Origin of the sequence: Sphingobacterium sp. CZ-UAM (assembly GCF_002000245.1) — a bacterium.
Lineage (GTDB): Bacteria > Bacteroidota > Bacteroidia > Sphingobacteriales > Sphingobacteriaceae > Sphingobacterium.
The window spans coordinates 230685-272520 of the sequence record NZ_MTCM01000007.1; the positions used below are offsets into that span (position 1 = coordinate 230685).

A 41836-nucleotide genomic window follows, 5' to 3' on the forward strand; every position below is an offset into this window, starting at 1 on the left:
ATCTGTGTTTTGGTTGACCCTAACTAACCAATACTCAATTAACAGTTATAGATTATTTATTGTAAAAATTATGAGAAAACAAACAAAAAAATGGATGCAGATCATTCAGGGAATTGCATTGTCTGCCACTGTACTGTCACTTTTTTTCGCCTGTTCAAAACCATTGCCTGAGCAGAATCCTACAGAAATCCGACGGTCAAAGGCCTCCTCCAACGGCAGCATAGACACATCGCTAAGCAACCTTAAATTTGTCAGCAATCCGGTCAATCTCAATATCATTATGTTTGTGCCCACAGACAATCCAGCCTTACCGGGCTACCGTCCGAGGCTATCGCAGCTGTTTGTCCATTTCCAGGACTGGCTACATAATGAAATGGGACGCTATGGCTACAGCAACTACCTGGGTCTGGCAAAAGATTCCTCGGGCCTGGTGAATATTATTGAAATTCCGGCCGCGGGAGCCCAGGCAGACTACCCCTACAGTTCAGCCATATCAGCCGGTAAAATTATAAATGAAATTAATACATACAGAGCTGCCCATCCAGGGGAGTTTTCATCCAACAATCATTACTTAGTACTGTTACCTGCAAGGACAGACGGCGATAACAGCCAGCCCTTCTATGGCTATGGCAAATACTGCTTTGCCGTGGATAATTCGTCCATGTCTGTCAACGGAATTCCAAATCCAAGCTCCAACTACCTTGGCGGCATGTTGCATGAGTTGGGCCATGGGTTAAACCTGCCCCATAACCGGGCGAAATATGTCAGCGAAGAACCTACATTGGGTACATCTTTGATGGGAAGTGGCAATGTGAGCTTTAGCAAGGGACAGCCTACTTTCCTTACGGGCTCCGATGCGGCAATCCTCAGCAGAAATGAAGTTTTTCAATCGGCCGTGGCTACAGCCAGTCCTTACCAGGCACCGAGTTATTCTATCCAACCTCAATTTACCATTGACAACAGCCAGCAAAAAATCTTTATCAGCGGAAATTATACATCCAATTTACCGGTGAGCGAGATATTGGTCTATATGGATCCGAACGTGAACAACGAAGGTACCGGAGCCAACAAAGATTACAACGCAGTCACCTGGAAATTTGCGCCAGTTTCCTCCGGTAGCATCCAAGGAACCATCGATCTCAATGAACTCTATTACAAGGGCAATACACCTTACGAGCTCAAGGTCAAATTATTATTGCAAAATGGATACACGACCTCCAATGTATACGACTTCAAATATGTCAACGATCTTATGACGACCAATCAAGATTCGGTATATACCTATTCCAATGCCTCCTATGCCGGTGTCAAAGGCAGCTTTGGTAAAGGGCAGTATACCACATCGGACTTATTGGCAAAAGGTGTGACCGACAATAGCATCTCTTCCATTAAAGTGGGCGCAAATGTTAAAGTCACCTTATACAATGGAAATAATTTTACCGGCGACAGCCTCGTCGTGACCTCTTCGTCTTCCTATCTCTCGACGTTCAACGATAAAGTATCCTCCATGAAAATACAAAACCGTTAGCGAGGGCCAAAAGCTACGATGAATACATTCATTTTTAAATACATAAGAACAATCCTGCTGCTGCTATTTGCTGCGGCGGGATTGAACCTTTCCGGCCAGCCAGCCCCCTGGTTTACCGAGGGCAAATTTGGGCTCTTTCTGCATTGGGGGCTCTATTCGCAGACTGCAGGCGACTGGAACGGACATCCCACCAAGGGCGGCGAACATTTTATGCTCTATGAGCGGATCCCGGTCCGGACCTATGCGAAGATCGCCGACCAGTTTAACCCAACCGCCTTTGACGCCGACCGCTGGGTGCAGATGGCCCATGATGCCGGCATGAAATATATTGTGATCACCGCCAAGCATCACGATGGCTTTTCGATGTACAATTCGGCCGTCAGTGATTATAATATCGTTAGGAGAACCCCCTGGGCTCAAGATCCGATGCTTGCCCTCGCGGCAGCCTGCAAGAAATACGGGTTAAAGCTCTGCTTCTATTATTCCCTGGGCCGCGATTGGGCAGACCCTGATGTACCGACCAATTGGCCCACAAAAGCCGGGCGCAGCAATACCTGGGACTATCCCGACGAAGATGCCAAAGACCTGAACAAATATGTCGAAAACAAGGTCAAACCGCAGCTTCGTGAACTACTGACACAGTATGGTCCCATCGGTATTATCTGGTTTGATACACCCGAGCTGATTACCAAAAAACAGAGCCAGGAGATCCGTGATCTGATCCACGCCATCCAACCCGACTGCATTATCAACAGCCGTATCGGCAATGGTCTCGGCGATTATGCCGTCGTCGAGCAAACGCTGGTCTCCGCAGCACGCAAAAACTGGGAAGCCTGTATTACCATGAGTGAAAACTGGGGCTACAATAGGCATGATACAAAATGGAAAAGCCCCGAACTGCTGGTGCGCAACCTGATCGAAGTGGTCAGCAAGGGCGGTAATCTGCTGCTCAATGTCGGCCCCAAGGGCGACGGCAGCTGGCCAGTAGAGAGTCAGGAAAACCTACGCGCCATAGGCGCCTGGATGAAGGTCAACGGCGAGGCACTATATGGCAGCAGCGTCTGGAGCGGGAATAAAGAAATTGTTACTGCGCAAACGGCAAACAAAGAATCCGACAAGGAAAAAGCCGGCATGAAGGACGCCGTCAATGATGCAACCCCGAAAGAAATTGTAGCAGACTATCGTTTCACCCAGAAAGGGAACGTTGTCTACCTCTTTGTACGGAGCCCGTCCACAGCGAGGATCGACATTCCCGAGCTTGCCAAAAACAAACTTGCAATCAGTTCGATCAGCTTACTCGGTAGCACATCGAAGGTCAAATGGACACAGGGCAAAGATGCCTTAGCACTGACCTTACCGACAGCCAAAGATTCGGGAATACCGATTTATGTATTTAAAATCCAGTCAAAGCATAACTAATAAAAATCCCCGACAATTGAACTTGTCGGGGATTTCTCCTTAAATGATATGTTGCAGCAAATTTATTACGTCAATCACAATTGAGTATCACAGATTTTAATTGATTAAAGCTACTGCCGACAAACCTGCATTCAAATAAAAAATAGAGCAGGCCAAAAAGTTAGACGACCAGACGGTCATTGAGCTATTGAAAGAATTTGAGCAATAGTATGCAATAGGAACTTTTTCATCAGGAATTCATTTCTAATGGTTGAACAGAAGCTACAACAAATTTGCTTTTCGATAATTAAAATGAATATCATTTTACCTGATGTCCTTGTATAATATAAAAAGGATTACAGCATTTTATGACGAAAGCGCCAAATGAGGTATATCACAGCCAAACCCGTACTAACTACAATTAGTAAAGTGTCAAACGAAAAAGCCTTCCTATCCTGCGTTACCGCCGAGTCCAAGGAATCTTTTTCCATGGCTTTCTTTTGACGGGTCTCTAATTTCTCCTCCGCAAGTGTATTGCGGAACTGTTGTACGTACAGTTGTCCTCCATCTGCCCTTAGCCCGCTATCCGGACGAAATGACAACAGGCTATCTGTCCAAAAATACCAGTAAGTGGATAGGCTGTCCATCTGCTTTTGATGGAAAAGCAGACGCTGTCCTTCATACTGCCTATATGAATTTTGTGATCTTTGTTCACGCTGATATTTTTTGCTGTAGATACCGCATTCCCACAGTAGCCAAACAGCGATTAAACAGGCAGTCTGATATAATTTTATCATTTTCATGCGCATATAATTTGATAGTATAATTTCAGGCACAAACCATACGTTGTGCCTGAAATATTAGTTTTAAAAATCAATCCACCCAGTTAGCCATGGCGTAGACCGTCGACAGGGCTCGCCGGCGCGACTCCACCCGATCGTTACTATTTCCTTCTACCGTAATCAGCATCCCGGGAGCAAATGATTTTATCAGCCCCACATGATGGATCCGTCCTAGCTTCGCGCTATAGATCGCAAACAGATCAGCTGTTTTGACTGCTCCCAGCGCTATTTCACGCGACTTGTATAACCGCCGCTTTGGAAAAAGTGCCGGCGACCAGGCCGTTCTGGGCGATGGTAGTCCCGCTTGTCCATAACACCAGCTGACAAATGCCGCGCACCAGGGATAGCCCTTCCCCAGTCCGACATAGGCAAGATATTCCTTCACCCGTGGCCCACTGTTTTCTCTCCCTTCCTCCCTCACCCCTAGTTCGGCTGTAGCTAGCTGGATAATGCTATTGCGCACTTCCTTTTTTGATGGCAGATCTATGCCGTCGACTTGTCGGTCTGACCTACGGAATTCGCCGACTCTCGGTTCCATGAACTTACTGCTTAAAACAGCATCTTTAACAGCTGTAGAAAAGCAAAGAGAAAAAGAAAGAAGACCGAGAAGTATAGAATAGATTGTTGCCATGAGTTCAATTGATTAAAATGATAATAAATGTCCTGTCTATAATATTTGAAGGGTCTCCAGAGATATTCCTGTAACCAGGCGCAGCTGAAGATAAATACCACACCCGCCATCAGACCAAAATACAATAGCGATAAAGTGCCCAAGTCCAATATTCCGGCAGTGGGATCCAAAAATTGCAAGGTGCTACCCACAAATAAGAATATGACCAGTAATAGTATACTTATTAGACCAAGTATATATTTGCGATCTATTTCGATTTTTTGATTCGGACCAAACCAGCCCGCTTCGATTGCTAAAGTTTTCATGAGAATAAAATTTAAAGTTTGTACCGATATTAAACTACTCCTACGTATTGGCTCCGTGAATAACAGATGCCATCCCTGTCACATACGAGAATATACAAATGCAGCTGCTGTACTTGCATCAGGTAATCAGGCAGGGACAAAGAGATGAGTTTTTTGGAGCGATTCACAGTCCGATGGCTACGGACCGCTACCCTACCCTCCACGTGATAGGCGACCAGCTGGATCTCATCATCGTGATTCATCTTGGTCAATGTGCCACCGTCAAAACTGACGGATACATTGCTGCCCATCCTTTGCGTTTTGCGAATGTTTATTTCTTTTACGTGCCCATCTGATAGCAAGATTAAGGCGGGATCAATAAACAAATTGGGAAAGTCCCCCTTTACCGCATACCTGATTGTATGGGCTAGTGCCAGATTGCGCGGGATCAGGCGTTTTCCTTTCCCCTGTTTGGCGCGGTGTGCAAAGCCCTCCTGTATAATTTTTCCCAGCGGCGATAGGAACTCATTTGCCAGGCAAAACTTGCGCTGCATAATGAGACGTCCGACCGAAGTTTTTTGTGTTATATGTTTCATCTAATTTTTGATTTTGATGATGAAAGAGAGCCAGACTCATCGCCCCGCAGAATTCCTAAGAGCACCGGAGCCGGTTCCTTCATCTTTAAATTACCATGGATTAAAGGATAGGAATGGGCACAAATGAATGCGCCCATTACCAATCCGCCTACGCTAGCATGATTTCTCCCAGATAACTGCTCCGGCTCACCTTGGTTTTCGTCCGGTCAGACATAAAATACCAGATATGCACCGATTCGCCCAGGAGGTGCTCGGGCACTCCAAAGGTGACCGTTCCCATTTGACGGGTCGGAACGGTCGCCGAGGTCAGAAACTCATCCAACACCGGATGATAACAGATAATGTAGACCAGATCATCATCCTTGGTATCGTAAACCTCATTATTCTCCGGGGACCAGGTGACAGTAATCTCGTCTCCAGCAAAGTTGAAGCCCACTGTTCCACCGCCATAGTATAAGCCATCCGCTATTCGGATTTTGCTATAATCCAAAGAGAAGTTGGGATAGGTTCCCTGAATAGCCAGCTCCTGGTTAAACTGCAATGCGTAATTGATAGGTGTCAAACGATTTGTTTTTTTCTGACCGAATCCGATCTTTAAGAAATTGTTGATCGGCAGCAAGAATCGCATCATGACTTTAAATCGTTCCTGCACGATCAGTTGAGCTTCAGTATAAGGTTTATTACTCTTTTTGTAGAGCCCTTTGATGTAGTTGATACTTTTCCAACTGGAGCCTATCACCGCGCCGGTTTTACCTCGAAAACCGCCGTTTATTCCATTAATTATTGTTCCCATTTTTAAAAAATTTAAATGTTTAAAAAATAAATCGTCAAGATTTTATACCGGTATTTTCGACTTGACAACACAAACATAAAACACTTAAATTCAATAATATACACCCACAACACGATTGTCCGACACCTGTCCGGTGCTTACCTACAGATTGTCCGACAGCAGACTAAGAAGCCCGGTCGATTCAACAAAAATTTGAGCGGGCCAGCCAGTAAAAATCGAGTTATCCGGAGTGGAACTAACAAGCGTAGTGCGACGCGCCCGTCTGATGGAAAGTGGTCAGAGGGCGATAAATATAGCTGCAAAAAAAGCGATGACTAAACTGCTTATGTGGTATAAAACAGTGGATCTTCTCCGCTCAAACACCCAGCTGAAATGCAGCTTTAGACTACATTTTTCCTACTACTAGCCTACATTTGATCTATTGCAGTAGGTGAAATGTAGGCCAACAGTAGGTTGATTGTAAAACAGAGGCCGTAGAATACCAATCGCTTTGGCGAACATCATAGGGAGTTGCTGCGAAGCGCAGCCATACAGCTATGCCGCTGATGCAGCAACTCCCTAGCTTCAAGGACTCAGATAGCGTTTGAGCCGCTGGATGTCATCGAGCCTAAAATATTTCCTGCCACTTTTGTCTCTGCGGTACACTTCGATCAGACCCAGATTTTGGTAACGTAAGAGTGTGCGGTCCGATACCCCCACCGTATCTTTCACAAATTCCGTATCCCTTATTTCTACTTCAGCATTCTCCTTGGGAATTGCATCCTGCAATGTCTTTTTGAGCTGCTGCACTTCCATAAACAACAGGTGCAGTGCCTGGAGCAGGTTACTGTCTGTTGTGCGGTTTTTATTGGTTATTTGGTACTTTCTCATTTCATATATTGGTTTATAATCATTACATGGTTTTAATCGCCTAACACATTGGAGTTAATGAATGTAAAGAAATCGCTGTAGATTTTTTTATCGCCGGTGGGCAGCTTTTTATTATCCACCGTCATGCGCACCGCTCCTTTTTCATAGCTATAGAAAAAATTGATATTGATCACAAAACTCTGATGGATCTGCTTAAACCATTTGATCGGCAGCACCTCCATCACCTGCCGCATGCTATTGTTGCATTTCAGGGGTTCGCGATCCACCATATGGATTGTAATAGTACCATTTGCACTCTCCACATAGATGATATTTTTAATCCAGACCAAATTCCGCACATAACGATAGCCCATCCGGACCGTAAAATACTGAAAATAGTATTCGAGTGAATCGCTTGTCGATACCGGCAAGAGCCGGGCCAACTCCGTATCCAGCCGGCGCAGCGCAGCACAGAGGCGACTCATGGATACCTCCTTGAGCAGCACGTCCACTACACCGATATCATAACCGGGATCCTCGTATTGCTCGTGGGCGGTGTACAGGATGGTCTTCAGGTTTGTATTGGGCAATGTCTTCAAAAAATCAAATCCGTTGGTATAGCCCAACTCCACATCCAGGATCATAAAATCCACCTGGTTGACCCGCAAGAAAAGTTTCGCTTCCTTTGGATCATTAAACGTTTTGATGATTTTCACATAGGCGATTTCGTCCATTAATTGCATCAAGTAGTCTATGCTACCCTGCTGATCGTCAATGATCACTCCGGTCCATATTCTTTTCATAGTTGTTTAGTTTATCTGGTTTTTAATCGTTTATAAATTGCACGTTTATGTGTAGCTGATAATAGTCCCCACCATTATCTTCAAGCATTGAAAAATTATCTCCATAGACATACTGCATCCTCCTACGCAAATTGCGCATCCCGATCCCATGGCTCACACCTGCCGCATTGCCTTCCCGTTTTCTATTGCTCACCACTATGGTATATCCCTTATTCATCACCTCGATTATGATACGCGCTGGCTCAGCAGGATCCGCTATCTCCGCATGTTTAAATACGTTTCCGACAAGGGTCTGCAAGGTAGTGGGCGGAATGGTAAACCGCATCAGATTACCAGTCAGCTCGACGTCAATGTAAAAAAGGAATTTTCTCGACAGCGCGCTGAATGGCCAGATACCGTTGCAATGCATTCACCTCGTCCAGGAGTAGGATGCTTTTTACCCCTTCCACCTGATGCGCATCCATATAAAACTTCATCAGCTTGTACGTTTCATTGACCTGCTGTGCCAGTTCACTGTCCACATATTGCAATTTGTCCCGCCAATTGATAAAGATATTGCCCATCATATGCGGGGTCACCTGTGCCGAGAGGGTTGCATATTCATAAGATTCCATTTTGACCTCAGCTTCCAGCTGTTTATGGACAGCCTCCAGCTTCGCGTCCAGTTCAGCGAGTTTGCCCTTATAATGATAATAAAGTAAAGCCAGGATGGTAAAATTGCCATGGATCACCAATAGCGACTGGATATACTGCCCCCAATGAAACTTATAGTTTTGAACCACATAAGCTCCATTGATGATTTTGATAGCAAACTGGCCGTATAGCACATAGTAGATCAGCATTCCCGACAGGATATAAAATCCCATGAGCAATATTACCGTTAATGCGATACGTCTTTTTTTATAAAAACAATGGAGAATTCCATAAACGCAGTAGAAGACAATAGCAAAATACGGAACAGTGAGCATAGATGCCTTTACAGACATTTTGTCATTTCCCAAATAATTGACACAGTAGAAATAAAACGCATAAAATAGCCAAAAGAAAATGTGGCTACGCCATTTAGAATATATAGATTTAAGCATAAAATTAATTAATTTAACAATTGGTATCCTAAAGATAATTAGACACGTATTTATACGCAAATAAGCTGGTTTAATCTATCGAAAACTTTACACGAAACTGAATAGCTCAAATAGGCATATTTATCCAGCAGAAGATGACGTCCATTATGCTTAAATGGGATTAGACGAGATTTGCCAGTCCACTTATCCTTTTCGGAGTCTGGTTTCATGGTCCGATGCAGGTATAGCCAGGGTTCCCAGGCCTGCGGATCCTGTAATACGACATCCTCAAAGTCCAGATAAATCTGTCTGAGGTAGTACCCGGCAAAGTCCCGGCTGTACATATACCAGTTCGTATCACAAAAATCCAGGCAGCGGATCGCCACCGCTCCATTGTCAACACTAGGATCGGCGATCAGCACGCTTATTTTTGCGTTGAGCAGTGAAGCCATCTTGATAATCCCCTGCTGTACCGAGATGGTTCCATTCAGAAAAGGGATCTTAAGCAATTTACGCTGTTCGTCTACTACGGCAGATACACCACCATCCAGATAGCAGAGCACATGAAATCCCAGCCCCATCTGACGACGGATCTTGAAAAACAAATGTGGATCCTCGGCTTCCAGAAATAGGAGCTTACTACCCCAATCCTCGCCCACGATCTCCAAATAATATTGCTCTTGCTGGGCAATCACTTCTCTAGAGACCGGAATACAAAGCTTATAACCTCGCTCGATCAGAAAAGCAGGTATGGCCCGATACTGTCCGAAGTGAAAGGTCAGGATAAAACCGGGTTCAGCGATGGGCAAGAGTCCCATCCTATTACCTTGAAATCGAAAGTTATCCCCGATAGCATTCGCCTGCTTAACAGCATAATTGCAGACTTGTAGGTAAAGCTGCTCCTGAGTATTGAAGCTCTTGATCCCCAAGAGGTGCTGCACAGTGGCAGCAAAAAATACAAATTCCATCCAATCCTTTTCAGCATAGGTCTGCATGGCATCTTTGTAAGTCAATTCCATAAAAAATATATTAGGGTTAATCTATGGAAAGTATTGCACCATATGGCTATGGCACAATACTTTCGTTGTTAATGGGTTATAGTGGAACTGCGATGTTGCATTTCCGTCCTTCCTCCACATCATCGCTGCCCAGCATGAGCTCATTGTAGCTCAGTGGTAGTAGATTGTAGAGACCATACTGTGCTAATATTACTGTTATTTCCACGGTACTCTCGTTCTAAAAAAATAAACCTTAGGCTGTTCTCGCAACAGCATTACGGCTTCAGGCACTGAAGACTGCGGATCGATCGAGAGTAAAAATTCAATTAATATCTGAAGGGCCAAAGGACAGTACCTTCATCTAAGGGTTGCTTTCCATAGGTTGGTTTTTGCTTTGGATTTAGATACGAAAATTGGGTTTTGCAGGAAGCAAAGCACATTTTAGGGGTAGTTTCGTTATTGGTTTTTAAAGATTGTAACTTCGTCAACAAACCTATTTCATTGATAAAAAACAAGATAAACCTCACAAAGCATTATTATGTCAAATAAGCATAGCCCCAAGGCAGGACTAAAACTGTTATTTGATTTCTGGGGAAAATACCATACACTGGATCAGTTCCATTTTCAATGGGCGACGGATAATCTCAAGGCAATGACTGTCAAACGGGGCGACATCCTCAATAGCTCCGCACGCACTGGCGAGATGAGCTATTTTGTGGCTACGGGCTTATTGGCACGCATCGAAGAAGATCCAGATACGGGCAAACGGAAAATCCTGAGCCTTGCCATTCCCACGATGGCACTCATGACCACCCATCATCTCTATAGCCATAGCCTACATCCGGGCCAGATCGTCGCGCTACGCTCAGGGGTTGTTATTGCTATTCCCCATGCCGTACTACGTCAATTTCAACAGCATGAAAAATCCATCGATACATTGATTGATGTATTGAGCAATAAAAAGAAGAGACAGCTTGCGCTCCTGCGACAGGCAACACTAGGTTACTCCCCTATTGAGCGTTATATCAACTTTTCAAAACTGCTTCCTGAGATCAAAGCGGTCACGACCCAGATCGAACAGGCTAATCTGCTCGGCATCTCACGCCATGCGGTCCAAGAAGCGCAATATTTTCTTATAACAGGGAAATTTCACTCAAAATAGCACCCATCGTGCAGGCAAAAAGCGGCCTTAGTCTATAACCAACTTTGTACTAGCGCCAGCGAAGAGTGCTGGTGTTGATAAACATTTTATAAACTAAATTTTAAAGCCTATGGCAACAAAAAGAAACAGCTGGCTACGCGCCGGCACATTAGCAGTATTAGGATTGGGACTCGCTTATGGTGCCCAAAGTTTCACCGAAAAGGAACAGGCTACATCCGTAAAGAAAGCGATTGATTTAGAATGGAAATTTGAAGGTTCTTCCAACCACCCTTCGCAAAGTTTGGATGCCGACAACTATTCTCCAGCTGGCTCAGCCACTTGTGGAGGCACACCGCAGACGATCTGTAAGATCTCTGCACCCGAAGATGCTTCCAATCCTGGTCATCCGGACATGAATGCCACAGTATCACCCGGCGTAACTGTTGCCGATCAGATTTCAAGCGCGTTGTCCTCTCCGACACCTACTACAAATCAGACTGTCACAGATCTTCGTTCATTTTAGGTTTATTGCTGTCGAAAGCTAGAAAAGAGGGGCACTTCAACTAGAGTGCCCCCAAAAGTTTAGACAAATTTAGTTATTAGATTTGTTATTATAATGAGCTCGATATTCCATCGGGCTCATTCCGTTTAAATTGAGTTTTATCCTTTTGTTGTTATAATAATCGATATAGTCTCTGATATCTTTTTTAAGTTGATCACTTGATTCATATTTTTTTTGGTAATAGAGCTCTGATTTTAGAATCCCGAAAAAGTTCTCGATTATAGCATTGTCCAGGCAATTTCCTTTTCGGGACATGCTCTGTATAATCCCTTTTTGTTTTAGTTTTTTTTGGTATTGTACCATTTGGTACTGCCATCCCTGGTCGGAATGTAGAATGAGTCCACAGGAGTCCGTATCAAGTTTTCCTATGGCCTTATCAAGCATGTCCATTATCCCTGGAAAGTTTGGTCGATCACTTAAGTTATAACTAATGATCTCCTGATTGAACAGATCGATGATCGGTGAAAGATATAATTTTTTATCCTTTACCCTGAATTCGGTAACATCGGTAGACCATTTTTGAAAGGGTTTGGCAGCTTTGAAATTTCTCTCAAGGACGTTTTGTGCTATCTTTCCGGGCTCACCTCTATAGGAACGGTATTTTTTCACCCTGACCGAACTTTTCAGACCGAGATCCCCCATCAGTCTATAGACAGTCTTGTGGTTTATTTTATACCCATCCTTACGAATACTCAGTGTGATCCGACGATACCCATATCTGCCCTTATGAACACTATAGGTACTCTTGATCGCCTCTTTGAGCTGGGTATATTTGTCCTGTCGGCCACCATCCCTGAGATAATAATAAAAGGTACTCCTTGCCATTTTCATGCAGCTCAGAAGAATCTCTAAGCTAAACCTTGGCCTTAGTTCCATCATGGCTTGTGCTTGCTGTCTTTTTGAACTAAGGCATGTAACTTTTTTAGCAGAGCATTTTCCGCTCGTAAGTACTCCAGCTCCTGCTCAAGTTGTTCTTCCTTAGTCAGGGGAACTTTAGAAGCGGGCTTCTTTCTTTTGTTGGGTGATTTGTCGTTCTTTTCCATCGGTGACCGGCCTTTAACCTGGGGCTTTAACCCCTCAAAACCATGTGCTTCAACCTGCTTCCGCCAATTAACGATAATAGAAGGACTCGGAAGATTGAAGCGCAGCATGGCCTCCATCAAAGATAGAGATTCTTCTTGGATTGTTTGGAGAACCGAGATTTTAAAGGACTGCGGATAGACTGCATTACCTCCGCGGGGCTTGAGGCCTTCAATGCCAAACGACTCGAATTGCTTGTACCAACGCCGGACCATATCATAGGATAGAGAATGTTCTTTAGCGATGCTTCTTGCTGAACAATAACCATCAGCGATCCGATCGACAAGACTAAGTTTGAATTCCAAACTATGTTTTTTGTTTTTTCTCATAAAAATGCCCCCAGAAAGTGTCTAACTTTTTGGGGGCATTGCATCTCATCAGACCCTTTCTCTAAGCGTTTATTTGTACAGTAATTTTTTATGTTTCCTATCGTTTCCTCTTTTTTGTTTCCTCATCCAATGTTTTTAAAGACAATTGGATTTTCACTGTACGACGCCAATTTTTATGTCGGCCCTTTCTTTCGAAAGGAAGCTAGTAGCCGTTTTGTATAGTAAGAACAATAGTCGATTTGAAATAGTTTTATCATTTCTGTTTTTTTTTATAAATTGAATTGACTTATTAAAATGGACAAAAACTTATATCATCCCAAGCTTTTAGCACACTACATCCCCAAATGGGGTCAAGAATATAAAGCGCTGACTTGAAGAGAAAGTCTATATCCGGAGCTAGCTGATCACTTTTGGAGCTTGGTTCCGGGTGACCAAACGAATATATGTGCTGATGCCTCTATGGGTATTTCCTGTTTTGAAGCTGAATTTGCCCTCGAATAGCGTATGTTTTCCAGCGAGCAAGATGAGATGCCGGTTGAATCGTTAATAGTCATCGTGCAAAATCATTATAACAGGGGTAATTAAGTAAATTACTAGAAATTTATGGTAAATAGAAACGTGATTAATAAGCTTTCAGACAACGAGCTCGAAAAGTATATAAAACCATACAGTAGATCAGTAGCGGATGCTGTTCAATATGCTTACGAGATTCTTAAAGATAGGGGGCGAGATTTTACCCCTGCTGAATCAGAGCAGATCGAAGCGTTAATCAATAAGAAACGAGAAGCAGAGTTTGCAGAGGAGAATTCTTGGGATGAGGGAGCTACAACTGATGAAAACGCAATCGAACTCTATAAAAATAGCGCGATATTATTTTTTTGCCTGTTTTTTGGCGTTATTTTCGGCGCTGTGCTCCAAGCTTTAAATTTTGTAAAAATAAAAGATCTCAAAGGGGCGGTATTCTCTTTGTTATTTGCTGTAGGCTTCGCGCTGTTACAGATTTTTATTATTGATTATACAAGTGGAAATTATATGGATATCACGGATGGTAGTTTTTATATTAGGATATTTCTTTCAGGTATAGGAGCAGTTGGCTTGTCTCTTATTCGCGCGCTTATGTTTCCGAAGGATCTTAAATATAGAAGCAGGTCAACTGTGGTGCCGGTCGTGATATCATTTTTAATATTGGCTGCTATTTTTATAATATACATCAAAGGCTGATCCTGTTAAAAGCAATCATGTAAATGAAACCAATAGCTATACTTCTTATACCCATAGAAAGACGGAATTCGTAGATCTACTCATTCCTAGGTTTTTTCAGCTACAGCAATTATGTCTTGCGTATAGAAGGCAATAATATTACGATAGCAGACTACATCGACAATAAAACTAGAATGCATAAAAATTAACCTAGATTGATTTCGTTAAACTTATTTATCAACTGACATTAATGGCTCAGGGCTAGGTAGGACAAAATTGTCAATTAAGATGGAAATAAAACATATTTATTTAGCAAGCGAAATCACGGTCAAACAATTTGGTACGGATTTCCAGTTAAAATTTAGTGTCGACTTAAACACTTGTACAGCTCTTTGTATGGGATTTTTTCTTTTAAAAGAGGGCTTATCAAACAGCTTAAGTGTTCAATTTGGTAACTATTTGCTAATCTTAAAACTAGCACAAGGTAAATATTCCTCATTTGACAGCTTAAACTCTATCCAAAAGGTGTTTAAAGGTAAAATTGCTATAAATGAATTGGAGTATCTGCTATATTATCTTTTAAAGATATATCGTGATGGCTTTGCAGAAATAGAGCACATAGACATAAGTTTTGCCTCAGATAATGCGGAAGTGGTGTTGACCGTTAGTTGTGAAGATTATTCCGCAGTTTTGTAAGTTATATTATCAACTTTAATTGGACTTTCATACTATTGGCTGAAAACAAATTTTCCGACCTCTTGATTTTGTTTAACTGTATGTTATATGTTTTGGAGGATGGGTTAGGAGAAGAATATTTGATAGAATCAACAAAAGCAAACGATAACCTTTCTACAGCAGACTTTGTTTTAGCGCACAATATTGCCGTAACGGTTGAGGGCGAGTCAGCAGGCTTTGTGGTTGCGGTCTTGAAAATATTATAATACAAAATTAATTAGATGGTTTACCTATAGCTTTTTAGTAAATTAAAATTAATTCGTTATATTGTTGGGTAATTATAGACACTGACGGATTGGGCATCCGTTGGATTTGAAAAGTTTTGATGTAAACATAAACCAAATTTAAATTATGGAAAGAAAAAAACTGTTAAAAATGCTGATGATACTTGTTGTTGTGATATGCGTTATCTGTATATTATCAAATAGCGCCGATTTTGTTCAAGGAATTGAAGATGGTTTTAGTGACGCAGCAAAATAAGACTTTTTAACAATATTTTATATATTCTATAATAAATGAAAAAGCAGCTGATCCTACAATTGTTATTTTTTTTCGTTGTTTCCAGTGGACTTGCCCAGGAAAAGTCCATGTTGTGGAAAATTAGCGGAAATGGTTTCAAGCAAGACTCTTACTTGTTTGGTACCGTGCATATGCTGTGCCCAGATGATTTTGAAATCAAACAGAAATGCCTTGATGCCCTGGACAAAAGCCAAAAAGTAGTTTTTGAGGTAGATCTTTCCAATCCGGACAATGCCCAAAAACTACAAGCCTTCAGTGCACCAGATACTGCATTTATAAAGACATTCTCTGACAGTGAAGTCCAAAAAATGGATAGCGTATTGGCCGCGGAAGATCTTTCCATTAAGCTTTTGGATTATGTGTCACCTGTTGCGGTTATCTCTTTATTTACGATGAAAGGGTTCAACTGTGCTGATCCAACAAAGATGAAGTCCTATGAAATGGAATTGTCTGCCCTCGCAACTTCCAAGGGGAAGGTCATCGGGGAGCTTGAAACGATTGATCAGCAGTTTGCGTTGCTAAAAGACATCATTACCCCCCAGCTGTTCATGGAATCGGTCTATCAGCTGAACAAATATCCAGCGTTGACCGCAAAAATGGTCGCAGCCTATAAAGCTGAAAATCTGGGAGAGTTGAACGCCCTGCTTCAGGACCCTACCTGGATGACTGAAGAACAAAAAGACAAACTGCTGAATATAAGGAACGAGAACTGGATGACCATCATACCCAAGATGATCAAAGATCAATCTTGTTTTATCGCTGTTGGCGCGGGACATCTCGCTGGGGATAAAGGGCTGATTAACCTGCTTCGTAAAAATGGCTATACTGTTACTGCCGTTGAATGATCAGTAAATCACAAGATATACTGGGGAGCCACGTCGTAAGAGGTGGCTATTTTATTTGAAGAGAAACCAGTACTGATCAAGCTTGCGCGGGGATGTTTGGCCGGAAATAAAATTTGTATTATTTTTAGGAAGCATTATTTTATATTATAAACCATTTATTATAAGTGTCATATGGATATAGCGTCAATTCCAGGTTACCGCAAAGAAGAGCGGTTTATTGATCTGTATAAAGCCAATGTCTTTGCACTGTTTCTATTTATTCCGGTTATTCTACTATATACTTTACCGTTTTACCTGATTTGGGGCCAGCAGGATGGGCCATTTGTTTTTGTGATCGATATGCTAGAAATTACCTCCATCACTTCGGTCCTGATAGGTATAATGGTGGTGATCCTTGGTATCATTGCGCATGAACTGATCCATGGGATCACCTGGGGCTGTTACACCAAAAAGGGGTTTAAATCGATCAAGTTTGGTATCTTGATGAAAATGCTGACACCCTATTGCCACTGTAAGGAGCCACTTCTTGTCCGTCAATATATTGTCGGCGCATTGATGCCCTCCATTATATTAGGGCTTATCCCTGCCATTTATGCCTGGTACAGCGGAAATGTGAATATCCTGCTGTTTGCCATTTTTTTTACCGTTTCCGCAGCCGGAGATTTTATGATTGTTCAACTCATATGGCGTGAAGACATGCGGAATTTGGTTCTCGACCACCCCTCTGAAGCAGGATGTTTTATCTATAAAAAAGATGAATAAGCCTGGTTTTCTGCTGTGTTGGTTCAAAATCCATGACCTGATGGCTTTTGGCCCTTCACTATAGAAACCGCATCTATAAACTAAAAAAAGAATTATGCCGTATATATGAAGCATTTTATTTAATTTTATCTATTATATTATAACTTATTTATAATCTATTTAAATTAAATGGTGGTTCAGCTCTTTTTAAAGTCGGCGGTATTAGTTTTCTTATGTTGGATTTTAACTCATCCTGTTACAGCACAGGGCAGGTTTCTAGAACACAGTAATTACACGGACCTGTTAGAACGGGCAAAGCAGGAAAATAAATCGTTATTTCTGATCATTCATCAGCAAGATGAACATCAGTTTATACCTTTTAAAGGAAGCGTTTCCAAAAAGGCAAAAGAGATGCTGGATACACAATTTATTGCAGGTATCGTGCAGCTGAACCGTGACGATTTTAACCATCCGCTCCATCAAACATTTTACCTGAATAAACCTATTTATCTCTTTACAGACAAAGACGGAATCCCTTTATTGCGCCACAATAAAGCGGTAGATGGGGCAGCCGAGCTGGAAGCACTCATAGATTCGGCAAGCACCCTGGCAAAGGGTGAAACACTGGGCAAACTCAGCGCACAGTATCACAAGGGGATGCGTCAACAATCGCTACTTAAAAAGATGCTCGATCACTATCAAGCATTCGATCAATATACTGACCAGCAGGTACTGAGTGATTACATGGCACAATTGACCGTACAGGAACTGAATAATTTTGAGACGGTTATATTTCTGCTGAGCTGTGGTCCGGTATATAATAGCAAGACCTATCTTTTGGCTCGCACGAATGGTAAAATGGTGGATAGTTTGTATTCCACCTTACCGTTGCCGCGGCGTAAGAAAATAAACAATAGAATTATCCAGCAGACATTCCGGGAAGCGCTCAACAAGAAGGATTTATCCTTAGCCCACAACGCTGGCTATTTTGCGTATCAGACCTGGACGCCAAATTATTTGCGGGGTGCAATTTCGCAAGATTTTTATCCTCTGGAGTACAAGCGGCTCACGCGAGATACGGTAGCTTATGTTGAAATGGCAAGATCTTTTTACAACGATCGTTTTTATCGTATTTCTCCAGACTCCATGTCACGGATAGATTTCGCACAGGATCGCCAAGCCAAATTCTCGCGGCGCGGCCCAGTATTGGACAGTGCCCAACATGCGGCGTTTAAGCAATCCGTTGAAAAGGGACGCCCATACTATCTGGAGGATCAATCCCGTAACCTGAGCTATGGCGCCCAGCAATTGCTGGTCTTCGCGAAAAATAATAATGAAGCTTTATTTGATGCGATCCGCTGGCAGAAGAAAGCGATCGACCAACGACCAGGAGTCGCACAATATCATGCTACGCTGGCACAGCTGCTTTACCAGGTAGGTTTTTATGCCCAAGCCGAAGCAGAACAGCAACAAGCGGTCACGCTTGCCAGATCTAACAAACGGCGTCATCAAGAAATGCAGACTGTATTGAAACAGATTCGTGCCCGGCTATTGTGATTTTGAACTTGTCGGAGCAGGTAATAGATTTAAGCGGATCGGAAGGGAATACTTGACACGTACCGGCAAACCATATTGATAACCTGGGGTCCATTTCTGTGCTTTTTTGATCACTTCTATACCATTGGCGGCGGTACCGTAGCCGAGGTCGTTTATCACTTCAAAATCATTGGGTATTCCAGTTTTTTCAATCACAAAGCTGATCAGTAGCTGCCCCGATACCCTGGCTTTTATTGCTTCTTTTGGAAAGTTATAGTTCTGGGCCACAAACATCATCAGCTTTTTTATTCCACCGGGGTATTTCGGCTGAACTTCCCGTTGTGTATAGGGGAATTTATTACCCTCACTATCAGTGGTAATGCCTTTACTTATCAGCCCTTTTTCATACCATTCCTCAAATTGGTTTTCCCCCTTATTGAATGTCCCTTCCCAATGGCCCTCACGAAGTCCATTGGCGTATTGGCCCTGCTCACGGTCTTTCTTATTGCTGACTTCAAATTTGCCGTTCCCATCCTTTATTTGCACTCTGCCCGTAGAATCGGCATAATACAATAACCGGCTATCGCGTTCTGGAAACAGGAACTCGTTGGGACTGCGCTCCGACTTGAAGAAAAAGCGAATTTCTTTTAAGAGGCCATTGTTATGGTATCTTTTGACCGTGTCACTCAATTTATTGTCCTTATATCCGGCAGAGCTTGCCAGGTTGCCATTTTCATAATATGTCTCTACCGTTCCCTCCAGGTGTAATGTGCGCGAATCGGCTACCTTGGTCCAGCCATGGCGTTTCAAACTGCCGTTGGGATAATAATCGTTTAATTCATAAAGCCCCGCTGTATTGGGGTTTGAACGGATGATACTCGTATAAGCGGCGGAATCTTTGAAGGAGGTATGCCCCCCATTTTTTTTTATATAAGTGACAATGGTCTCCTGGGCTTGTAAAGGAAGCACAAAGTAGGTGAATAGGAGTGAAAGCAAGCTTATGGACGGATTGGACAAAAGGTATTTCATATGCTTAAATAATATGGTTTTTTCTCAAATATACATAAGTTTTTATTAAACTTAATATGTTTTCATTTGTCTCCCTTGTCTCATACACTGAAATGATCAAATTGGATCAATGCGCTTTGGGCCATCATTGGGAGTCCCCTAATATAACGCAGTATCCAAGCATACAGATCAATCAATTTGGTATGACCCGGATTTGAAGGGATTCAAAAAAATAGTCTTTGGATAGGGCGTTTGAGATTATCTTGATTAATATCGGGCTATGAGCAGTGCCTTTTACGTCAAAGAGACTGCATTTTGAGACAGCCTCTTTTTTTGGTTTAATGTTCATTACCTTTATAGATCCACATAGGTTCAGTTTTTCCAGCCCGCTCAAAGCCATTCTTTTTATAAAAATCCACAGCTTTACCGTCTGCTGTCAGCATCTGCATGTGGAAGTGACCATAGATCTGCTGCATTTTTTCCAGAAGGAGCTGACCGATCCCTTGGCCCTGGAAATCGCTCCATTTGTTTGCCTTGTACAGCTTTAAAATATCATCTCTATTGATATTTCGGGTCTCTGAAATTGTAATGTTCATTATGTAGGATTAGGTTTGTATCATATATTATTGGCCCATGTCACTTTTACCGCTGATAGATTAGGAAGTTCGAGACGTTGGTTGGGCTCCAAAACAAAACCGTTCTTGGTGTAAAAACCAAGTGGTGAACGGTAAGGATCGTTATTGATTTTGATTCCCAAATCATGATCGATTACCCAGCCATTGAGCTCCTGTTCATTTTTTTTCAATCTGTTAATTAGGTTTGATCCCAAGCCTCTTCCTTGTATAATACTGGAAAGTATAATTGCAAACCAGCGTTGATCCCCACGATCAAATTTTGCTGCCCAACCGACAAGGTGATGATCATTTCTAACCAAGATATGTATTGGAGCTAATAGACCTTTTATATAACTCTCAAAATCTGTTAAACTAGCATAAGATAAACTGGCAGGATACTCTTGGTTCCATAAGTCCATAATTGCTATGTTCTCTTCTTCGGTGAGATTCGTTACAAGTTGAAATTTTAATGTATTACCTTCCATTATCGATCAATATATCAACAATATTTCAACTTGTAAAATTAATTGAAGCATATGTTTGCTAACAAATCCTGATTACTCGCCTTCCCATTCCCGCCATTCACCGAGTTTTCCCGATCGTTAGTCTAAAGCCAGTAGGCTAGAGGCCTATTGTGTTGTAGTTTTGAATCAACAAATAAGAACAAAAACCATCATGAGCATAGATGGAAAATGCTCATGATAGCTTCATCACAAAAGAAGAACAAATTATTTAGATGAAAAAACTAACACAATAAAATAAAGACATTATGAGAACGCTAGTAAAAACATTCGCAGCAGCAGCCTTAATCGCAGTATCCACATTCGCTATGGCAGCTGAAGGACCTGGTTCCAAATCCGCAAAAGCAAACTTTAACCTTTCTACAGCAGACTTTGCCCTTGAGCATTATGTTGCAGTGACGACCGAAGGCGAGTCAGCAGGTGTGGAGCAGTTGTTCGCTGCTGATTTCAGCCAAAAAATTCAATCTTCCAATGCGCAAAATCTTAGCCGTGAAGCGGTGGTTAAATCCTTAAAAAGGCAAAAAGGAGAGAAATTGAACTGTGAGGTCAAAACACAGGTCCTCGAAGAGTCAGCTGACTATAGGATTGCCAAGGTAACTCTAAAATTTGAAGGCTTCACCAAGACTGATCTGGTTACCTTGGAGCGTGAGGGAAGCTGCTGGAAAGTATCCAAATCGATCAATTCGTATAAATAAGAGCCATCTCAAATAAATATAAATGTTATAGAGCCATATCGGACGATGTGGCTTTTTTACGTCGAAAGGGCCTGATTCTCATCAGACCCTTTCTCTTAGCGTTTTTTGTACAGTAATTTTTATGTTTCCTATCGTTTCCTCTTTTGTGTTTCGTCATCCAATGTTTTTGAAGACTATTGGATTTTCACTGTACGACGCCAATTTTTATATTGAACCTTTCTTTTGAAAGGAAGCTAGTAGCCGTTTTGTATAGTAAGAACAATAGCAGATCTAAAATAGTTTTAAAAAATAAATATTTAGATGCTTTAAAATTGAGATGGTTAAAATAAGCTTATACTTGTTAGGGATTACTGTCGAATTCCTAATCCGGATATCTTCTCGCTATTTTTTCTATCAGCAATTTGATATCATCATAGCGGGCGAGGTTCAGGAGCCAATCTTCGGGTATACTTTCCAACCCATAGTACAAACCAGCTAATCCCCCTACAATCGCAGCTCCAGTGTCTGTATCTTCGCCAAGGTTAACAATAGATAATACAGTATCCTTGTAGTTTTCTTTTTCCATAAAAAACCATAAGCTCGATTCTAAACTATCGATCACATAACCACTTGATCTTAATTCATTAGGTGATTTAGACCGAATGTCATGCAAAATCGTGCTGTTAAAATGGATTATTTCTGACTCAGGGAAATTGCTGTCTGCCCAGAATTTTGAAACCTGATTCCGCATTTCAGCGTAAGCCTGCTCTTTGGCCAAACCTAGCAAAATGAGTTCCGCTAATTTAAGGTAGATAAAACATGCCATTGCAGCGCGCACATGTTTATGCGTTAGCGCTGAAATCTCCCAAATTTTCTCAAATTGTTCCGACGGACTAAGTCCTTTGATTTCAAATAAAAGGGGCAATATTCTCATTAATGAACCATTGCCGTTGTCTTGTTCCCTTGCCCGATATTTTAGCGATTTTAGCTCGCCGATTTGCCCGGATTCGATAATATTTTTAAGCTCACTGATCGATTTACCCGTGGTGATACCAATATCAAAGACTTCTCCTCTTGCTGTCCACAATTTACCTTCCTTCCAAGCTATAAATTTTTTGGAGACATCCTCCAAATCATATCCACCCAACAGCGAGTCCGCAAGACACAAGGTTAACGATGTATCATCCGACCAAGTACCTATAGGTTGATTATGGCTGCCAAATCCGATCATTTCAGTAGCTGGATTTTTTAGCATATCTCCTTTCGACCTGAATTCAAATGGTACGCCAAGAGCATCACCAACCGCAATGCCAAACAATGCACCATACATTTTATTTTTCGCTTGACTAGCGGATGAATTAGACTGTATATTCATAAATAATTTGACCGTTGATTAAATAACAATATAATAAAAAATATTCACCTCCCCATTTCCATTATTCACCTAGTTTTCATGTCCATTAGTCTAAAGCCCATAGGCCAGGGGACGATTGTGCCGTAGTTTTGAGTCAACAAATAAGAACAATACAACTAACACAATACAATAAAGACATTATGAAAGCATTAGCAAAAACATTCGCAGCAGTAGCCCTAATCGCGGTATCCGCTTTCACTATGGCAGCTGAGGGACCAGGTTCAAAACCAGCAAAAGCAAACGTTAACCTTTCGACAGCAGATTTCGCTTTACAGCACTATGTTGCCGTCACGACTGAGGGTGAATCAGCAGGTGTGGAGGAGCTGTTTGCCGGAGATTTTAGTCAAAAGATTCAAGCGCCCAATGTAATGACCTACGGACGTAATGCAGTGATAACCTCTTTGAAAAAACAAAAGGGAGAAATTCTGAACTGTAAGACGAACATCAAGATCGTCGAAAAATCAGCAGACTATATGATTGCAAAAATTGTACTGAAATTTGACCACTTCAGCCTAACTGACCTGGTGACATTGGGGTACGAGAATGGCTGCTGGAAGGTGTTCAGGTCGGTTCATTCCTATCAATAGGCATCCATCTTAATTAAATATATAAGTTGCAGAGCCACATCGGGAGATGTGGCTTTTTCTGTTTTAGCTCCTTTCCACTTTTATTTTTTTTTGAAATGCATGAAATGCAAATATCTCATAATTCTTATGAGACCTCCTGCTTTTAAACCATATGATTTAATATTGATTAAACCAGATTTCGATTCAAGAAATTCATCCCCAAGCTTTTTTCAGCTAAAGCATTTATTTCATAGTATTTTAGGTAATAAAGTAGAAAACTTCTCTGCAAAAGTGGAGATTGAAATAGTTTAGAAAAATTACGTATTATTGCTATAGTGCATAGTATACAAAGTAATTTTACGATGAGACTAAAATTTCTCCTTACCATTTTAGGCCTGAGCTTTTTCCTTTTTTCTTGCAAAAACAAGAGTTTAATAAATTCCGTTTGGAAAAATTGTGGAGATAATATTGGTCTACCGGATATCCTTGTGTTTAACGATACACACAATTTCGTCCGGAATGATACCATCTATAGTAGGCCGGTTATTGACTCCGCGATCGCGGTAATTAATCGGATTGAGACCTATTATGGTGAAAGAAGATTATATGTAAAAAGGCTTTCTGATCAAAAAATCTATAGATTCTGTGAGCAATAATAGACTTAACATGTTTTAATGTATGCAGCTCCTGCTTTAATAGCCAATGTCAGAAACAGATGTAAGAGATTAAAAATGTTCCTCGTGAGTCCTTCCTACAATATATCTGAAATAAATGTTTGGATATAGGAAATATTTGCCGGAAAATTGATTCCCCGAGAAAAGATACATGTTTTGGGGATCAGAAGATGTACTCTTTGATCTGCATTCACCTATCTTTTAAAAATCAATACAAAAAGGTATTAGTATAGGCTTGGACGCATGTCCTTTTTACCTTTCCACAGCAGACTTGGCACTGGACCACTACGTTGCGGTGACTACCGAAGGAGAGTCAGTAGGAGTAAAACAATTATTTACCAAAGATTTCAACCAAAAAGTTCAATCGGCAAATGCAAAGACAAATAGCCGCGATGAAGTCGTAAAATATTTGAAAAAACAAAAAGGTGAGCGTTTGAACTGTGAGGTCAGCACAGACATCATAGAAGAATCAACAGGCTATATGGTGGCTAAGGTGACCTTGAAATTTGAGAACTTCACCAAGACAGACCTAGTTACCTTGGAGCGCGTGGGAAGCGGCTGGAAAGTATCCAAATCGATCAATTCGTATAAATAAGAGCCATCCCTTACAAAATATACAAGTTATGAAGCCAGATCTACGGATGTGGCTTTTTTTTGCGATAGGGACAGACAGGGAGCCGACTTATATCGAAGAAGACCTGGGTGATTTAAGTTGCCATTCAAACTACTTTTTTACATTGGGAGAGTCTTTAGGAACGTCCGAAACTATCACTATTCCAAAAGTTTTGTCCGTAGCTCCATATTTGTCCACAAGTTCCTCTTTACGAATAATTGTTATAGATTTAAACTTTTTGTCATCAATTGCGGCTAGTTTACCCTCATAGTTTTTACTCAGAACTTCGCCATTAAGAACATACTGAAAGCTGTCATCGTTTTGCTGAGACGCCAATAGAGTCTTGAACTCCGGTGATTTAGATTTGAAGTAATTAAGGAAGCGTTTTCTGCTGAATTGATTTGTTTCAATATAGATGGCTCCAATCGCATTGCTGTCTAGATGTTTAAATTTGGTACTGTCTTTATAAACAGTGACTGTGGCTATATCCTCAGATTTATATTTTTGCAGGTCTGCTTGACCGATCCGTACACTGTCAACAAACATAATGGGTACACCATTCGACGCTTTCGATTCTTTAACTGTCGTTTGGCCGTAGTTTAGCGAATATACTGATGCGAAAACTATCGTAAATATTAGCTGTTTCATAATCGTTAGTCTAACTTGGTAAGTTCTTTTTATTTAATAATAGCTTATAGGTGGCTACTGTCCTCAATAAAAGCATTAAGCGTGTCATTATCTAGGCGTAGATAGCTTTGGATCCCCATGGTTATTGTAGTTTAAAGATTAAAATGTTATTTTCTATGATACCAGTATTTTGATATCTCATTTATTTGGCCTTTGTTAGATTTTTGTACTTCTTTAAAGTTAACAAACTACACTGTCTAAAACAATATGATCAATTCAATTATTTAAAAATATACTAGCTACGTGTATCAATATTAGTATTTCTTCTGCTTCAACATCCACTCATAAATCTCCGGTTTAGTTTCTCTAAATCATTTCCCTTTTGTGACCCGCCGTGTAGGTAGATAACGAGCGGATATCTGGACGTATCTGCATTATAATTTTTAGGAAGATAGGTTAAATGTTTATAATTGACCTTTTGTTTTTCTTGGGCAATTGACGGGGATGTAAAGAAGCTGAGAACGATTGCCGCGAACAGGGTAGGATAGAGATAAATCTTGGTGTTGAATATTTTGGCAAGTGCCTGAAAAGTCGTATTAAAGGAAGATAATCGTTTGTAAATTGCATAAATGTGATATATTACACAAAAATAATCTAGAAAAGTTATGCCATCTCCTTAGGCATTTGCAACGAAATACTTTTTCAGGAGCACGATCTGCCCTAAGTGATAATAGCAGTGTTCAATCATCGACTCTATATTTAGAAGGTAAGTGCCATATTTCTCATCTATAAAAATTTCTTGTAGCTTTTCTTCAGGTATTTGTTCAACTATTTGAGCAAATTCTGTGGCATCTTTCCAAAAGTTAGTTAAAAAGACTTCCCATTCATCACTTGAAATTATAGAAGGAAAATCAAAGCTATATTTATCCCTTATGGTCAGCGTTCCCGCACTAAACGCATCTTTAACTCCTTTTATATAGTAGTGAATGTGTTGTGCGAGGATAGCAATTGAATTTAGATCGCCAAATTGTTTCGTCGCCAATTTCCAGTCAAGTCCTTCCAGCTGGTCTCTATAATTAGTGTTCGCAATAAAAGTTCCATTCAAGATCACTTCTTTGAATCTCCTTGCCAATTCATGCCTAAGTTCCATTTTTATAGTTATTTAAACTATAAAATTACGTAATTTATAAATCTTCTAAATTATTTACTACTTTGGTTCTTCCTAATTTTGATTTATTGAGACAGAAAATAGAACTTTTAATACTTGGTACTTTGCAATCAAGTATTATTTTGATCGTGTTTTTTCTATTGTTTGGCTTGATTATAGCCCCCAATACTATTACTTTGTCTGGTCAATTTAACATTTTCCTGATATGTATCTGCACAGCCTTTTTGGAAGAGATTGTCTTTAGGTATTATTTGATTCCCGGTCTGAGTAGATTTTTAAATAAGAAAAAATCAGTAATAATTTCCGCTGTGTTATTTGCAGCATGCCATTTAGGAAATTCTCATTTTACGATCACAGCATTTGTTTCCCATTTTCTAGGTGGTATAATTTATGCATATGCTTATCTTCATACAAAATCTATATATTATCCTGTTGGATTACACTTCGGTTGGAATTATGTTCAATGGTTATTTTCACTTCCAATGAGCGGAACAACAAAAACTGGTTTGTATAGTCTTATGTTGCCAACTAATGATTATTATTACACAAGCAACTCTCCTGATCTTATAAGGAATATTTAATTTTAAATGTCTACATATATAAAACGATTATTAAGATTACGGGTCGCATATTTATATGCAATAATGCTCTTTGCTTACCTGACTATTGATGTTCTGTGTAATTTAATTTTTTTGAATCTATTTAAATTAGAACGAGGCTCAAATGAGATAATTCGTGATAAAGGCATGCTGCTAACATTCATCTATACAATAATTTTAGGCCCATTTCTTGAAACATTATTATTTCAATTTATTCCTTTAAAGCTCCTATCTACATATACTTTTTTTAAACAAAGGAAATTATTACTCGCTTTAATTTCTGCCCTTATTTTTGCATTGAGTCATATGTATAGTTTCTATTATTTTATTTTAAGTTTTCTGATGGGTGCAGTTTTTGTTTTTTTCTTTCTTATCATGGAGTTTAAGCAGAAGGGGACAGGTCTTTGGCATACCACATTTTTACATATGATTATTAATTTGGTAGTATTTATACATCAATATTTTTTATGTTGTCTGTAATTGCTGCGGCTCCAACAGAAATTGTTTACCTTATATTTTGATTATATGACAGAAAAGAATAAAAAGATATGGAAAAATATACTTACAGTTGTTACTATTGTATTATTGGTTTATTTACTTCAAGTAGATATAGATGATATGATTGTAAAAATTAAATATTTTTTTTCATTGATGTATTCAATTTGTATGGTATTTTGTTTAACATTGAGCAACGACTTGGATATTGATTTTAGCAAATAATATTATTAGATTATGGAAAATTTGAGATCTGAATCTATCAGGTATATGGTGTATACTCTAGTTGTTGTCGGTTTTTTGATTGCTTTGATAAATAATCTTGATGCATTTATGCACGGTGTAAAGCTAGGTTTAAATGATATATTTGGAAAATAAATAAGACTGTCACCTCCACTTTCCTTATAAAATTTGTATGGAACAAGATGCCCAGGAAAATTTAAAAGAATATGTCATTGCGGAAAGAGATGCTAACCGAATTCTTCTGCAATGGCTTGTTCCGATCTCTGCCGTTATTTTTACATTATATTATTTTATCTGGAAAGATCAGTTTCAACTTGAGAAGCTAAAAGGATGGTTTGTAGCACAGCATATCGATAGCCCGATGAAAATCAGCCTGCTTTTTCTTATGATGGCAATTATTGTTGTTGTTGGAATTGTTGTTCATGAGCTCATTCATGCTGTTTCTTGGTTGGCCGTGTCCCCAACGAAAAGCTTCAGTAATATTAGCATTGGAATCCTGAAACCATCCTATACACCATATTGCCATATTAAGGTGCCCCTCGACCGAAATGCTTATATCATTGGCGCATTTGCTCCAGCCTTTATCCTAGGATTTGTACCACTTATTATAGGTCTTAGCATGGGAAATATCTTGGTCTATTTTTTTGGCTATCTATTTTTGTTGGGAGCGATGGGCGACTTTATTATTATCTATTATATTTTGAAACACGTCGATAAAGGAAGCAAAATTTTGGATCATCCTTCTAAGATCGGCTTTTTAATTCAGTAGCTATGATATGTAAGCTCTTCGCTACTTTGTTTGTTGAAGCTTACTTTATGAACTGCTCTTTTTTTGTTTTGATAGTGTCATGACTACGATTGCTATTTGAGATATTAGCATAATTGAAAGTGCGCGAGTAAAAGAATCAGCCCCTCCATTTATACAGCGAAAAAATATCAATGATACCTCCAAAAGCATCAGGCAGTACATTAGTTTTCTAAGTATTGATTCCATGATCTCTTAATTAGTAACTTTTTCCTTTATATCCTTCTTCTACCAATTTACGTAAATAACTACGGTATTGCAAACTCTTAAAAAATGTAACATAGTCATAAGTAGTTTATTAACCTTCCCATTTCCGCCATTCACCGAGTTTTCCTGATCGTTAGTCTAAAGCCCATAGGCCAGGGGCTTATTGTGTCGTAGTTTTGAGTCAACAAATAAGAACAGATAAATAAACTAACACAATAAAATAAAGACATTATGAATACTCTAGTAAAAACATTCGCAGCAGTAGCTTTAGTCGCCGTATCCACTTTCGCAATGGCCGCTAACGGACCTGGTTCCAAATCAGCAAAAGCAAACGTTAACCTTTCAACCGCAGACTTTGCCCTTGAGCATTATGTTGCAGTGACGACAGAAGGCGAATCAGCAGGTGTAGAACAGTTGTTCGCTGCTGATTTCAGCCAAAAAATTCAGTCTTCCAATGCACAGTCTTATAGTCGTGAGGCGGTGGTTAAATCTTTGAAAAAACAAAAAGGAGAAAAGTTGAACTGTGAGGTCAGCACCGATATCATCGAGGAGTCAGCAGACTATATGGTGGCCAAAGTAACGATGAAATTTGAGAACTTCAGAAAGACTGATCTGGTTACCTTGGAGCGCGAAGGCAACAACTGGAAAGTATCCAAATCAATCAATTCGTATAAATAAGAGCCATCCCTTACAAATATATAAGTTGCAGAGCCACATCGGGAGATGTGGCTTTAATTTTTACTGTTGATGTTTATCTTTTTCAAGCAGAAGTATAAAATCCAAATATGTTTTTTTCTTTGAAAAATAGATGTCATCCAATAAACTTTTATATGACGCAATAGCATCCAGCAGAATTTGAACATTTTCTTCTTTGTACTGATCTACATTAAAGTATAACAAGTCCGTAGCAATATATTTATCTAGTGTAGTCAACAAAGTTGCATCCATTGGCGGCTGTATGTTGTCCTGCAGTGATAGAAGCTTGGCTAATTTATTTTTGAAAACCGTTTCTCTCCTTTTGAGGTCACTCACTCTTGCTTCGATTTCCCCAAATGGTAAGGTCTGAGCGAGAAACGCAGTATTTTCGTTCATGTCGTCATAAATCGCCTGCGACTCATCAAATGTTTTATGGAAAGCCGCAAAATCATAATATTTCCGATCAAACTCTTCTTTACGGTTCTGTGCAATGGAAAGCTGTAAAAAATAATGATGTATTTGATGATTATAGCCGTCTACTTGACGCGTTATATCCTGGATGTCATTATCAATTTTTAACAATAGCTTATCGGCATCGATATCCCGGTATTTTTTACCATCATAATCGAAGGTTTTTAGTTTAATTTCCCCCTTGTGTATTGCTTCCACAACATATTTGTCATTTTTCAGACTGTTGAGCTCATAGAACAGGTCAATTCTGTCATCTGCAAACAATTCGTCAAATGTTAGTCCAATATGCTCTTCTGCCGGTAATTGATCCCCCTGTAGTATAGGGTTGTTGTAATCGTAGAAATCGTTAAATTTTGGATTGATGGTATATCTGTTGATTTGACTTTCAAAATTATCTCTGAATGTCTGGAGCTCAAAAACTGCTGGGGCCTGCTGATATCGGATATTCGAAAATAGCTTGTCAGAAATTTGATCTGCTATTGCAGCACCATCTGCAAGCAAGGCAATAGCAGGTTTATTCGAAACATCAGTCTTTATGATATCAAGTTTCCACAAGGCTTTCACTCGTTCTTCATCCGTTGGATGTGAGGCCCATTGATTTTCGAGATTCAATTTCGATTTATCATATCTTTTTAATGTTGCCAGTTCGATCTGAGGGAAGCCTTCTTGAACCTGATACCTACATCTCTCTGCAAGCAGGTGCATCACACAATGTTGTTCGTGATAAATATTATTGCTGCGGATATTGTCAGCGATCTTTCCATCATAAAAATTAAAAACATAATTTAACGCATGATTTGCAAAACCCAATCGCAATAAAGAGTCTGCTAAGGCTTTGGAACCAGCTACATGTGCTGCAATTTCATCTGCATGAAATTCCATTTCCCGGGACAATGCCAAATAATTTAGATTAACATATTTGTAGAGGTATTTCAAGATGTTTTGAATCTGCTGGATAATAAAAACCGATATACCGATAAAAATAGCAGAATAGCCACTCACATTTCCCCATGTTTCAAATGTGCGGTCCAGCGACTCATTTTTATATAGCATATTGTAGATGATTTGATTGACATGATAGACATAGCTGCCAACTTTCATACTTTTCTGTGAAAAATGTCCGAATTCATGTGCAAGAATGGCTTTTAATTCCTGTTCAGTTACAGCATTTATTAAGCCCACACCGATCTGTAGATTCTTTCTTATGGGAAGAAACATGCTCCAAAAACTTGAATCATAAAATACCGAGGCATTGACATCATGAGATAGGAACACCTTCTTTGGGAAACTGGTGCCAACTTCGTCGACAATTTGATGGATTAAGGAAAATAGTTCCGGTTCATCCTGTTCAGTAATTTGGGTCAGATGGCTGGTATCTACTTTTGTCGAAGCAAATATAAACTTTACAAGAAAAAATAAAACCGTGAGACCCGAGGCAAACAGCCCTAGACAGGCAACCGCCGTTAGGAACATCGGTTTGGAAGTAAAAATTAATACACCTAACAGGGTAAAACCAACTGTAATTCCTATTGCAAATAGAAGCAGGAAAATATAGGTAAATGCAAAAACGAAAATAGAGAAGATCGTTTTACGTGCATGTTTTTTAAAACTTGCTGATACTTGTACTTTCATAAAACTGTTAACAGTGATAAGTTTGTTAATTGACTGATATAAAACTAAAAAATAATATCCATTTATTTGATATCGCCGTAGATCTAGTTCATAATCAATTCACCTCCCCATTCCCGTCATTCACCGAGTTTTCCTGAGTGTTAGTCTAAAGCCGATAGGCTAGGGGCGTATTGTGTTGTAGTTTTGAGTCAACAAATAAGAACAAAATAACTAACAATATAAAATAAAGACATTATGAAAACTCTAGTAAAAACATTCGCAGCAGCAGCCCTAATCGCAGTATCCACTTTCGCTATGGCGGCTGAAGGACCAGGTTCAAAATCAGCAAAAGCAAACGTTAACCTTTCTACAGCAGACTTCGCTCTTGAGCATTATGTTGCGGTGACTACCGAAGGTGAATCGGCAGGCGTAGAGCAATTATTTGCCAAAGATTTCAACCAAAAGATCCAAGCTTCCAATGCACAAACGCATGGCCGTGAAGCGGTGGTTAAATCTTTGAAAAAACAAAAAGGAGAGAAGCTAAACTGTACAGTAAATACTGACATCATCGAAGAGTCCGCAGATTATATGGTGGCTAAAGTGACCTTGAAATTTGAGAACTTCACCAAGACTGACCTCGTTAGCTTGGAGCGTGTGGGTAATGAATGGAAGGTATCCAAATCGATCAATTCTTATAAATAGTATTTAATAGCCAGTGGTGAGTTCAGTTAATTCGATGCTGACCACTAGTGAATCATATGTTTATTTAAGGCCACGTCGTGAGATGTGGCTTTTTTGCGTGCCCATCCCCCAGACTTTTCGGTAGATGTATTCTACCGCTTACATTGGATGCTTTTTACTCAAATAGCTCTTGCATGAAGCCTAAGTTTGTTTAAAAATTAATAGAAAGAAACATTATGGCAAATCAACTTCTTATCAAAAACACAATGGCAGATATGCGTGCACTATCTGCAGCCGAAATTACGGCGTTAACAGATGGAACCTATTCAGGGGTGCAGCTTCAAGGCTATTATCATGCAGGAGATACTCCAGATCCGATCGATTATTATATTTCGTTCACGACAGATATTGATGACGGAGGGAGTGTTATCGAATTAAGTACGATAAAACTTCAACATGATTTTGTTGGAGAGGTGAATGTTCAATATTTTGGCACAAGGGGCAATTTTATTGTGGACGATACTCAGGCAATACAGAAAGCATTAACTTATTCTAATAAAGCTAATGTATCATCCGTTTATTTTCCTACAGGTCACTACCTCATTACCGATACTTTAATTCCGCCAACAGCATGTCTGATATATGGTGATGGCAATGGAAGTCATCTCGAATTTAAGCATGAGCGATTTTCAATTTCCAAGACCGTGAAATGGATGTTTAAACTAACCGATCACAAGAATATTTCATTTCATAATCTGCAATTGGATGGAGGTGCTACAACGAACCGATTTCCTATTTTGGCTGGAAATCCTATCGGAGAGTGGGATGTAGATGGTGCAGAGTTTTTGATTTATTTCAAACCTACTTATGACGGCGCGGTGGATAATATCAGCATTACCAATTGCTGTATAAAACGCTCATGGAGTTCGGGAATCCAGAGCTATGGAAGATCCGCTGAATGCTATCCACATCCGTTGACAACCAATATCCGTATTACGGACTGTTATATCACTGAGACCGGTCATCATGGTGTCGGATTTAATGAGGTAGTTAATGCGACTGTATCCAACAATAATTTCGTTAATGTAGGTCGATGCATGCCGGAGCCAACAAATATGTATGGCAGCGGTCTGGCAGTCGATTGTTCTGGCGGATGTCAGGATATCGTTGTATCCAACAACACAGTTGATGGAGCGGCAGGTGGATTTAAATGTGAAAGTCATTTGGTTCCAGTAAGTGCTACTTTTCCTGACGGAATCAACTATTCACGACGTATTATCTTCTCTAACAATACCATTAAAAATCTCTATTTGGATTCCGTCATGGGCACCTCCAACTTTTTTATCATTTTCTATGGTATTAGGTTGGCTGGGGAAAGTTGTATAGCAACCAACAATACCATTGTAAAGCCGCAGGGACACGGTGTTCTGATCTCCAATAATGGGTCAAATTGTACGGTGACAAATAATAAGATCATTGAACCACAACGGACTGGTATTGAGGTGGGGTCTAATTTGGGATTTAATACAATATTGGATAACCGAATTATTAAGCCCGTATTACAAGGTATTACGGTGAATGGTAGTAATACCTTGGTCAAAAATAATATGGTCAATAATGCTGGCAATACTGGAATCAGGCTTCTGAATGGTAATAATTGTCAATTTATAGGTAATACAATTGTTGACTCAGTCGGTGATGGCATTAGTGTGATCCCTACCGGAACGTTTACTAGTGACAATATCGATGTCGTTGATAACATTTGTTATGATACCCGTATTGGAGGAGATCGAACACAGACTAACGGGATTACTGCCAATGCACCTTCGGTAACCAATGTCAAATCGATGAACAATAGATGCTTTAACAATATCAATACCCAGATTTCTGTAGCGAATAGTGCAAGGCGTAATCAGGAAATCGGTTCAAACGCATGGCAAGCTCAAACTATTAATGGACTGGCAACAGTTTCCGGGACATGGCAAGTGGGGGAGGTCCTCAAAAATGTTAACGCTGTGGTACAGCATTCAGATCCCCAGCTCAAATATACCTATGGCTGGTACAATAATGCCCCCGATGGACGTAATTTTATACCATTTGGATTTTTGGGCGAATATACTGGGGTTGGTAGCCCAGAGGGTGTAGTTGTAGCAAGGCAGGGATCCAGGTACAACGAAATTAATGAGACAGGGGTATCATCCGTTTGGATAAAGAGAACAGGAGGTGGAAATACAGGCTGGATAAGTATTTTTCAAAATGCTGCTACAACCGCTAGGGGCTTAGTATCTCAGTCATCTTCTGTTACGAATAGTATGCTGCCAAATGCTACAGATCTCAGTTCTGTAATTGCTTTGGCGAATGATTTAAAAACGGTATTAAATGCTAAGTTGCAAGCAGATCGAAATAGTGGTCAACAAGCTGTTTAGCGTAAAGGCAATAAGGCTGTATTGAAATTATGGCCTTATTACTTTTACTTTCACCTCCCCATTCCCGCCATTCACCGAGTTTTCCTGATCGTTGGTCTAAAGCCCATAGGCCAGGTGCGCATTGTGTTGTAGTTTTGAGTCAACAAATAAGAACAACAATACTAACACAATAAAAAAAGACATTATGAAAACTCTAGTAAAAACATTTGCAGCAGCAGCCTTAATCGCAGTATCCACATTCGCTATGGCCGCTGAAGGACCAGGTTCCAAATCAGCAAAAGCAAACGTTAACCTTTCAACCGCAGACTTTGCCCTTGAGCATTATGTTGCGGTAACTACCGGAGGAGAGTCGGCAGGCGTAGAGCAATTATTTGCCGAAGATTTCAATCAAAAGATCCAAGCTTCCAATGCACAAAATCACAGCCGTAGTGCCGTAGTTAAATCTTTGAAAAAGCAAAAAGGAGAGAAGTTGAACTGTGCGGTAAGCACCGATATCATCGAGGAGTCAGCAGACTATATGGTGGCTAAAGTGACCTTGAAATTTGAGAGCTTCACCAAGACTGACTTAGTTACGTTGGAGCGTGTGGGGAATGAATGGAAAGTCTCCAAATCAATCAATTCATATAAATAAGAGCCATCCCTTACAAATATATAAGTTGTGAAGCCATGTCCACGGATGTGGCTTTTTCTGTTTTAGCTCCTTTCCATTCTTTAATGTTTTTGCAGCAAATTCGGCTTAAAGAGGTGTCAAATTGGATAAAAATTACTATGTTCTTCCGAAACGACACAACTGACATACTTCCTTTTATAGTGTTACAGGATAAGCAGGATGGGGTTAGGCTTTCAGATCAATCTTGTTCGGGATATTGGCGTTCACCATTTCCTCAATCGCGAACAAGTGATTCAATGTGATACACTGCCCATCTTTGGCCAAGCTCGTATTAGCAGTAACCGCAGCGCCTCGAATATTTTAGTCAGAGCGCCTCTCTTTATTTTTGCTGATTTTCAATGTGTTTTAGTATATTTGGTCATGAAGACTTTTCTCATTGTTTCTCTTGTAGTAATTACCTTAGGACTGATCGAGTATATGATCAAACGAAGGCTTAAAAGCAAAGGAAAAGAACCTGACTATTTCTTTCTACACATTCTAGAATCAATACTGAATATTTTTAGGTAGAGCGCTAGATACTTTAGTCTCTCTTCTTCTTTAAATTTTCTCCTTTATTTGGTACGAAGCTAAATCATCTGGACTATCCATGTCCATCAGGAATTGCTTACATTCCAGTGAGACTACTTTCTTCCCATGATGGGGTCGGCATTGTTCGCCAAATAACTACCAAAGTCATCGTCTTAACTTTCATTTTAACCCATTTATTAAATGGTTCGAGCTGTACAAATAGATGCTTACCCCTATATGCCGTGAGATGTGGCTTTTTTGTGTTTTGAGAAGTTCATATACAGACTTTTCGGTTATTTCGCTCTACCGATAACATCCTGCTTCTTCCCCTTAATTAGCCTCCTTGTGAAGCCTAAGTTTGTGTAAGATAAAAAAATACAACATTATGGCAAATCAATTTCTTATTAAAAACAGAATGACAGATATGCAGACGTTATCTGCAGCTGAAGTCACAGCATTAACAAATGGAACTTATTCAGGCGTACAGCTCTTAGGCTATTATCAGGCAGGCGACACACCTGCTCCAATCGAATATTTTCTTTCGACAACGAATGGTTCAGACAATGGCGGCAGTATTATTGCAACTGGGGGAATCAAATTAGAACATAGGTTTTTAGAAGCTGTTAACCCACTTTACTTTGGTGCAAAAGCAGGATTAGATACCGATGCGACCCCATTTATACAGCAAATTTTTAATTCGGGCTACAGAAGCGTTGAAATAAGCTGCCAATTACTTGCAGATTCCTATTTGGGGCTACCAGATGCAACAATACAACGCTATCCTTCACATCGGATTATAGGTAAAGGGGGATCGGTGCATTTGACCAATAATGTCAATGATGGTTGGATAACTTCTCAATCTTCATTATTAAATCCCGGTTCAACAGACAATTTGTACACAGGCAAGGTTTTTATCGATAATTTAGTTGTAAGAAATGCAGCTGCGGATATTGGAAACGTAATAGATGGGACACCTTTATCCGGTACGTTCGTAGATGGGGATCGGATCTATAATGTTTTTATAACCAAGTGCTCTTTTTTTAGGATTAAGCATGTTATCAAATCTTATAAAGAAAAGAGACCCAATAACACAGATGCTTATCCAAAAGGGTATTTACAATCTGTTACGATTACAGGTAATATATTTGAACAGGTTGAACGGATCGTTGATGCTGATCGATGCTTTAACTTTACCTTTAAAGATAACATGTGCGAAGGCTGTATTTCGGGAATCTGGTTTAAAAATATCGACGGAAAACCTACAGTAAATGTTGCTAGGATTGTAGATAACCTATTTGAAAGTGGTGGAGTTTTTTTATACTCTGGACCGATAGCTGGCGGCAAAATCTCCGGAAATTATTTCGAAGGTAATTATAATGCTGAGATTAAAACCTACAAAGCCCATTTGTACTTTAAATTCGGCACAGAAACAAATTACATGGGTTTAGCTATCGATAGCAACAACTTTCAAGCGCACGAAGATCAGAAGGTTGATGTCGAGTTTTCCGATATCAAGTTTGATGGTAATTTTACGACAGATGCTGAATATTTAGGCAATGTGAGTATCCGTAACAATAACTCCAATTCCTATTCACTCGTTGAGCCACAATCCCGGATTAAATTTTATGAAGGGAACTCAATCACTGCTGATATGTATTCTAGGTCCCGAACGGTTGTAAGTCCAACCCAAAGTCGTGTTTCATTTCAGCGAAAAAGACAGGAGTTATTGAGCTCAACCTCCCTCTCTTCAGAAGGTCATGTGATCGCCCGAATAAATGTTGCTCGAATTAAGAGTTTGATGACTAGACAGGAAGACAGGACTTCGAATGGAACGATTAATATTATGTTATTAGCCAAAACTTCTGGAATGATAACGATCGGTGCGACATTAGTGATTGTGGATTTTTTGATTATGCCTGCATCAGAAGGGATGAGCTCTGGAGCGATTGACGACGTATACTATAAGTTTAAATTGCGTAGTGTACTTAATATAGATGCCGGGAAGCCGATAAATTCAAATTTTAGTGGTGCAACAACTAAAGCCCATTTCAATGAGGATACGGCGGTTCTTACAGCTGTGCCGGACGGCGATTTTGTAAAGCTAATACTATCTACATTTGTAGCACCATCAATAGACAACTTTGGCAAGGCTGATCGACTGCTGTCATTTCAGACCATTCAGATCAACGCCAGCAATAATTCTTATAATGTAGGTTATACAGTACTTTAATAAAAAATAGGGGCTGGTAGATTTACCAGCCCCTATTTTTTTACTTTATTTTAAGATCATTCCCATATTGTCCTTCGCCCCTTTATTCCCGCCATTCACCGAGTTTTCCTGATCGTTGGTCTAAAGCCCATAGGCCTGAGGCGTATTGTGTCGTAGTTTTGAGTCAACAAATAAGAACAAATAAAAAAACTAACACAATAAAATAAAGACATTATGAAAACGCTAGTAAAAACATTCGCATCAGCAGTATTAATCGCAGTATCCACATTCGCAATGGCCGCTAACGGACCAGGTTCCAAATCAGCAAAAGCAAACGTAAATCTTTCTACTGCAGACTTTGCATTGGAGCATTATGTTGCGGTCACTACCGAAGGCGAGTCGGCAGGCGTAGAGCAATTATTTGCCGAAGATTTCAACCAAAAGATCCAATCTTCCAATGCACAATCTCATGGCCGTGAAGCAGTGGTTAAATCTTTGAAAAAGCAAAAAGGAGAGAAGTTGAACTGTGAAGTAAGCACAGACATCTTAGAAGAATCAGCCGACTATATGGTAGCAAAAGTGACACTAAAATTTGAAAATTTCAACAAAGTAGACCTTGTGACTTTGGTACGTGAAGGTAATAACTGGAAAGTGTCTAAATCAATCAATTCCTATAAATAAGAGCCATCCCTTACAAATATATAAGTTGTGAAGCCATGTCTACGGATGTGGCTTTTTCTGTTTTAGCTCCTTTCCATTCTTTTATTTTTTTGTAGCAAAATGCAGTTGGCGCACAAATTCAAAATTAATAATTTGTACAAATACATTGAAAGTCATATATTTATAATAAAAAATATCATGCGCCAGAGGAAAAAGATATTTTTTTTGTTTTTCATTATAACATGTCTGCTGTCGTGCAGCTCATCCAGATCTGACATGGAGAAAATAGATATCTTATGGAATAAAATTACGATGGCTTCCAATTCTGGCGATGAGCTTATCAAAGTGGAGGAACTATTCGATGTGCTCACTGACAAGCATATCTCTTTTGATATATCCGGAACAGATTCCTCCGGTAGGGTCATTGATCTGCAGGCATCGGATTATCATAAAATAGATACTTCGAGGCCGGTTACCATGAAGTTTTATATAACTGAGGATACTGTTATGGTTAAGGATAACTGGATTCCCAAACGCTGGAATAACGTTTATTATTTTTATAATGAATAGTTTATACCAAAATGAATAAACTAAACAAATAAAAAGGTCTATGTCTAGAATATCAAAAGCCCATATATGGGTTGGGTTTACGAGAAAAAAACGAAGAGAGTTTGACATATATTTTGATCAGTCAGCGGCTTTTCTTTTCGGTTCGACTGGCAAAGAAAAAAATCCTTCCGAAGTAGAGCTAAGCCAGTTTAGTAAAGATTTAAAAAAGGAGCACAGTTTCAATGAAGATTTTCTTTCCATTTATTATGCCGGCGAAGAACCACTGGAAATTGGCGAATTATTGGCGGAAATGGAAGACATTAGCTCACCGGAATTGTCAAAGAAGCATGTATTGCAACTGGAATTACAGAAGCGAATGCCTTTTTTTTCTATACAGACACCAATTTGAAAGTAAACGAGCCTGATAAGAAATTCAATGATCTTACCTACATTGGTTTTTTTGATACAACTTTCTGATGCCCCATTTAATCAAATATTATATTGGAACGCATCGGAATATTCGATCCGAAATTTGCAAAGTAACCAGCGGGAATCTGGCCTATTTTACAAAATTTAAAAGCGCTTAAAAAATAATTGCAAATGCAGATAGTAAATAAAATAGATCTAAAGCGTAAAATCTCAAAATCTATAATTAACGAAAGTGGAAGTACAGCCCTTGTGTTATTTGATAACTCTTCTGAATTTGCAATTATTGACATTGTAGATGATCAATTAATTCTATCTTACTACCACCAATTTGATTTTACTATACTAGATGCCTGTTTTTCTACGAAGAACTATGTTTGGTTTGCCCTAAACGGGACAAGGAATATTGAATGGAATATTAATACGAAAACTGTTTCACGAACATGCGGAGATGTGTTGCAAAACAATTTGGCCCCACATTTAAGAGGCTACTCCTGTATTAGGGTTATTGCCTCAAAAAACCTTTTGATTGCGGCAAACGCTGGCTCATGCAAAATTGAATTTTATGATCTCAATTCCCTACTCAGACTGGATAATACCGATGCTTTATCCGAGGTCTATACAAAGAACATAGTAGTTCATCCGAGTGAGCAAATAATTGCAGCACAGACAACAGATTCAGAAGATACCGGAAGTATCCGTTTTTTCGAAATAAAAGATAACTCGGTAAAGCTTTACCGGAAATATATTGCCACATTATTTGCTCCAAGCGCCTGTAGTTTTTCTGAGAATGGCGATGAAATTGTCACAACGGGCGGATTTCCACCTTTTAGTTACCAGGTAAATAAGTTCCCTTCACTGGATTTTGTTAACGAATTTACAGACGACGAAGGTTTAAATATCCCTGAACCCTGGGGTAATACCAGGGGTATAACTTATAATAATGATTTTTTAATATCGTCATCCAAACTGATCGTCCCTTATTATAATGGCCTTATAAATTATATTGAACAGGGAACTGGGAAAATTATTGAGTCTATAAAATGCTGCAATTCACTTTGTAACTCATTAACAAGATCACAGAATGCCAAGCTGCTATTATGTTCTGCAATAGGGGGAGAGGTGGTTCTACTTAGAAATAACAGTTTGGATTTTAATATTGCAGCGCAAACGACGCAGTACGAAGAAGCAGCTTACACCACAACAAATTTGTTATTACCGTTTGTCGAGATGGAAGATAGTACTTCTCCTTTGGATTTTCCATTACAAATAAGAGACGGCATAAATTAGTAAGAATGTTCAATAAATAAAACTACTGATACAAAAGAAGACTATAGATACCTGTTGCTTTTCTCATATAAGGTAGATAAAGGATCTGATTGCCAGTATTCCCCTTTGTATAATCCATGATAGTTAGCTAAAAGCTGTAACACGTGTAAATCAAAGCGTTTAAAATGTTGAAATGGCATTTTAAATGCTTTGATTTAAGTTGCGCTGGTATAAGCGCAAAACATTGCTCTATCGACCCCCTCCAGCAACAGTGATACGCCTCTCACCTGCACACCCATTTTGCTGCTCTCAAAAGACTGCCCGCCGACGGTGCCCTTGAAGTAAGCGTCTGCCGTTAGCTGGATCGACGTCAAAAAAATCATCTTACCTATCGGCCGCCTGCCGCCGGGGTATTTGGGGTCGGGAAGACAGCCTTTGGCAGTGACTTCTACCTGCACTGTGACGGTACTTGAGACAAGGATTGATGCTGGCGCAATATAGACTGCTTTTGCAGGTAGTCCATTTACGTTCTTCTTGATCTCGGGCCTGCCCGGTCCCCCAACGATCTTCCATGTCATGGATGTAGCCGTTGTCGGATGTAGATCTTCAAGTGCGCTGAGTAGCCATTGATCTGCGTCTTTGGTACTTAGGGGGGCCAGTAGACGAGTTTGAAAGAGATCCAGCGTCACCCGGTCGTTTTTCTCGTACTAGAATGCCAGCCGGGAGACATCTTGGAATTTGTAGAGGGGTGAGGAATGAAAGATGGATTCTAAAAAGAAGACTTCCTAAAGTAGATAATCATCCAAATAACATAAGCGATCTGATTGAAGGAGGGTACGATTAGTAAACAATTAAGTCAAAAGGGTCTGATGAGATGCAATGCCCCCAAAAAGTTAGACACTTTCTGGGGGCATTTTTATGAGAAAAAACAAAAAACATAGTTTGGAATTCAAACTTAG

At 39.9% G+C, this 41836-nt stretch carries 47 protein-coding genes; 26 read left to right on the forward strand and 21 right to left on the reverse strand.

Going from position 1 to position 41836, the window contains the following annotated elements:
• Positions 1-70: 70 nt before the first annotated feature.
• Both BWD42_RS21535 and BWD42_RS21540 read left to right on the forward strand, forming a co-directional pair.
• Positions 71-1528 (forward strand): hypothetical protein, encoded by a 1458-nt coding sequence (locus BWD42_RS21535; protein WP_077438470.1) that lies wholly within the window; start codon positions 71-73, stop codon positions 1526-1528.
• Between the two features lie 18 nt (positions 1529-1546).
• Positions 1547-2947 carry an alpha-L-fucosidase gene (locus BWD42_RS21540; RefSeq protein WP_077438471.1) on the forward strand — a complete coding sequence of 467 codons (1401 nt, stop codon included), beginning with the start codon at positions 1547-1549 and terminating at the stop codon, positions 2945-2947.
• A 335-nt stretch (positions 2948-3282) separates the two neighbouring features.
• Here the strand turns inward: BWD42_RS21540 and BWD42_RS21545 are convergent, their stop codons facing one another.
• The 11 genes from BWD42_RS21545 to BWD42_RS25100 all read right to left on the reverse strand — a co-directional run bounded on the left by BWD42_RS21545 (position 3283) and on the right by BWD42_RS25100 (position 10012).
• On the reverse strand, positions 3283-3729 hold the full coding sequence (locus BWD42_RS21545; protein ID WP_077438472.1) for a hypothetical protein: 447 nt from the start codon (positions 3727-3729) through the stop codon (positions 3283-3285).
• Positions 3730-3799: 70 nt separating this feature from the next.
• Positions 3800-4306 (reverse strand): peptidoglycan-binding protein, encoded by a 507-nt coding sequence (locus BWD42_RS21550; RefSeq protein WP_139351240.1) that lies wholly within the window; start codon positions 4304-4306, stop codon positions 3800-3802.
• Between the two features lie 11 nt (positions 4307-4317).
• Positions 4318-4704 (reverse strand): hypothetical protein, encoded by a 387-nt coding sequence (locus BWD42_RS21555; protein WP_077438473.1) that lies wholly within the window; start codon positions 4702-4704, stop codon positions 4318-4320.
• Positions 4705-4733: 29 nt separating this feature from the next.
• Positions 4734-5279, reverse strand: a complete 546-nt coding sequence (locus BWD42_RS21560) for a DUF6266 family protein (protein ID WP_077438474.1) — start codon at positions 5277-5279, stop codon at positions 4734-4736.
• Between the two features lie 148 nt (positions 5280-5427).
• Entirely contained in the window at positions 5428-6072 is a 645-nt protein-coding gene (locus tag BWD42_RS21565; RefSeq protein ID WP_077438475.1) for a DUF6266 family protein, read from the reverse strand.
• Positions 6073-6636: 564 nt separating this feature from the next.
• Positions 6637-6942: a MerR family transcriptional regulator gene (locus tag BWD42_RS21570; protein ID WP_077438476.1), complete on the reverse strand. Its 306-nt coding sequence runs from the start codon at positions 6940-6942 to the stop codon at positions 6637-6639.
• Positions 6943-6974: 32 nt separating this feature from the next.
• The gene (locus tag BWD42_RS21575) at positions 6975-7724 is read right to left on the reverse strand and encodes a LytR/AlgR family response regulator transcription factor (protein ID WP_077438477.1); all 750 of its coding nucleotides are present in this window, start codon (positions 7722-7724) and stop codon (positions 6975-6977) included.
• Between the two features lie 22 nt (positions 7725-7746).
• Entirely contained in the window at positions 7747-8049 is a 303-nt protein-coding gene (locus BWD42_RS21580) for a hypothetical protein (RefSeq protein ID WP_077438478.1), read from the reverse strand.
• 22 nt (positions 8050-8071) lie between these two features.
• On the reverse strand, positions 8072-8809 hold the full coding sequence (locus tag BWD42_RS21585) for a histidine kinase (RefSeq protein ID WP_077438479.1): 738 nt from the start codon (positions 8807-8809) through the stop codon (positions 8072-8074).
• Positions 8810-8859: 50 nt separating this feature from the next.
• On the reverse strand, positions 8860-9807 hold the full coding sequence (locus BWD42_RS21590; RefSeq protein ID WP_077438480.1) for a hypothetical protein: 948 nt from the start codon (positions 9805-9807) through the stop codon (positions 8860-8862).
• Between the two features lie 76 nt (positions 9808-9883).
• Positions 9884-10012, reverse strand: a complete 129-nt coding sequence (locus BWD42_RS25100; protein ID WP_262507849.1) for a hypothetical protein — start codon at positions 10010-10012, stop codon at positions 9884-9886.
• A gap of 312 nt (positions 10013-10324) precedes the next feature.
• On the opposite strand from BWD42_RS25100, the gene BWD42_RS21595 reads away from it, so the two are divergent.
• Both BWD42_RS21595 and BWD42_RS21600 read left to right on the forward strand, forming a co-directional pair.
• Entirely contained in the window at positions 10325-10948 is a 624-nt protein-coding gene (locus BWD42_RS21595) for a hypothetical protein (protein WP_077438481.1), read from the forward strand.
• Positions 10949-11057: 109 nt separating this feature from the next.
• Positions 11058-11450 carry a hypothetical protein gene (locus tag BWD42_RS21600; RefSeq protein WP_077438482.1) on the forward strand — a complete coding sequence of 131 codons (393 nt, stop codon included), beginning with the start codon at positions 11058-11060 and terminating at the stop codon, positions 11448-11450.
• A gap of 69 nt (positions 11451-11519) precedes the next feature.
• On the opposite strand, the gene BWD42_RS21605 is transcribed toward BWD42_RS21600, so the two are convergent.
• Together BWD42_RS21605 and BWD42_RS21610 are read right to left on the reverse strand one after the other, a co-directional pair.
• Entirely contained in the window at positions 11520-12368 is an 849-nt protein-coding gene (locus BWD42_RS21605) for an IS3 family transposase (protein ID WP_077438483.1), read from the reverse strand.
• A complete protein-coding gene (locus BWD42_RS21610) occupies positions 12365-12898 on the reverse strand; it encodes a helix-turn-helix domain-containing protein (RefSeq protein WP_077438484.1) in 534 nt (177 codons plus the stop codon). The genes BWD42_RS21605 and BWD42_RS21610 overlap by 4 nt, the downstream gene beginning before the upstream one ends.
• 603 nt (positions 12899-13501) lie before the next feature.
• On the opposite strand from BWD42_RS21610, the gene BWD42_RS21615 reads away from it, so the two are divergent.
• The 7 genes from BWD42_RS21615 (at position 13502) to BWD42_RS21635 (ending at position 18495) form a co-directional block, all read left to right on the forward strand.
• Positions 13502-14119, forward strand: a complete 618-nt coding sequence (locus tag BWD42_RS21615; RefSeq protein WP_077438485.1) for a hypothetical protein — start codon at positions 13502-13504, stop codon at positions 14117-14119.
• 267 nt (positions 14120-14386) lie between these two features.
• Entirely contained in the window at positions 14387-14794 is a 408-nt protein-coding gene (locus BWD42_RS21620; RefSeq protein WP_077438486.1) for a hypothetical protein, read from the forward strand.
• A 35-nt stretch (positions 14795-14829) separates the two neighbouring features.
• A complete protein-coding gene (locus BWD42_RS24555; RefSeq protein WP_139351241.1) occupies positions 14830-15039 on the forward strand; it encodes a hypothetical protein in 210 nt (69 codons plus the stop codon).
• A gap of 145 nt (positions 15040-15184) precedes the next feature.
• Positions 15185-15313: a hypothetical protein gene (locus BWD42_RS25105; RefSeq protein WP_262507850.1), complete on the forward strand. Its 129-nt coding sequence runs from the start codon at positions 15185-15187 to the stop codon at positions 15311-15313.
• Positions 15314-15348: 35 nt separating this feature from the next.
• Complete coding sequence (locus BWD42_RS21625) at positions 15349-16197, forward strand: TraB/GumN family protein (RefSeq protein ID WP_077438487.1); 849 nt, start codon at positions 15349-15351, stop codon at positions 16195-16197.
• Positions 16198-16368: 171 nt separating this feature from the next.
• Positions 16369-16959: a DUF3267 domain-containing protein gene (locus BWD42_RS21630; protein ID WP_077438488.1), complete on the forward strand. Its 591-nt coding sequence runs from the start codon at positions 16369-16371 to the stop codon at positions 16957-16959.
• Positions 16960-17127: 168 nt separating this feature from the next.
• Positions 17128-18495: a hypothetical protein gene (locus BWD42_RS21635; RefSeq protein WP_077438489.1), complete on the forward strand. Its 1368-nt coding sequence runs from the start codon at positions 17128-17130 to the stop codon at positions 18493-18495.
• On the opposite strand, the gene BWD42_RS21640 is transcribed toward BWD42_RS21635, so the two are convergent.
• The 3 genes from BWD42_RS21640 to BWD42_RS21650 all read right to left on the reverse strand — a co-directional run bounded on the left by BWD42_RS21640 (position 18487) and on the right by BWD42_RS21650 (position 20581).
• Complete coding sequence (locus BWD42_RS21640) at positions 18487-19503, reverse strand: energy transducer TonB (RefSeq protein ID WP_077438490.1); 1017 nt, start codon at positions 19501-19503, stop codon at positions 18487-18489. The genes BWD42_RS21635 and BWD42_RS21640 overlap by 9 nt on opposite strands.
• A gap of 317 nt (positions 19504-19820) precedes the next feature.
• Positions 19821-20078, reverse strand: coding sequence for a GNAT family N-acetyltransferase (locus tag BWD42_RS21645; RefSeq protein WP_077438491.1), 258 nt, complete (start codon positions 20076-20078; stop codon positions 19821-19823).
• Between the two features lie 20 nt (positions 20079-20098).
• Positions 20099-20581, reverse strand: coding sequence for a GNAT family N-acetyltransferase (locus BWD42_RS21650; RefSeq protein WP_077438492.1), 483 nt, complete (start codon positions 20579-20581; stop codon positions 20099-20101).
• 284 nt (positions 20582-20865) lie between these two features.
• Here BWD42_RS21650 and BWD42_RS21655 point away from each other — a divergent pair, with 284 nt between their 5' ends.
• The gene (locus BWD42_RS21655; RefSeq protein ID WP_077438493.1) at positions 20866-21312 is read left to right on the forward strand and encodes a nuclear transport factor 2 family protein; all 447 of its coding nucleotides are present in this window, start codon (positions 20866-20868) and stop codon (positions 21310-21312) included.
• 361 nt (positions 21313-21673) lie between these two features.
• On the opposite strand, the gene BWD42_RS21660 is transcribed toward BWD42_RS21655, so the two are convergent.
• A complete protein-coding gene (locus tag BWD42_RS21660) occupies positions 21674-22666 on the reverse strand; it encodes an ADP-ribosylglycohydrolase family protein (protein ID WP_077438494.1) in 993 nt (330 codons plus the stop codon).
• A 179-nt stretch (positions 22667-22845) separates the two neighbouring features.
• On the opposite strand from BWD42_RS21660, the gene BWD42_RS21665 reads away from it, so the two are divergent.
• A complete protein-coding gene (locus BWD42_RS21665) occupies positions 22846-23292 on the forward strand; it encodes a nuclear transport factor 2 family protein (RefSeq protein WP_077438495.1) in 447 nt (148 codons plus the stop codon).
• An 888-nt stretch (positions 23293-24180) separates the two neighbouring features.
• Positions 24181-24540 carry a nuclear transport factor 2 family protein gene (locus tag BWD42_RS21680; RefSeq protein ID WP_077438498.1) on the forward strand — a complete coding sequence of 120 codons (360 nt, stop codon included), beginning with the start codon at positions 24181-24183 and terminating at the stop codon, positions 24538-24540.
• 129 nt (positions 24541-24669) lie between these two features.
• Here BWD42_RS21680 and BWD42_RS21685 read toward each other — a convergent pair whose 3' ends face one another.
• Together BWD42_RS21685 and BWD42_RS21690 are read right to left on the reverse strand one after the other, a co-directional pair.
• Complete coding sequence (locus BWD42_RS21685) at positions 24670-25206, reverse strand: hypothetical protein (protein ID WP_077438499.1); 537 nt, start codon at positions 25204-25206, stop codon at positions 24670-24672.
• A gap of 655 nt (positions 25207-25861) precedes the next feature.
• Positions 25862-26335: a DUF1572 family protein gene (locus BWD42_RS21690; RefSeq protein ID WP_077438500.1), complete on the reverse strand. Its 474-nt coding sequence runs from the start codon at positions 26333-26335 to the stop codon at positions 25862-25864.
• 146 nt (positions 26336-26481) lie between these two features.
• On the opposite strand from BWD42_RS21690, the gene BWD42_RS25275 reads away from it, so the two are divergent.
• The 4 genes from BWD42_RS25275 (at position 26482) to BWD42_RS21715 (ending at position 29380) form a co-directional block, all read left to right on the forward strand.
• The gene (locus BWD42_RS25275; protein WP_410528295.1) at positions 26482-26934 is read left to right on the forward strand and encodes a CPBP family intramembrane glutamic endopeptidase; all 453 of its coding nucleotides are present in this window, start codon (positions 26482-26484) and stop codon (positions 26932-26934) included.
• A 165-nt stretch (positions 26935-27099) separates the two neighbouring features.
• Complete coding sequence (locus BWD42_RS25280) at positions 27100-27432, forward strand: type II CAAX prenyl endopeptidase Rce1 family protein (RefSeq protein ID WP_410528296.1); 333 nt, start codon at positions 27100-27102, stop codon at positions 27430-27432.
• A 430-nt stretch (positions 27433-27862) separates the two neighbouring features.
• Entirely contained in the window at positions 27863-28459 is a 597-nt protein-coding gene (locus BWD42_RS21710) for a DUF3267 domain-containing protein (protein WP_077438504.1), read from the forward strand.
• A gap of 474 nt (positions 28460-28933) precedes the next feature.
• Complete coding sequence (locus tag BWD42_RS21715; protein WP_077438505.1) at positions 28934-29380, forward strand: nuclear transport factor 2 family protein; 447 nt, start codon at positions 28934-28936, stop codon at positions 29378-29380.
• 60 nt (positions 29381-29440) lie between these two features.
• On the opposite strand, the gene BWD42_RS21720 is transcribed toward BWD42_RS21715, so the two are convergent.
• Positions 29441-31501 carry a M48 family metallopeptidase gene (locus tag BWD42_RS21720; RefSeq protein ID WP_077438506.1) on the reverse strand — a complete coding sequence of 687 codons (2061 nt, stop codon included), beginning with the start codon at positions 31499-31501 and terminating at the stop codon, positions 29441-29443.
• Between the two features lie 234 nt (positions 31502-31735).
• Between BWD42_RS21720 and BWD42_RS21725 the strand changes: the two genes are divergently transcribed.
• From BWD42_RS21725 to BWD42_RS21765, 8 genes are all read left to right on the forward strand, one after another.
• On the forward strand, positions 31736-32182 hold the full coding sequence (locus tag BWD42_RS21725) for a nuclear transport factor 2 family protein (RefSeq protein ID WP_077438507.1): 447 nt from the start codon (positions 31736-31738) through the stop codon (positions 32180-32182).
• 215 nt (positions 32183-32397) lie between these two features.
• Positions 32398-34587 carry a right-handed parallel beta-helix repeat-containing protein gene (locus BWD42_RS21730; protein WP_077438508.1) on the forward strand — a complete coding sequence of 730 codons (2190 nt, stop codon included), beginning with the start codon at positions 32398-32400 and terminating at the stop codon, positions 34585-34587.
• 184 nt (positions 34588-34771) lie between these two features.
• Complete coding sequence (locus BWD42_RS21735) at positions 34772-35218, forward strand: hypothetical protein (RefSeq protein ID WP_139351242.1); 447 nt, start codon at positions 34772-34774, stop codon at positions 35216-35218.
• A gap of 931 nt (positions 35219-36149) precedes the next feature.
• A complete protein-coding gene (locus BWD42_RS21745) occupies positions 36150-37994 on the forward strand; it encodes a hypothetical protein (RefSeq protein ID WP_077438511.1) in 1845 nt (614 codons plus the stop codon).
• 213 nt (positions 37995-38207) lie between these two features.
• Positions 38208-38654, forward strand: a complete 447-nt coding sequence (locus BWD42_RS21750; protein WP_077438512.1) for a nuclear transport factor 2 family protein — start codon at positions 38208-38210, stop codon at positions 38652-38654.
• A 255-nt stretch (positions 38655-38909) separates the two neighbouring features.
• Positions 38910-39203 (forward strand): hypothetical protein, encoded by a 294-nt coding sequence (locus BWD42_RS21755; RefSeq protein WP_139351243.1) that lies wholly within the window; start codon positions 38910-38912, stop codon positions 39201-39203.
• A gap of 40 nt (positions 39204-39243) precedes the next feature.
• Positions 39244-39591, forward strand: a complete 348-nt coding sequence (locus BWD42_RS21760) for an immunity 22 family protein (RefSeq protein WP_077438514.1) — start codon at positions 39244-39246, stop codon at positions 39589-39591.
• Between the two features lie 191 nt (positions 39592-39782).
• On the forward strand, positions 39783-40898 hold the full coding sequence (locus tag BWD42_RS21765; protein ID WP_077438515.1) for a WD40 repeat domain-containing protein: 1116 nt from the start codon (positions 39783-39785) through the stop codon (positions 40896-40898).
• 194 nt (positions 40899-41092) lie between these two features.
• Here the strand turns inward: BWD42_RS21765 and BWD42_RS21770 are convergent, their stop codons facing one another.
• Positions 41093-41455, reverse strand: a complete 363-nt coding sequence (locus BWD42_RS21770) for a hypothetical protein (RefSeq protein WP_139351244.1) — start codon at positions 41453-41455, stop codon at positions 41093-41095.
• Positions 41456-41836: the final 381 nt, after the last annotated feature.

Coding starts and splice junctions, on each gene's coding strand:
- BWD42_RS21730 (WP_077438508.1), top strand. CDS start 32,398: ATGGCAAATCAACTTCTTATCAAAAACACAATGGCAGATATGCGTGCA.
- BWD42_RS21765 (WP_077438515.1), top strand. CDS start 39,783: ATGCAGATAGTAAATAAAATAGATCTAAAGCGTAAAATCTCAAAATCT.
- BWD42_RS21760 (WP_077438514.1), top strand. CDS start 39,244: ATGTCTAGAATATCAAAAGCCCATATATGGGTTGGGTTTACGAGAAAA.
- BWD42_RS21555 (WP_077438473.1), bottom strand. CDS start 4,704: ATGAAAACTTTAGCAATCGAAGCGGGCTGGTTTGGTCCGAATCAAAAA.
- BWD42_RS21570 (WP_077438476.1), bottom strand. CDS start 6,942: ATGAGAAAGTACCAAATAACCAATAAAAACCGCACAACAGACAGTAAC.
- BWD42_RS21720 (WP_077438506.1), bottom strand. CDS start 31,501: ATGAAAGTACAAGTATCAGCAAGTTTTAAAAAACATGCACGTAAAACG.
- BWD42_RS21630 (WP_077438488.1), top strand. CDS start 16,369: ATGGATATAGCGTCAATTCCAGGTTACCGCAAAGAAGAGCGGTTTATT.
- BWD42_RS21645 (WP_077438491.1), bottom strand. CDS start 20,078: ATGAACATTACAATTTCAGAGACCCGAAATATCAATAGAGATGATATT.
- BWD42_RS21535 (WP_077438470.1), top strand. CDS start 71: ATGAGAAAACAAACAAAAAAATGGATGCAGATCATTCAGGGAATTGCA.
- BWD42_RS21635 (WP_077438489.1), top strand. CDS start 17,128: ATGGTGGTTCAGCTCTTTTTAAAGTCGGCGGTATTAGTTTTCTTATGT.
- BWD42_RS21595 (WP_077438481.1), top strand. CDS start 10,325: ATGTCAAATAAGCATAGCCCCAAGGCAGGACTAAAACTGTTATTTGAT.
- BWD42_RS21610 (WP_077438484.1), bottom strand. CDS start 12,898: ATGAGAAAAAACAAAAAACATAGTTTGGAATTCAAACTTAGTCTTGTC.
- BWD42_RS21590 (WP_077438480.1), bottom strand. CDS start 9,807: ATGGAATTGACTTACAAAGATGCCATGCAGACCTATGCTGAAAAGGAT.
- BWD42_RS25280 (WP_410528296.1), top strand. CDS start 27,100: ATGCTGCTAACATTCATCTATACAATAATTTTAGGCCCATTTCTTGAA.
- BWD42_RS21580 (WP_077438478.1), bottom strand. CDS start 8,049: ATGCGGTTTACCATTCCGCCCACTACCTTGCAGACCCTTGTCGGAAAC.
- BWD42_RS21745 (WP_077438511.1), top strand. CDS start 36,150: ATGGCAAATCAATTTCTTATTAAAAACAGAATGACAGATATGCAGACG.
- BWD42_RS21545 (WP_077438472.1), bottom strand. CDS start 3,729: ATGAAAATGATAAAATTATATCAGACTGCCTGTTTAATCGCTGTTTGG.
- BWD42_RS21690 (WP_077438500.1), bottom strand. CDS start 26,335: ATGGAACTTAGGCATGAATTGGCAAGGAGATTCAAAGAAGTGATCTTG.
- BWD42_RS21565 (WP_077438475.1), bottom strand. CDS start 6,072: ATGGGAACAATAATTAATGGAATAAACGGCGGTTTTCGAGGTAAAACC.
- BWD42_RS21650 (WP_077438492.1), bottom strand. CDS start 20,581: ATGGAAGGTAATACATTAAAATTTCAACTTGTAACGAATCTCACCGAA.
- BWD42_RS21560 (WP_077438474.1), bottom strand. CDS start 5,279: ATGAAACATATAACACAAAAAACTTCGGTCGGACGTCTCATTATGCAG.
- BWD42_RS21735 (WP_139351242.1), top strand. CDS start 34,772: ATGAAAACTCTAGTAAAAACATTTGCAGCAGCAGCCTTAATCGCAGTA.
- BWD42_RS21625 (WP_077438487.1), top strand. CDS start 15,349: ATGAAAAAGCAGCTGATCCTACAATTGTTATTTTTTTTCGTTGTTTCC.
- BWD42_RS21620 (WP_077438486.1), top strand. CDS start 14,387: ATGGAAATAAAACATATTTATTTAGCAAGCGAAATCACGGTCAAACAA.
- BWD42_RS21685 (WP_077438499.1), bottom strand. CDS start 25,206: ATGAAACAGCTAATATTTACGATAGTTTTCGCATCAGTATATTCGCTA.
- BWD42_RS21600 (WP_077438482.1), top strand. CDS start 11,058: ATGGCAACAAAAAGAAACAGCTGGCTACGCGCCGGCACATTAGCAGTA.
- BWD42_RS21725 (WP_077438507.1), top strand. CDS start 31,736: ATGAAAACTCTAGTAAAAACATTCGCAGCAGCAGCCCTAATCGCAGTA.
- BWD42_RS25105 (WP_262507850.1), top strand. CDS start 15,185: ATGGAAAGAAAAAAACTGTTAAAAATGCTGATGATACTTGTTGTTGTG.
- BWD42_RS21770 (WP_139351244.1), bottom strand. CDS start 41,455: ATGACATGGAAGATCGTTGGGGGACCGGGCAGGCCCGAGATCAAGAAG.
- BWD42_RS21605 (WP_077438483.1), bottom strand. CDS start 12,368: ATGATGGAACTAAGGCCAAGGTTTAGCTTAGAGATTCTTCTGAGCTGC.
- BWD42_RS21710 (WP_077438504.1), top strand. CDS start 27,863: ATGGAACAAGATGCCCAGGAAAATTTAAAAGAATATGTCATTGCGGAA.
- BWD42_RS21755 (WP_139351243.1), top strand. CDS start 38,910: ATGGAGAAAATAGATATCTTATGGAATAAAATTACGATGGCTTCCAAT.
- BWD42_RS21750 (WP_077438512.1), top strand. CDS start 38,208: ATGAAAACGCTAGTAAAAACATTCGCATCAGCAGTATTAATCGCAGTA.
- BWD42_RS21615 (WP_077438485.1), top strand. CDS start 13,502: ATGGTAAATAGAAACGTGATTAATAAGCTTTCAGACAACGAGCTCGAA.
- BWD42_RS21585 (WP_077438479.1), bottom strand. CDS start 8,809: ATGCTTAAATCTATATATTCTAAATGGCGTAGCCACATTTTCTTTTGG.
- BWD42_RS21550 (WP_139351240.1), bottom strand. CDS start 4,306: ATGGAACCGAGAGTCGGCGAATTCCGTAGGTCAGACCGACAAGTCGAC.
- BWD42_RS21540 (WP_077438471.1), top strand. CDS start 1,547: ATGAATACATTCATTTTTAAATACATAAGAACAATCCTGCTGCTGCTA.
- BWD42_RS21660 (WP_077438494.1), bottom strand. CDS start 22,666: ATGAATATACAGTCTAATTCATCCGCTAGTCAAGCGAAAAATAAAATG.
- BWD42_RS21575 (WP_077438477.1), bottom strand. CDS start 7,724: ATGAAAAGAATATGGACCGGAGTGATCATTGACGATCAGCAGGGTAGC.
- BWD42_RS21665 (WP_077438495.1), top strand. CDS start 22,846: ATGAAAGCATTAGCAAAAACATTCGCAGCAGTAGCCCTAATCGCGGTA.
- BWD42_RS21655 (WP_077438493.1), top strand. CDS start 20,866: ATGAGAACGCTAGTAAAAACATTCGCAGCAGCAGCCTTAATCGCAGTA.
- BWD42_RS21640 (WP_077438490.1), bottom strand. CDS start 19,503: ATGAAATACCTTTTGTCCAATCCGTCCATAAGCTTGCTTTCACTCCTA.
- BWD42_RS21715 (WP_077438505.1), top strand. CDS start 28,934: ATGAATACTCTAGTAAAAACATTCGCAGCAGTAGCTTTAGTCGCCGTA.